The following is a 57,671-nucleotide window of genomic DNA, read 5'->3' as shown; positions in this document are numbered from 1 at the left end:
ATCGCCTTTACCCAGGAGCCGAATTTCCGTGCCTATGTCGATGGCATGCACCTGCTGTACATCAATGCCGTGTTCCGCGGCGCGGCGCACGCCACCCCACTGCGCTGAGTCTCTGCTATGCTTAATCCGCCCGGTCATTTGGCCGGGCTCTGTCACGCTGCTGTCATGCTGCACTGGCAGCATAGCCAGTGGCTACCAAGCTGGCACAGTTTCTGTATTCATTGCCAGTATCGGTTAAAACGAACTGCAAACCCGCTGTCGCTGCCTGCTTTTGGCGCATTGTGCACCAAAGCCATGCAGCAGGGCCTGATGAACTATTGAAACAAGGAGATCACCATGCCACTGAAGAAACAATTTCTGAAAAGCCGCCCTGTTGTGAAAGTGACTTTTGAGATCCCGGCCGAAGCCGCCAAAGCTGCCAGCAGCGCCTATGTTCTGTGTGAAGCCCAGGGTTGGCAGAAAGAGCCCCTGAAGCGGTTAAAAAATGGCGGCTTCAAAACCGTGCTGGAGCTACCCACCGATCAGCAGGACGACTTTGAGTTCCGTTATTGCCTGCTGGATGAGGCCGGTAATGAGCAGTACGACAACGACTGGCAGGCCGATGGCTACCGTCCTACCCCGCTTGGTGTGGAAAACTCGGTGGTGTCGGTACGGGCAAGTTAAGCTGATCGGTTGCATCCCTTTGGCGGTAAGGTATAACCTTGCCACTTTCAAAGAGGATGCACCGCAGTGTGAGCCGACTAGACCAGAACTTTTATCGCAATGGGCCAAACCACAGAGCCGGTGCCGATGTCAGCTTTACCGATATAGTTAAGCTGTTCGGCTTTCGTGGTATCCGCACTGGCCGTTGGGTCACGGCTGAAGAACAGCAGCGCGCCGCCAATCTGTTTTTCGATGCCCTATGCGACTTGCAGCAGCTGCTGCAGGTGCCAGAGCAAGTACTGTCACTGAATCAGTCGCTAACGCTCACCTTTGGCATTGGCGGCCAACCCGGCGTCTGCGCCCATTACCAACCGCGCGGTCGCATTTTAGCGCTGGCCAAAAATGCCGGTGCCGGCAGCCTGGCGCATGAATGGTTTCACGCCTTTGATCACTACATCGCCAGCAAGGTATTCCGTGATGCTGGCAATCAACATTTTGCCAGCCGCTGCTTTTTGCACCCACACCGAATCAAGCCCCACCCATTAAACCAGTTGCTGCTGGAGGGGTTCAAAACCCTGCTGCTATCCCCCGATGGCACCCAGTCCAGCGCCTGGTTTGTGCATTGCGCCGCCCTGGATCGCGCCCGCAATCAGCTGTACCTAGCGCAACCAGAGGAGCTGTGCGCCCGGGCTTTTGAAGCCATGCTGCAAGCCCAGCCACTGAAAAATCACTTCTTGGTTAGCGGTACCCGTCAAAGCGAGCTGGCCAAAGCAGGTGCCTACCCGGATGCAGAGCTACTACAACAACTCAGCACACACTGGCTTCGCTACTTCGCTTTACTGGGTCAGGTATTGATGGCTGCACAACGCGAATAAAGCAAACTGCAGCTACACTTGTGTTAACAGATAACTCTGGAGTCACTATGCTCAGGCGATGTATTTACCCAATGCTCTGGCTATATATCCTAAGCAATAGTGGGCCATTAGCAGCGCATGCCGATGACAAGCCAGCAGATACTTTGGTTATTATCGATGTTGTCGACTGGCTAAGCCCGGCTCACCAGGCCACGCATCAAGCCAGTGTGCTGCAAAAGATTTTGGCGAATCTGACTATCCCCCACCAAATCCAACAAATTACCCGCAACCGGGCCAGAATGCTGGTTCGCGAACACCCGACAGCTTGCATGCCCTGGCTGCTAAAAACACCCGAGCGATTGCAAGACTTTCAGTTCAGTGTGCCTTATATGGCAGAAAACGCCCTGCAGTTGGTGGTGAGAGACAATACCCCCCTCGCCCAGACACTGCACCAACAACGACAAGCCGGCCCAGTCAGGCTGGGCGAACTGCTGCTGCAACGACGCCCTCCCATCTTGGGCATTGAAACCAACCGCAGTTACGGTCAGAAAACCGATCAACTGCTTAGCGAGCTGCAACACTTGCCAGCCATCTACACCCGTACCAGCTCCAGCAACAATCCGGCCGAGCTTATCCCCATGCTGCAGCGCGGCTTTCTTGACATCATTATTGAGTATGAAATTGTGGCAAAAGAACACAGCAATGAGCTGGCATTTTTCCCGTTCGAAGAAACCGAAGCCTTTCAACTGAGTCATTTCGCCTGCTCCAACACCGAAGACATGGCCAGACTGCTACCTGCCTTGAACCAAAGCATCCAGATGCTCGGCCAGGATGAGGAGTTTCAACAACTCATGTTACTCAGCATCCCAGAACACTTTAAACAGCAAGCTCTGCAGTATCTTCGTGAAGCGCAGCAGAAGCCGTGAATCAAGGCTGGCAAAATAGCGAAAAAACGCTATGGTTTGAAGGAAGATAATAATAAGGAAGCGCTATGCCTATTACCCCCGAACTCAACGCTGAAATCCGAATTCTGAACCTGTACAACCTGGATAGCGTGCGCGAAGGCCTGAAAGCCCATAAAGACGCCGACGAAGCCACGAAAGCCGCCATCGCCCGCCTGCACCACAAAGGCTTACTTACCCAACCAGACGGCGGCTACCTCACCGATCTCGGCGTGCACTGCGCCGAGCACCTGCAAATGGCCCTGCGGATTTTGGATGTGCCGGGGTAATTGCCGCCCGCCAAACCCTCGGAGTTCGACGGGTTTGGCTGTTAACAGCCGAAAACGACATAGAGCCAGATACATGGGCGTAAGGCTATAGGAGTAAGATATGAACCGAACCCCAGCCATCAGTAACTTGCATATGAGCATGGCGATGGCTGCCACTAATCTCATCAGCTAAAATCCACTTAAAAAATATTCAGCAGATTTTCATCAAATAAAACCCCTGTAAGGCTATGAGCTTCGCAAAGCTCTTTAAAAACTGCGGAAGCATACAATGCTTTGCAGCCTTGAAGTTCTGATTTGAAAATCATCTTACCCGCTACATCTGACTCGTCAAATACCAACGTCTCAAGACCAAATGGGAAGCCACCTTGATACTTGATCAGGCTCTGCTCTTTCACCTCAGCCCCTAGCATCGTGCAATTGAATAAGGTGAGATCCTATCCTTCAACATGAATAGGCAGAAACTCACCATTAGCAGCAATATGCGCTGATAACGCATCGAATGCTTTACTATTCAAGACTAAAAAATTACCCCAAAATGATATATCGGTGAGAGGGTGCTTTGCATTGTAAGGGTGCGCTATACAGCTGGGTGTGACCCAGCGATCTGACAACCTGGTACATGAGCTCGATAGTTTTCGGACGATTTGATAGCCAGGGTCATTGATGAGTTTTGCCAGCTCAGTTAGGCTCAGCTGAACCACTTCGTAAGAATCCTCTGGACGTTTTAGGCGGTAAATCATGGCATGTATCCCTGATTGCTCTATGTGATGGTGACTCATGTGATCAGACAGGTCGTTATATTAAGGAAAATAAATTGATGCATCATGATTTGACATGCTAGCATATTGGCAACATACCGACATTATGGAAATCTTTGAATGGAATTCAAAAAGACTCCACACTTAAGCCATTACTCTGCTCCTGAAAGACCGCTTAATCCAAGCCCTCTTGAGATGATCATTTATCTCTATGAACAAAAAGCACATCACTTTCACCATGCAAAGCATCAATCAGCTTCAAAGTCTGAAACATCAGCACAAAGAGCTGAGCGAGAAGCAAAGCGTACTAGAGATTGGAAACACCTGAGGCTGGAGCGCAGAAAGATTGTGGCTCATATTAAGTTGCAGGAAAGCCTGGCAGCCTACAGGGAAGAGAGTAAGACAAAAAACATTCGTGAATTAGTGGCGGAAGAGCATCATCCTACAAAAAAACTGGCCCGAAATCTTAGGGCTGCCGGAGAGCCTAAGCCAACCCCCATCCACGAAGCGCATCACATCATACCCGGTAGTGGAAAGCACCGGCGCGAGCTCATGCTTCAAAGCCGCCTTAATTTGCATGGGTATGGTGTGGGTATCAATGATCCATTAAATGGCATTTGGTTAAGGAACTTTGCGAAAAATACGCCTGATGACTGGGCAACCCCAGAGTCTCCACCTCACCGCCCTATCCATACCTACAATTATGAAACCTGGATAGCCGCAATGTTTTCAAACGACAATCTGCCTGAGTCTGTGTTCTTATCCAGACTAAGAACCGTTAAACGAAAACTAAAAGATGGTACATTCCCTCCCAATATTCTTGAGAAAAGGAATAACTGATGGCAGTTTATCGCCTGAAGCCGGTCGAAAACAGCATTGAAGTATTGGATCTTAGCTTACTTCAGTTTGCTGACATCCTTGGCGATGAAGATTATGTGTTGATTCGAAGCCAACCCAGAACCAACGAGTCTTTATCCGCACGCTGGAAGCACACCGAATGCAAACTTGCCCCTTTTTATCAAAAAGGCCAAAGCATTCCAGATATTTCATACTGGGGATCGTATTTAGTGATGACTAAGCAGGCTTACAGTGTCTTTCAGGAGCCGCTAAGTCGTGAGGGTGAGTTTCTGCCGCTTAGTGTTTCAAATAAACCCATGTACATCTATATTCCTTTGACGTTTGGGCAAGAAGATAAAACCCGAACCGTAAAACACTTTGAAGATGGCTATGAGTGCGGTTTAGAGCAATTAGTATTTGATAAGACGGATGTGTCCAAAAAGTGGATTTTCAAGTCTGCTATGTATGGCTTTCATGCTTTGTTTGTATCAGAAGCATTCAAAGAACTTTTTGAGCAGTCAGGGTTCAGCGGAGTCATTTTCGACAGCGATTTAGCCGGCGCGTTTTAAATGCAGTATTGCTTGTTGTTGCTCAGTTTTCTAAGCCGCCTGTTCGGCAGTGAAGTTGCTGAAAAAGATACGTATCGCGGCGGTTAATTTCTAAGCTGCCTGTTCGGCAGTGAAGTGCCCACGGTTCCCGCCGAAACCACGCCGGTCTTTCTAAGCTGCATGTTCGGCAGTGAAGCTCAATAGGTGGCTCAATAGGTGGCTCAATAGTTTCTAAGCTGCCTGTTCGGCAGTGAAGGCCGGGGCCCTGGATGAAGACCTGCAGGCCCATTTCTAAGCTGCCTGTTCGGCATTGAAGACCGTGCAGCTGCTCAGTGGTGCCAGTATCACTTTCTAAGCTGCCTGTTCGGCAGTGAAGCAAAATCGAATACAAACAGCCTCGGTTCTACCTTTCTAAGCTGCCTGTTCGGCAGTGAAGCTGACAATAAACCACGGGGCTGCTGTGGGGTTTTTCTAAGCTGCCTGTTCGGCAGTGAAGGATCAATACGTGCGTAGGCTGTACGTAAATTGTTTCTAAGCTGCCTGTTCGGCAGTGAAGGGCTTTTGCTGCGGTGATCCCGATGGCTGCCATTTCTAAGCTGCCTGTTCGGCAGTGAAGATAGTCACCGAATATGGCGTGCTACTGCAAGTTTTCTAAGCTGCCTGTTCGGCAGTGAAGTGGCTTTTCCATCAGCTGCTAGCGGCGTGACATTTCTAAGCTGCCTGTTCGGCAGTGAAGTTTATTCAACACCGCCATGGTGCAGGCCATTCTTTCTAAGCTGCCTGTTCGGCAGTGAAGAACGAAGATTTGCCCGACACCCACTGGCCACATTTCTAAGCTGCCTGTTCGACAGTGAAGCCGGAGCACAGACAGGCGGCGGCTTTCGCTCATTTCTAAGCTGCCTGTTCGGCAGTGAAGAATAAGCCAATGATTAAGCGCGACGATAAAGATTTCTAAGCTGCCTGTTCGGCAGTGAAGTAGATCAACTATTCCGCACAGTTTGTTTATGTTTTCTAAGCTGCCTGTTCGGCAGTGAAGCTGATTGCGTATTAGCATGCAGGGCGCTGACATTTCTAAGCTGCCTGTTCGGCAGTGAAGTGTGCCCGGTGATATTTCATTTAGCCGGTAAGTTTCTAAGCTGCCTGTTCGGCATTGAAGACCGTGCAGCTGCTCAGTGGTGCCAGTATCACTTTCTAAGCTGCCTGTTCGGCAGTGAAGCCACAAACGGCTCAACCAGGCACTTGGCCTTTTTTCTAAGCTGCCTGTTCGGCAGTGAAGAAGATAATAACGTCAATGCATCCGGTCCAAGTTTTCTAAGCTGCCTGTTCGGCAGTGAAGGGGCGATGGCTGCGGCTTATCTGGCCGTCTCATTTCTAAGCTGCCTGTTCGGCAGTGAAGGTGCTGTTGTTGCTGGGGTTGTTGGGGAGCGTTTTCTAAGCTGCCTGTTCGGCAGTGAAGCTGCTGGCATTCATGAAGGGTAATGTCAGCAATTTCTAAGCTGCCTGTTCGGCAGTGAAGTGTGTAATCCCAAGAGCTGCCACGGCCGCAACTTTCTAAGCTGCCTGTTCGGCAGTGAAGCTTTTGCTTCTGGCAAAGCGCCGGCCGTCAACTTTCTAAGCTGCCTGTTCGGCAGTGAAGAACTAGGATTTTAGCCATCAGTTACCCCCTTATTTCTAAGCTGCCTGTTCGGCAGTGAAGGGTACCTAACGGTGAGCACGCGACATTAACGCTTTCTAAGCTGCCTGTTCGGCAGTGAAGGTGCATTTACTACGCGCCAGTCCCCCGAGCGTTTTCTAAGCTGCCTGTTCGGCAGTGAAGAAACCCGACAACTAAGTTTAGGACTAAACAATTTTCTAAGCTGCCTGTTCGGCAGTGAAGGCGCTGGCCCCTTCGGTTGTAGTCTTCGTAATTTTCTAAGCTGCCTGTTCGGCAGTGAAGAGACAAAGCTGGGGACCTACGTGCCCGGTCAGTTTCTAAGCTGCCTGTTCGGCAGTGAAGTTTGATTGTTGGCATCGTATTTTCTCCGTTTATTTCTAAGCTGCCTGTTCGGCAGTGAAGGCATTCTCCTTACCCAATAGTGCCCGGCCTTTTTTCTAAGCTGCCTGTTCGGCAGTGAAGAAGACCATCAACAGTCAGCGCCTGGGCGAGCTTTTCTAAGCTGCCTGTTCGGCAGTGAAGTGTCGTAGGGCAACCACTGGCTGTCGTCCTCGTTTCTAAGCTGCCTGTTCGGCAGTGAAGTTTCCTTAAGCAACGATTTGCAAGTTGGGTCGTTTCTAAGCTGCCTGTTCGGCAGTGAAGGTTTATTGTTAGTGCTGGTTGATGCTCTTGCATTTCTAAGCTGCCTGTTCGGCAGTGAAGTATTGATCTGTTAAAAATTCATTTTGGACGCTTTTCTAAGCTGCCTGTTCGGCAGTGAAGTAGACCTTGGGCGGTTAGTGGGTCCAGGCCATTTTCTAAGCTGCCTGTTCGGCAGTGAAGATTTACGCCATTACTGAGCTGGGTATCTCTCATTTCTAAGCTGCCTGTTCGGCAGTGAAGGCACCGGTGAAAGTGCCAGATGGTTGGCCCTGTTTCTAAGCTGCCTGTTCGGCAGTGAAGGAGCAGTTGCTCAAACTGCCTCGCAAAGTCCATTTCTAAGCTGCCTGTTCGGCAGTGAAGAGGCATTAGCTGAGTGCTGCTGCCGGCTGGAATTTCTAAGCTGCCTGTTCGGCAGTGAAGAGGGTCAACCTCGTAAGCGCCGGGGGCTACCTTTTCTAAGCTGCCTGTTCGGCAGTGAAGGGCATGGTCTCCCCTGGCCGCCTGCTTTACCTTTTCTAAGCTGCCTGTTCGGCAGTGAAGGAGCCCCGCACTTATTCAAGAGCATTGAGGATTTTCTAAGCTGCCTGTTCGGCAGTGAAGTTTCCAGCTGTCCGCTTACGCACACCGGTGGATTTCTAAGCTGCCTGTTCGGCAGTGAAGATCATGGACTGAGCTTCTTTGGTTTTCAGCACTTTTCTAAGCTGCCTGTTCGGCAGTGAAGCTGACGTTCCGCATGAATGCGTTCTTGCTGCCTTTCTAAGCTGCCTGTTCGGCAGTGAAGATTTGGTGTAGTGGTTCATGCTCATTCCTTATTTTCTAAGCTGCCTGTTCGGCAGTGAAGACAGTCTGACACAACGCGGATAACCTCAGTACTTTCTAAGCTGCCTGTTCGGCAGTGAAGTTAGCGTAGTTAGCCGGATAAGCTGACCCTCTTTTCTAAGCTGCCTGTTCGGCAGTGAAGGGGAGAAAGTAGTTACAAAAAACTCCTAGACTTTTCTAAGCTGCCTGTTCGGCAGTGAAGGCGATAGTCACACGATCTGGCGCTGGTTGTCCTTTCTAAGCTGCCTGTTCGGCAGTGAAGAAACCGCCGATGAGCAACATACGATGCTCGACTTTCTAAGCTGCCTGTTCGGCAGTGAAGGCATCCCACCAGCTCACGCTGGTTGTCTGCATTTTCTAAGCTGCCTGTTCGGCAGTGAAGAGGGCCAGTTTGCGGCGTTTATTGCTCGGATGTTTCTAAGCTGCCTGTTCGGCAGTGAAGTCGTTGATGCGGTCAATGCTGCCGCCTGCAATTTTCTAAGCTGCCTGTTCGGCAGTGAAGAAGCAGGTAAACCGTAACGGCCTATCAATGCATTTCTAAGCTGCCTGTTCGGCAGTGAAGGTGCGATAGTCGAGACCGCCATACCAACCAGATTTCTAAGCTGCCTGTTCGGCAGTGAAGAAGTAACTGCCGTTGATGGCGCGGCTGCCCCATTTCTAAGCTGCCTGTTCGGCAGTGAAGATTTTTTTTCGCACTCGGCCGACAGGCCAAAATTTCTAAGCTGCCTGTTCGGCAGTGAAGTGTTGGCGGATCTTCAGCACTGTACGCGCATCTTTCTAAGCTGCCTGTTCGGCAGTGAAGAGCCTCGCGCAGGGCTTCGGATGCTTCTTTGTTTTCTAAGCTGCCTGTTCGGCAGTGAAGTGGGCCTTGCTGCAGCTCGTTCTGAGCGATCTTTTCTAAGCTGCCTGTTCGGCAGTGAAGACATCACCAAAGCTGATGGTTTTGCCGGAGCTTTTCTAAGCTGCCTGTTCGGCAGTGAAGGGCCTGTCTGTTCGGGAAGCGCAAAAGTTATTTTTCTAAGCTGCCTGTTCGGCAGTGAAGCTGCACAATGCGCACTTCAAATTGCCAGTGCTTTTCTAAGCTGCCTGTTCGGCAGTGAAGAAACCGGCCATGGCTTGCCTGTAGGCTGGCAATTTCTAAGCTGCCTGTTCGGCAGTGAAGAATTTGTGCTTTTGCGACCAACCACCAAAGCATTTCTAAGCTGCCTGTTCGGCAGTGAAGGATCTTCCATAGGCTCAGGCAATATTGGCGAATTTCTAAGCTGCCTGTTCGGCAGTGAAGAACGGGGCAGGCCTGAACGTATCTCATTAGCTTTTCTAAGCTGCCTGTTCGGCAGTGAAGTCCAGGATGGTGCCAAAACCAACATCGTTAATTTTCTAAGCTGCCTGTTCGGCAGTGAAGCAACTGGTGAATTGCTGGTTGCTCTGGAGTATTTTCTAAGCTGCCTGTTCGGCAGTGAAGATATGATCCCGACTCTGGCGATCTTACTTGGATTTCTAAGCTGCCTGTTCGGCAGTGAAGCCCATTCACTCGTCTACGGGCGTGCTTGTCGATTTCTAAGCTGCCTGTTCGGCAGTGAAGCGTGTCACTTCCGGTGGCGTTTTTAGCCCGGATTTCTAAGCTGCCTGTTCGGCAGTGAAGAGCAGCGCCTCGACAATATCAATATTACCCTATTTCTAAGCTGCCTGTTCGGCAGTGAAGATTTTTTTTCGCACTCGGCCGACAGGCCAAAATTTCTAAGCTGCCTGTTCGGCAGTGAAGCTGCAGCCAACCAAATTGGTCGTGACTTTGCCTTTCTAAGCTGCCTGTTCGGCAGTGAAGTTGCGCCTTCAGTTATCTCACAACTACCGTGATTTCTAAGCTGCCTGTTCGGCAGTGAAGGTTTCAAACTCCGAGCAATGCTGAGGAACTTTTTTCTAAGCTGCCTGTTCGGCAGTGAAGTACATACCTGTTCACGCTCTGTAGGGGTGCGATTTCTAAGCTGCCTGTTCGGCAGTGAAGCATACTGACCGGCCTTTCTATGACCGGTCAGATTTCTAAGCTGCCTGTTCGGCAGTGAAGTAGTGCATTTAAGCACTAATAACCTGATTATTAAAGAACATTCAGCGCTATGCGTGATTGACCCTTTTTATGAGGGCAAAAAAGCAGCCCTTATATGGTAAGGGCTGCAGGCGCTAGCTAAAAAAAGGGGTTAAAACCAAGGAACTGTTACTTTTTCAGATAATCGACTTAATCCGTATGAATTAAAACTGCCTTCTTTTGCCTGTTCCATTACCGGCCCCTGCTCAATAAACACTTTCATTTGCTGTTTATTGCCCCGGCTGGTTAGTTGCAGAAACGGTAACTTAAGTGGTTTTTGTGACTCATCAGGAATCTTGCCCATCGCCTCCTCATGCGTTAACCAGCCTTTACCAACTGAACGTTGGCGCTTGTTGTGCGCACTCTTAAGTTGGCGCCTGGCAAAATAACGCTGCTTAGCATCCTTCGGCACTGACAAAACATCACTACACTGACAATAATCCCGCAGCCCCTTTAACCAACTCTGCGCCATGAGTTTTTCCAACATAGTCGCGCTGCCGTGGATACGTAGCTTGGTGCCGAGGTTTTTACCCGCTACGCCATAATTTGGGAAACTAATCCCTACTTTACCTTCAGTCACCTGCCCCAACACTGCATGCAATTTTGAGCACAGATTATTCATTAGAAAGTTGGCATCAGCTTCTAAGTCTGGCAGTACCGTAATTTCGATATAGCTATCCATAGTTGTTCCCTTAGCCGGCTTCACCAAATACACCGCCACGAATAAACATGGCCATAATGTAATGCTGCTGCTCCAACGGCGGGGTTTTACCTTTCAAAATCCAACCATCCAGCAACTTATAAAAATCCATGCCGTCTTTCGGCTGACGATACGCTTTTCCACGGTTGGTTACTGAGCCATAAGGTTCAACTGCTATAGCACCTACTTCTGCTGTTTCAGGGTGCCAGGTATCAATAGTGCGCAAAGCATTGCCAATTTTTTGCGAGTGCATTGCCGCAACGCCATCTAACTGATACAAAAATTTGCTTTTATCACCTTTACCGCCACCCATTACTAGTTCCTGTGATGGATAAACCGCCTGGCCAGCTCCAAGTTTTACAAAGGCACTAACCTTAAGCAGTGCAAAACTCTCACCGGATAAGCCCTGCTTAATCACTTGTGCCAACTTTGCCAAATCGCCGCTGGGCACTGCAAAACTACGCAAATCAAACTGCTGGCTATCAAATATCCAATGCTCTTTACCATGTGTCACCTGCACTTCCACCGCTTCGGCGCCTACCCTGTTACGCCACAGAAAGCGGCCGTTTGCGATATTAGCTGCATAGCGATTGGCTAACTCAGTAAACTGGGTTTGCTCAGCATAACCATTAATAATATTGGCTAAAGCTTTTTGATATGCAGGTTTGTTGCAGGTAGAGGGTGTGGCTAAATCGCCCATTATTCTTAAAGTAAAACTCACTTTAAGCGTATCGTGCTCAAACGGCAGTGCGGCATTATCAACAGTCTGCGGATTAGCTTTTTGTATCTCAGCATCAACTTTTGCAGGATCGCTGGCCAAAGCCGACTTTAACCGGTTTGAAATAGTGCCTCGTACCGCTTTTTCTTTAACACTTACAGGCAAAAAGCTGTTGGCATTTGCACGCTCTTCCCAATTGCCACTGGCCATAATGGCGTCTGAATTTGCTAGCTTGGCTTCAAAAGCCAGCACTGAAGGATTCTCTAATTTTTCGCTCATAGGTTAGTTCCTTTTTTAAAAGTAAGTAAGTTCAGTTTCCGGGAGTTCAGCTAAAGCGGCTTCCTGCTCCGGATGAAGCTTTAATGCATTTTGTGAGGTGTTTGTCGTACATAAATACCAGGGCCCCTGCTGACGATAACGCCAAACAACATCGCGCACATCAGGGACACGGTGCGGGCTTAACCACTGGCCAACGCCATACGCAGATTCAACAAAACAAAACGGATATTGCGGATCACGGCTATTGGCAACAGCGCCAGCAGGATAAAGCGCTGAAATCGCTTTATAGCCGGTGGTGATCGGCACCAGGTAACCTTTGTCCAGTTTAGGCACCCGCACCCATTCAACGGCATGCTGCTCTGTTGATGAGTCAACATCCTCTGCTGTGACCGCCTGATAAGTTAACGCAGCAAAATTCAGCCAGGCATCCAGCATAGTGGCATTAGGCTGAGTCGCGATTAACTGCTGATAATGCTGCTTTAACAGCTCTGAGCGATCCGTTAATACAAAACCCGGCAGCACTTTTCGCAGCAATTTGCGGCTTAACGCCTGCTCGTCATCATCGCTGTACAGGCTAACGCCTTTGAGGCAAATCACCTGGCCACCAGCCAGCTTTTGTCGTTGCGCTAGCACAGTAAGTGTTTCAACTAACTGTTGTTGCTGGCTGCTACTAAATGCTTTGCTGGATTCCAAAATCAATGAAACGGTAAGGTGCATCCGTCCCTCTTCAACAATGGGTGCTGTCTCAGCGTTGCCATTCTTTAGGATTAGAGGGTTGCGGGTTAAGGCAAACACGTAATCCCCCCAACCGCTAGGCTGATAAGCCTGTACCTGATGCTGATGACACACCACGGCACAGCCGGTTAGTTCAATACCAAACTGTTGCTGTAACTTACGCGACAGTGCGTGGGTATAGCCAAGGAAATGGGTAATGGCCGGAAAGCCATAAGTAAAACCGGCAATGCAGTTGGCGTTTTGTACTTTAAGGTGTTCCAGCAAAATATAATTGCTCATACCGCTACCTCCGCTTGTGACTTGCCAGCAGAAAATACGCTTGTGCCAAGCTCATAGTCACGTAGTCGGGGCGACAACAACTTCGCCCAATGCTGATATTGCACAGTGCCAAACACCAACCCGTCTTGTTTCAGGGCATAGTTCAGCTTGTTATTTAACCAGCCGGCAAATGCCGTGCAAATGTCTTGCTGCCAGTTGCTGGTAGCTCTTTTTTGCTGAAATTGCAGGTCTTCGCACCAGGCATCCAGCCACAGCTGCTCTGCTGGGTTTAAAGTGCAATCTTGCTGGCTCCAGCCCGCATGCTCAGTTAACCCCTGCACTTCAGCCGCATAATTTAACAATCCATCAATAAGATCATTTGCGTAAGCGGCGATATTACGGCGAATTTCTAAAGTACTGTCGAGCCCTTTTACACTAAGCAAGTAACGTTGTAATTCTTGTAAATCACGCCATACCCGGCGGTTAAATTCACGGCCAGAAAATATAGATTGTTCATTTAACGGTGGTTTTAACGTCGTCTTCCAGGATGGCGGTGCACAGTTGAGTAAGTAGGTTTTGCCCGATCTCAAATGATTCAACAGCGAAATGTTTCGAGGATGAGCACCGCCAAAAAAAGTAGTGGCCAGTTTAGGAAACTCTGTAACAGCTAGTTCTGAGTAAAGTGATTTGCTCTTTGCGTAACGCCCCTTTTTACTGCTTTCACTCCATTTCGAGTTATTTATCTTTTTAAACAGTTCGTGAGCAAGAGATGAAGAAGTCATTGGCGAAAGCAGATGATATTCATCACCTGAAACGGGAAAATATAGCTGCTTCATCTTTTCAATAGCTTTCAAATCATGCTCGCCAAGCCAGCACGCGAGCCCCTGCCCCCACTCGTGGACTTTCTCAGTTGAGTTACTAAAGCAGTTAAGCCATTCAAAATCGTTAGAGATCAGCCGCTCAAAAACAGTCTTACCGCTAAAATTCACATGGAAAAAAAGGGCAATTCTTATCAACGCGCCATTACTGTAAGAAATTTCATATTCATTAAAGCCAGAGTTATCAGTCGATAGATAGTCACCGCCCTGCGCCGGTTCCACACAGATACCAGAGTATTCATTTTCTGGATGACTGAATTTGGTTGAGTGCGTGACCTTAGCCATCCTTTTCTTACAATTCAATCCGTTCTGAGCAACGTTATCAAACCAAGCTGGTATTTCAGTCAAAAGCGAGAGCTCCCTCTGCTTAACCAACTGCGTCTGAAGTGCGCTGATGACTTGCTGCAACTTCGTGGCTTTTGGATCATCCAGTTTGAGTTTAGAAAACTCCTTTTGCTTTTCATCAAGCTTCTTCCTAATCGGAAATAATACAGAATCTTTTTCGACCACCTCGAAGTATTCGAGGATTGACGCAATAACTTCAGTGTTCATTTAATCTCCTTCAACGCTATACACGCCTAAAACCGGGTGGTAATTCCACTTTTCGGCATTCTGTTTTATTCTTAAGCGGATCTCACCGAATTGCTTACTTGCCTCTTCAAGTGTGAGCCCCATTTGTTCTGCACGCTGCTGATATACCGAAAGCGCATCCAGCGTAAACCAGGCATGGTTGCCTTGCGTTGGCTGCCAGCTTTCAGTGACAAAGTTTTCTGCTTCGATATATTCCAGCGGCCAGACAGCATCATTAATCCGCGTAAATATTGGCTCGACATCTTCTTCCGATAACATCAGACAGTAAGGTTCATCAGGCGATGATTTACGAAACGGCTTTCTCCTTTGTAATTCAGCACTCCACGTTGCATCATGCTGCCACCACCTTGCGGCGTAATCAGGTGGCCATACAACGTTTTTAGGTAATGGCATGTTGGGCTGAGGAAGCAAATTCTGAAACAACGAAAAGTGTTCAAACAACACCAAGTTGCTTAATATCTTTGAAGGCTGTAATGACGGCTGCGTTATTCGTGGCAATGCATTGATAGCCAGAAATGATTCTTCAGGCAAAATTTCTTTAAGATCATGGCTATCAAGCCGTAAATCGTCTCGCTCAAAGCCAGGCTGGCAGTATGCAGGTTTTAGCTTCCCAAAACGATCTGTAGATGCTTTTAGTGCCCTGTAATTTTGAGACAAAATCAGTAGGTTATCACTGCTTGCTGGTTGCTGCCTGTGCCGCTGAATACGACCAGCCAGCTGAATTAATGAGCGCATTGAACTTGGTTCGGCGATAGCCCAGTCATAATCGTGATCCCTACCCACTTCGGCGACAGACGTCGCCAACACAACAAACAGGTGATTACCTTCCGGGTATTCAGCTAAAGCTTGTTTAATTTCGGCTTGTTGCCAAAGTGCCGAGGTATTGTAACGGGTCAGTGCCGCATCCAATTTTTGCTCAATAGCAGAGCGAACGACCAAGGGGTACTGGCTGTGGTACACACAATAATGGATACGGTAATCAGCCGGCACTGTCATCTGCAGCAACTGCTTCGCAACAGCCACCATAGGGTTAATATTGGCCATACGCACCAGGCCGATAGATACTTTTTTCCCAGCAGGTGCCACTTGATGATGCCCATGATGTAACTGACAAATGCTCTGCTGAATCAGGCTAGCCAACTTGCTGATAATCTGAGCTGGATTTTTGCTGCTGGCGGTAACCTCCAGTAAATTGGCTTTACGCACTAAAGGCTGAGTTGCCAATGCCTTAACCCGCTTTTCAACAAATGCCAAATGCTGCTGCATAAGTTGCTTTTTATCCACACACTCTGCTTTTACGGCAGAAAACTCATCAAACCAACCACAGATAATTGGCTGCTGGGTTCGTCCGTCAGCATTTACTGCATTAAAGTGCTCTCTACCGGTGCGATAGGCCTCAAACAAAGCACATACCAGTACTGGCGGTAAGGTAGCTGATGAAAGCAGGACTCTTGCACCTAGCATTCCGGCCCAGTTGACCAACCTGCACAGCGCCGGCAAATCAGCAGTATCGAAATCATCGGGTTCATCCAGCACTAAATCTGCCGTTAGCAACCGCAGCATAGGAGCGATTTGCTTCCCACCACGCACACCTTCCGTTGCTGGCATCAGATGATCAATAGTGCTTACCAGTACAGGCGCACTTACTAGCTGGTTTAACTTGGGGCTGCTGTTTAACCAGTCTTTTAAACGGCCATCATACACACTACCCTCATAACTGACGTAAAGATGCTCTGCAATGGGATCAGCCAGTGACTCACTGCCACTGCTATTGTTGCTCATAGCCTGTTCTGCTAGTTGTGCTTGCTTATTGATGTCATGCAATTGCTGAACAGCAGCTGAGCCTATCAGTACAGCAAGATCGTCATCGGTTAGGTGCAATCGCTCTTTTAGCGCATCACCGGTTTGTAACGTTAAAGTTCTTAGTCCCAGTGCCACACTAAAGCGGCAACCCAGCTTTTCATCAGCAAGGCCATACATAATTCGGGCATTGGCAAAGGTTTTACCCTTACCTGTGCTGGCCATATTGATACCGAAAAACCCCTGGGAAACGCTGCTTGTACGCACAGAGCAGGCCAGGTCATACGCTTTATCCTGCCAACGAAACTTTTCCTGCTTAGCCCGTTGTTTAAAACCTTTATGCCGGATAATCGCTGGCAAAGTATTTTTTAATGTGGGTAAATTTCTGGCCAGTAAATAGGCATTCTGGCTAACACCTACATTGTGCTCATCCAGCTTCTGCTTCAGCGCTCGGGTTTGCCGATCAGAATTGGCAAAGGCCGCATAATTCGCATCTTGCCATTTCTCTGTAGGTACTTGGGCAGAATAGTAGTGATCCGCCAACATTAACGATAACCTGGCAAGATGGCTGGTGAAACGTTGCTCAAACCAATCACTTTCAAACAATTTATGGCAACGAAGTGCGCGCACTGCTATTTCACCAGCTTTTTTCCGCCAGGTTGCACTGAGCAAAGGCGTGCCATATTCAAAAAACCAGTTTTGCTCACGTCGCTGTTGCTCACAACTCTCAGCACTGTTTATTGAATTCCATAACACATTAAAATCATCTGACAGCCAACCTTTAATAGTGCTTAAAGACGGCGACATATTTGAGTTTTTCGGCGAAAATACCGGTAACCGATGATGTGATACGATTAACCATGCCACTAATCGGGAAACTGATGCTAAACCGGCAAATGGCTCCAGCAGGCGCTGTTCCGGCATGTCTTTATGTAGTTTGACTAGAACGTGCTGCTCAAACCCAGCCGTAATATTGGCTAATTCAGTAAGCCATTGCTTATCCGTTTTACCGGCAGTAAATGCCTGAAATAGCCGCAACGATACCCATTCATGGCGATAAGGCTCATAACCCGCAGTTTTTACTTTGGGGTCTATTTTTTGCTGAAACAATAGATTGGCTTTACCAAAATCATGAAACAACCCAGCAATAGCAGCCAACAAGGCAATAACCTCGGCGTTATGCCAGCTGTTTTCATCCTCACTACGCAGAATATTGCGCAACGTCATATTGGTTGGTGTAGCACCATCAATATTAAATTTTCGCTGATTACCAACCACCCATAACAGTTCGGTATGGTTTTTACTGCGGATCCAATGACAGGCAACAGCCGTATTTCGCCGAGCCGTCTTTTTTAGCAGCTTACGCAGTACATCAAGCCCTTGAAGCGTTATTGGTGTTTGCCATGTTCTGTCGCCACGCCGTTCAGCAAACTGGTCAATGATCCGCCGGGTTTCATTCAGCGCATTTTTTGAGCACTGCGATACCAACATGATGTTCATGATTCGCCACCATGTATTACTGCAATTTCTTTCAAACAATCGATTATGTAGTCCAGAGCCTCAGCTTGCTGAAAATTGGTAATACAGTTTTGCCGGAACTCTTGGTCGTCATCACCGTTCATCGCACTGATAAAGGCTTGGGGTAACACTAATGCATCTTTGATTAAATCAGCGGCATCAAACACTAAACCACCACGGCGGGTTTTGCCATGCAACACGGAAAAACCATGAGGCAAACCCAACACCCAAGTGGCCGTAGCGCCTAACCCATAGGCCAAGTAATTGCCGTGGTCTAAAAAACGATTAGCAGGATCGATACCATTACCACCTTTGGCTCGGGTAAAGCTTTCATCATGTGCCAGAGTATTGCAGGCGATTTTATACAGTAGCTTGGTCAGACGGGCTTCGGCCAACATGAGTTGCTGAGTACCATCGGCTGTATCGACATCTTGGCGAAATCGAGACAAAGCAGATGTTAACTCGCTTTCACTAACCACAAAGCCGTTATCAATAAATGATTTGTTTTTTAACCAATGCCTTAGCGTAAAATCAATCCTAAACTGCTGAATCGTCTTAGCTGCCTGTAACCGTTTGCTATCATCAGGCCAGAATTTTAACCATTGCTGTAAATACTCACAGGGCCGGTACTCGCTTTGCGGATTAAACCAAGCGACCTCTACTTCAACATCATTGACACTAAATAGTGGCGTACCACCACCGCCGCAAAAGCCGACTAAAACACCTGCTCGCGCTAATTCCCGCATTGCCGCTTGAGTCACAGAAGTGCCGGTCCCCAGCAATAAACAAGTTGTATTAGCGATGGGGATATTCCAGTACAGCGACTGCTTTCCTTCATCAGTAACATACTCGACCCGGCCACCTTTCACGAGTAACCGGCAATGCTGCAGGTAATACATATTCGCCCGCTTGGAGTGCAGAATGCTCTTTAAATCGGATGGCGAAAAGTTATCCATCATCAATCCTCTGTTTGCCTACTATCCACTCTACCCCCTCCCCCAACCAACACAACCACTGTACAGAAACCCACGTAAACTGACTTAACGGTTCTGTGATAAAAACCGGATAAATCAGCTGAACAACCAGGGTTTGACGTCATGTAGGTTGGCAAGCTCCAGCTGCTGGGCTTCGGGGATGGCGTCCAGCGTTTTTACATTGACTTGCATTTGCTGCAGCAGGTACTGCGCCAGGGCAGCGCGGGTGGTCAGGTGCAGCTGGCCGTTGTGCATTTGGTAGTCGTGTGCCAGCACGGCTTGTTGTTCGGGGCTGAGCCTGCGGTCGGGTACCAGGTGTAGGGTGATTTCGGTATGCCAGGCGGCATCGTCGGCTCCGGTTTTCTCGGCCGGGCCCAGGAGCTCCGCTGCACCACGAAAGTGGCTGAGCACAAAGTCGCGGTACTCGCGGTGTTTCTCGCACCAGCCACGCAAGTGCCAACGCAGGCCGGTATTGATTAGGGTATGCGGGCTGATAATGCGGCCTTCGCGGTCTGGGTTGGTCAGGGAAACGTAATCCACTTCAACCCGTTGCTGCTCGCGCAGCGCCTGCACCAGCACACGGATCAGGCTGGCACTGACCTGACGGGGCGGTAGCTGCAAGGTAGCACTGTTGCCAGGTGTTGCCTCGCCTGCTTGCTCGAAACAAGCGGGGTTCTGCACCCAGCGCAGGTAGTGATCAATATCTGGGGTATGCAACATCGGCCGAAAGCTGGTTGAGGCACGGTAGGCTTTGTTTGGCACCACAGGCTGCAGATTGGCGGGGTAAAGCTCGGCGTAACGCTGTAAATCTTGCCAGGCTTGTTGGCGGCTGACGCCAAACTGCGCCACCAACTGTTTGTTTTGAATTTTCCCTTCCCAGTACAAGATAAAATCGATAAAGCGTAACCGGCTTTGCTGCTCGGATTTATGCATGCCACCTCCTGTGCTGATTCCCTGGATCCTTCCTAAAACCACTTTACGACAGTCTGGTGGAAATGCAAGTGCTTGATCACCCTATGCAAAGAGCCAGCTATTGCTGCTGGCTCTTTGTGTATCAGGTCACCGATTGATCGGAATTTGCTTTACCCCATCAGCACTGCTTTCTTTGCGCGCCATGGTAATGCTGAGCACGCCGTCTTTTAGCCTGGCATCGATGCTGTTGCTATCGGCATCGGCTGGCAGGGCCAGGGTACGGCGGAAGGTGCCGTAGCGGCGTTCGCTGCGGTAGAAGTGCCGGTCTTTGTCTTCCAGCTCTTGCTTGATCTGACCTTTGATGGTCAGCACATCGCCTTGCAGATCAATGGCCAGATCAGACTCTTGCAAACCAGGTACCTCCAGCCGGATGCAGTAGTTCTGATCGCTGGCGGATAAGTCCAGACTGGGTTTGAACCAGTCGTTGCCGCTAAGCAGCGGACTGCTGCCAAACAAAGATGGTGCACCAAAGTGTTTAAAGGCATCATCAAACAAACGGTTCATCTCTTGATGAAACTGCAGCATCGGATGCAGCGGTGCATTCGATGGCTCCGCAGTTTGAGTTCGCTGTACCGGAACCGACGGCTGTTCGGCATCTTCATGCTGAAACCAGTTCCACGGATTCAATTTTTGCCAGTTCATACGTCCTCCTGTTACAGGTTGTATCACATGCAATATAGGGATCGCTGGTCAATTTTCAATCAATTCTGCCAAGAAAATACTGCGCTGGATCAAGCAAAATACGTGTTGGTGAAAACAAAAAGGGCTGCTCACTAGCAGCCCTTGATTCAGATGGCGCCTGCGCCGGCTTAGGCGACTTTTTCTGCCTTATGTTCAATGGCGGTGTTGCCGTTGGCACCCTTGATGGCGATTTGCTTTGGTTTCATTTTCTCTGGAATTTCTTTCACCAGACTCACCGTCAGCAAACCATGATCCATCGAAGCGTCGACCACTTCGACAAACTCGGCCAGATTAAATTTGCGCTCGAAGGAGCGGGTGGCAATGCCGCGATGCAGGAACTGACGTTTTTCCTTGCTGTCGCTGTCTTTGCTGCCTTTGATAGTCAGCACCCCTTGCTCGACTTCGATGCTTAGATCGTCCTGCGTAAAGCCAGCTACGGCCAGAGTAATGGCATAGCGGTTTTCATCCAGTACTTCTATGTTGTAAGGAGGGTAGCTGTTGTTGCTTTGATCCGAACGCAAGGCGTGATCCAATAAAGAGGCAAAACGGTCGAAACCGATGCTGCTACGGTACAATGGGCTAAAATCGATGGTGTTCATAACATATTCTCCGAAAAGCAATACGAGTTGTGATTAAGGGCACTCTCTTAGAGACCTGCCCCGTCATCACTCTATGTAGGGTTTTCGGCGGAGCTTTCAAGTGAGCTCCAACAAATTTTTTTACTGCATTTGCTGCAGCAGTTGCTCAAACTGCTGCATGGACTCTTCATCCATGCCCATCATCTGCTGCATCAGTTCACCGGTTAATTTGGTGATGGTTTCTTTTTCTGCATTCGTCATGCACTGGTTTAATAAAGTGGTGATTTGCTTTAGATTATGCATTTCAGCTTCTTGTTCAGCGCGCTCTTCGGCTGGCATGTACTCCAGCATTTGCTGCATCATTTCCATCATGGGTTCCACCATCTGCAACGAGGTCCAGGCAAATTTGAAGCTCAGCTCGGTGTATTCGGCCGGGGTAAAGTTATGTTGCTTTAGCAGTTGCTCCAACGCGCGGCGATGCTCAGTGGTGGCCAGCTTGCTCAGGGTAGTGTCGTAGTGACGTTGCCAGTTGCAATGCGATTGCAACTCCAAGGTGCTGCTGTCTACTTCCGGGAAGCGGGCTTCAAGCGCTTCCATCTCTGGCAGCATGGTCAGATAGCGCTGCAGATTTTGCTTAGTAACCACAGTGCTGGCCTGCGTGGCTCCGATAAACAAGCTTAACAGGCAGCCAACAGCTAGGTTCATTACTTTCATTTGATGTTTCCTTCACGATTATCACGGGCTCGTATCGCTGTTATAGCCGTTTTTGCTGCCGGGCTGCAACTTTTATTGAGCCGCCTGGCTGCAACCGCTACACTGCCTTTTTTGTGAGACAGAGAATGGCATGGCACTGAAATCGACCATCTTCAAAGTAAAGCTGAATATTGCTGATATGGACAGAGGCTATTATGGCGATCATCAGCTGACCTTGGCGCAGCATCCATCCGAAACGGACTTACGTTTGATGGTGCGGATTCTGGCCTTTGCGCTGAATGCGAGTGACAGCCTGACCTTTACCAAAGGCCTAAGCTCAGAAGAAGATGAAGCAGAGCTATGGGATCGCAGCCTGAATGGTGAAATTGCACTTTGGGTGGAATTTGGCCAAGCTGATGAGAAGTGGCTGCGCAAAGCCTGTGGCCGGGCGAAAAAGGTGCATCTCTACTGCTATGGTGGCCGCAGTACCGATGTTTGGTGGCAGCAACAACAGGCTGCACTGCAACGCTACCAGAACCTGAGCATCTGGCAATTACCGGAAGATGGCTTGCAAGCTTGTCTGACGTTGGTACAGCGCCAGATGGAGCTGCAATGCAGCATTACTGAAGGGCAGATCTGGCTTAGTGACCACAGCCATAATGTTCATTTGCAACCGCAGCTGTTGAAAGAGTGAGCCCAGCTCGGTCAGTTTACGTTCAGTTAGGCTTTGTCAGCATGACAGCATTGAAAAAAAGCTGGTCGAAGCTATGATCATCAAAGCGAGTCTCACTTTATTTACCGCCGATGTTTTTGCCAGGAGCCGTTAACGCATGACTTACCGCAAGCGAGCAGTTACAGCACTCGGCCTGGTAAGCTATCTGGTGCTGGCTTTGTTGGCCAGCGTCAGCAGCCACGCTAAAGAAGGCAGTGTACTGACCATCCGTATTGCTGAGCAACAGCATGTGCTGAGCCTGTCTGAGCTCGAGCAACTACCGCAGCAACAAGCCCATTTTAAAGCTGCCTGGGGGCCTGAAGGGCTTTGGCAAGGGGTTTATCTGCACGATCTGTTGGTGCGTTTTAATTTGGAGCAGTATCAGGATATTCGTCTGAGCGCGCTAAACGACTATCGTATCCGTCTTACCCCGCAAGAAATTACCAACGGCAACCCTATACTGGCCAGCCACTTTGATGGTGAACCTATCCCGCTGGAACGCAATGGTCCCTTTATCCTGATTTGGCCAGATCAGTCGCAGCAGGTACTGGATGGCACAGCCCCTTTGGCCTTGTGGATTTGGAGCCTCACTGAAATACGGGTCCGGCCTTAATGCAACCATGGATCAAGCTGCGACTAGGTCGCCGCGCAGCTCTGCTGCTGTTGGCTTATAGCCTGACTGCCATGGTAGTGAGTGGTTGGATCTGGTTCACCAAACAGAGTTTGCAAGCGCGTCCTCCTATGCGCGTGGTGGATGTGTCCCGTCAAATTGAGATGCTCAACCGGGAAGTTACTCTTTATGTGCAGGCCTTGTCTGAACACAACAGCCCAACACAGGCCCAACTATTGTGGAGCCGGGTGCAGGCCCGACAGCATACCATTCAGGGTTTGCTACGCCATTTTGTTGACCTGGAAAGCAATTTCAAAGTGCTGGAGCTGCAAATCGAGCAATTGCGGCAGATGGTTGAGCATCACCCCGAACATTTGCCGCAAACAGGATTAACTGATTTTGTCGAATACATCCAGGAAGAGATGGATATTTTCGCCAGCGATGTGCATCGCACCATGCAATTGATTGTGGCCGATCAAACACGGCAACTCTATCGCTACAGCAGCGCTGTCGCCTGGTTAAGCCTGGCCATGTTCGTGAGTGGCTTTGTGCTGCTGACTCTGTTTATTTTACTAAGCAAACAAAACCAGAAGCTGGTCAAACTGGCTACTGAAGATGGCCTGACCGGGCTGCTGAATCGACGCAGTGCGATGTTGCAGGGTAAGCTGCTTGCCTCTATGGCACAAAGGAACCAGCAGCCGCTTGCTCTGGCATTGCTGGATGTCGATCACTTTAAACAAGTCAATGATGTCTATGGTCATCCCGCTGGGGACGCCGCCTTGCAAATGCTGGCTCAGGTATTGCGAACCTACGCCCGGCGCGATACCGATGTTCTGGCTCGCATTGGCGGTGAAGAGTTCTTGCTGCTCATGCCGGACACCACTGAGGAGGTAGCTGGGCAACTTTGTAAAGTACTGCTCCATGCTTTGTCAGATACCAAAGTCAGCCAAGACTACAGCTTTCAACTTACCGCCAGTATGGGTCTTGCGGTCAGTGAGCAAGGCTGCTATGACTTTGCAACACTGTATCGGATGGCCGATGCGGCTTTGTACCAGGCCAAAGCAGCCGGCCGTAATCAGTTGCAGATCGCAGAGCACGACTAAAAAAGCCCGCTGCAATGGCGGGCTTTCACATCAGAACCTCAACGTCATCAGAAGCTGTAAGATACCGAGGTATAGTAGAAGCGGCCAATGTTATGGTAAGAGGCTGTCGTTGCCGTTGTACCAGTGGTTACCCCTGGCAAACTGCGATCAAACAGGTTGTCTACCCCAAATGCCAGTTGCACGCCATTGGCAAACTCGTAACCCATTCGTAAGTCGGTGACAAAGTAACTGCCATAACTCATGATGTCGCTTGGATCCGGGTTAATAGCCAGCTCTTGTTGACGATACAAGGATGCACTGTCAATAAAGCGGGTTTTCCAGCTGGCACTCCAGGCATGGTAGCGGTAACTGATACTGAGGTTAGCTTGCCAGCGGGCATCCCCAACGGTACCCGCATACTGGTCAAACTCTTGCGGACTGTCCTGAAATGAGAAGGTTTTTCTGGAGTCCAGGTAAGTACCGATCAGCTTGGTATTAAAGCGGCCGCCCAAAGCATCAAAGTCATAACCCAGCTCAAAATCCACGCCTTCTGCCGTTAAGGCGGCTACGTTTTGTGTGATCGAGGTGATCAGCACCAGCTCATTTTGGTTATTACGCTCAATCAGCGCACAGAACTGATTGTTGATGCCGGTTTCTGCATCGACGCACTTGTTCAGAATATTCTGTGCCGATACCGACGAAATGGCATCGTCTATTTCAATCGACCAATAATCCATGGTCACACTAAAACCAGGCAGCCAATCAGGCTGATAGACCAGGCCTAGTGTATAACTGGTGGATTTTTCTTCTGTCAGGCTTGGGTTGCCACCGCTTAAACCTTCAATGGTCGAGGCCGTTGCCTGAGGATCAAAATCGGCCGGAATGCCAAGCGCAAGGCAATTGATGCGGCGGGTTTCACTTTGTACTTGATCCACGCCGCAAGGATCGGTAACCCGGAAGAAGGTTTGGTTCTGTGGGCCATACAACTCGCCAATGTTTGGCGCGCGCAGTGCTTCTGAATAGGTAGCCCGGGCCCGTAATTGCGAGTTCAGATGCCAATCCAGGCCAGTCTTCCAGCTCACCGCACTGCCAATGGTGCTGTAATCAGCGTAACGGACAGCAGCATCAAACACCAAGTCCTGGATCAGTGGCAAATCGGCCAGTAAAGGAATAGAGACTTCGGCAAACACCTCGTTAACTTCAAAGCTGCCTTTTTCATACTGCAGTGAGTTCAGAAAGGTTGCACCGGTCGCCGCAAAGCTGTCCGGCACACTTTCACTTTCTTCCTTGCGGTATTCCGCGCCCATGGAAACGCCCACATAGCCCGCCGGTAATTCAAACAAACCACTGTTGTTCAGATGACCGCTAAACACCGTCTGACGAATGGTGCTGTTGCTGTACGAGTTGGTGTTAAACCAGTTGCGTGCGGCTGCATTGATGGCATTATCGCCAAAGATACTGGTTGGCACACAACCATTGGCTCGCGCCAGCTCATCCCGGCAGACAATCTCATCGTTCACCACGATGGCATCGATGGATTGGGCAAAGTTGGTGCGGATCAGATTGTTGCGATTGATCTGTTCCAGCTTGGTTTCACCAAAAACACCGTACAGCTCGTAGCTCCAGTCCAGCCCCAGGCTGCCTTCAATGCCGGCAACAAAACGAGAGGTGGTTCGGGTATTGTTTTCCAAACGGCGACCAGCATCTTCCTGAAAGCGATGCACCTCAATTTCATTGATGCCGTAGCTATCCATCAGCTGAACCAAGCTTGGATCCAGATAGGCGTTATCACGACCGACCATTAGCGCGCTGTCGTACTCGAAGAAGGATGGCTGGCCTTCACTGTCGCCTTTGCTGCGAACAAACTTGGCTTCCGCATAAATCAGCGTATCCGGCGTCAGCTCGAAGTTCACCTTGCTATTCACATTAAAGCGATTAAAGGCTGGTTGCAGATCGTTGTAACGGCGCAGGTCCAGGAACTCGCACTCAGAACAACGCCCCCACTGGCCGTAAGTGGTGCCGAGATCCTGTGGGCGGACACTGCCATCCGGATTAAAAATAAACCAGTCGACACTGCCCGCCTCAGATACCAGATAAAAGTTACCTGCTGTAGAGCTGTCGTACCAGCCGGCATTCGCCACCGTGATGCTATCTGGAATGCCATCATGCACCCAATTGCCATCGGCATCGCGATAATCGCCATCGGCTGGGTTTCTTACAGCCATATAAGAGGTTCGGGTCTGACGACGCTGAGTCGCATTCATACCACGTTGGCCGGACACTTCGGCCGAGATGGCAAAATTACCCCGGTCCTGAGCGAAGTTGGTGCCAAAAGAGCCGGTTAGCTTGTGATTACGGTAGGGGTTGTCTTCCGCAGTTCCCAGCAAGGCATGCACATCAAAACCTTCGATGTTGCGCTTTAATTTAAAGTTCACCACCCCGGTCACCGCATCGGCACCATAAACAGCCGAAGCCCCACCGGTGATGATTTCAACCGACTCAATCCAGGCCGTTGGAATGGCATTGGTATCCACCGCAGCAGAGCCAGCACTGCTGGATACATGACGCTTACCATCCACCAGCACCAAAGTACGGGATGAACCCATGCCGCGTAAATCCAGTAAGCTCAGACCGGCAGTCCCAATAAATCTGCCAGAGTTTGCCAGCGAGTACGTAGCGGCTAGCGAAGGCAATACATTGAGTACTTCGCCTATGTTCATGGCACCGGTTTCTATCAGCTCGCGGCCACTGATCACGGTGACCGGTGATGGTGCCACAGCACCTTCACGTAAGATACGCGACCCCGTTACCTGAATACGCTCTGGGGCGGCCGTTTCGCTCAATGCTAGGGCATCGGCCTGCACCGTCATGATCATGGCGCTGCTGCCAAGCAAAGCAAGCTGAACAGCGCGGCATAACCGGCTGGTAGAATAGATATGAGACATAGGTTCTCCCTGAAAAAATGCGACCTTATGGTCTTTCAGTGGTTAAAAGACCTTGCCCGATGAAGGACAAGGATGATTTACCCAAAATTGGGGCGCATTGTAGGGAAAGGGGATAGCAAATCCAGCACTAAAGGCGCAGCAAGGTTTGTTCGGTGAATTGTTATGCAGCTTTAGCAGAATAACTATACAAAGTGATGATGTTTTCACCATCCTCACTTGATCGTAAAGAAGCTTAGAGCGCCGCTTGATAGCGGCTAAAGGCCTGCTCCAGATCGGCCATCAAATCCTCCGGATCCTCCAAACCAATATGCAAACGGATCAAGGGTCCGCTGTAAGGCCACTGGCTGGCGGTACGCAGCTTTTGCACATTCAGAGTTGGGGAGATCAGACTCTCATAACCGCCCCAGGAGAAGCCCATTTTGAAGTACTGCATGCCTTCCACAAACGCAGCGACGGCCTTGGCTCCGCCTTGCTTGAGTACAAAGGAAAACAAACCATTACTGCCGGAAAAATCACGCACAAAGTAATCGTGCCCCGGATTGCTGGCAAAGGCCGGGTGACGAACCGTTTCAACTTCCGGCCGCTGCGCTATCCAGTGCGCAATTTTCAGCGCATTCTGCTGATGCTGCGCCAACCGGACTCCTAAGGTGCGCAAGCCACGACTGGCTTGATAGACATCGTCGGCCGAAGCGCAATAGCCCAGAATGTAGCTGTGCTCACGCAGTTGCGGCCAGTACTGTTCATTGGCACTGGCCGTACCCAGCATCACATCGGAGTGACCAACAATGTATTTGGTGGCCGCCTGAATGGAAATATCCACCCCAAGCTCAAAAGGCCGGCACAGAATGGGCGACGCCCAGGTGTTATCCAGCAACGTGATCACGCCATTGGCTCGCGCCAGCTTGCAAATCGTTGGCACATCCTGCACTTCCATGGTCAACGAGCCAGGCGACTCCAGAAAAATCGCTTTGGTGTTCGGCCGCAGCAGGGCTGCAATACCAGCGCCGATCATCGGATCGTAATACTCGGTTTCTACCCCCATAGGCCGCAATATTTTCTCACACAGCGCCCGGGTTGGCTCGTACACCGAGTCCACCATCAACAGGTGATCGCCTTGCTGCAAAAATGACAACAAGGCACCACTCACGGCTGCGGCGCCACAAGGATAGAGCGCGCAGCCAGCACCACCTTCCAGCTCACAGATGGCCTCCTGAAAGGCAAAGTGCGTGGCAGTACCGCGACGCCCATAATAAGGCACTCTATCGCCTTTGCGTTGGCTGGCGTGGGCCAGTTCGGCCATGGTATCAAAGGTGATGGTTGAGGCGCGCACCACCGGCGGATTGACCGCCTGACCGGTCCACTCTTTGCCGCGTCCGGCCTGGATCAATTTGGTATTTTGTTTCATGCCACAACTCCCTGGAAGCGATAGTGTTGTCATGGTACTGCTTTTACCAGACCAGATCACCTGTTCGACCATAGTTAGACGGTAAATCATGCGCTTATGGTCTATGCTTTACTTCGAGACGTACCAAAAATACGACAATGCAGTCCGTCGTTGCTGATTAAGAAGCCGTAAAGGCCATCACTATCACCATTAAAATTTCACCAAGGATAGAGCAAAAAACAAGAAACTCGACATCCATTAGGAGAAACTGTATGCGTCATTTTCAATTAACCCCGCTGGCACTGGCGATGTCATCATTACTGGCGTCCCCCCTTCTGCTTGCCGATGATGATACCGGTGCAGACAAGGTTGAAACCATCGTTGTTACAGGTACCCGGGTTGCTGGCCGGACCATTTCCGATACTGCCGTACCGGTCGACCTGGTCCGTTCCGATGTACTGGAGCGCTCCGGTACCACTGAATTAAATCAGGCCCTGTCGGTAGCCTTACCTTCTTTTAACTTCCCACGCCCTGGCCTGGCCGACGGTACCGATACCATTCGGCCTGCCACACTGCGTGGTTTGTCGCCGGATCAGTCGCTGGTACTGGTGAATTCGAAGCGCCGCCATGCTGCGGCCTTGGTGAATGTTAACGGCACCGTTGGCCGCGGTGCTTCAGCAGTAGATTTGAATACCATCCCGATGGGAGCTATTAGCGCCATTGAGGTGTTGCGCGATGGTGCTTCGGCACAGTATGGCTCCGATGCCATTGCCGGCGTGATGAACGTTCGGCTGCGGGAAGCATCCGATGGCGGCTCGGTCACCCTGGGTTACAGCTACCGGGATACCAGCTACACCACCCCAACCTCAACACCTCCGGCAGGTGCCACCTGGAGTGCACCCAGTGACATTAAGCGCAGCCGCAGCGACGGTGAAACCATTACCTTATCGGGCTGGAAAGGCTTTGAGCTGGGTGACAATGGCTTTTTAACCATATCCGCCGAATACAAAGATCAGGAGCGCACCGAACGCGGCGGTTGGGATCATCGCCAGCAATACCCATTGCTCAGTGATGACAGCTTCGATCCACGCGAACAAACCATTGATCGTTTCAATGCATGGTACGGTGAGCCCGAGCTGGAGCAATGGACTTTATTTGCCAATGCCGGCATCACCACCGAGCATGGCAAGCTCTATGGCTGGGCCAGTTATCAAAACCGTCAGGCTACCTCCGGTGGCTTTTATCGCCGGGCCTTGGATGACCGAAATGTAATTGAAATTTATCCGGATGGTTTTTTGCCATTGATATCACCGGATGTGGATGATTTCAGTGCAGCTTTCGGTTACGAATGGGACTGGGGTGAATGGCAATTAGATACCTCTTTGGTCTATGGCTCCAACAAGATGGCTTTTACCATTGAAAACACCTTAAACCGCTCTTTGGGCCCTGCCAGTAAAACTGAATTTGATGCCGGTGGTTACAAGTACAATCAGTGGGTCTACAACTTATCAGGGGTCAAAGCCATTGATGTCGACGGGTTAGCATCTGCGCTTAACCTTGCTTTAGGCGTTGAAGCCCGCCGCGAAGCCTACTCCATCTTTGCCGGTGAGCCGGACTCTTACCGCAATGGTGGTGTCTTGCTACCCAATGGCAACCCAACCGCCTCGGGTGCCCAGGTATTTCCAGGCTTTCGGCCTGCCAATGAAGTCAGTGAAAGCCGCACCGCGGTCGGCGCTTACTTGGATTTAGAAGCCAATCTTACCGATGACTGGCTGGCATCGGCCGCCATCCGGGCTGAACGTTATTCCGATTTTGGCAGCAATTTATCCGGTAAGTTTGCTACCCGCTATGACTTCACCGATCGTTTTGCGCTGCGTGGCTCGGTGCAAAATGGCTTTAGGGCTCCATCCTTGCAACAACAAAACTTTACGGCCACCTCCACCAACTTTGTCGGCGGTATTCCGTTTGATATCACCACCTTTCCGGTCAATGCACCGGTTGCCGTTGCCATGGGTGCCAAAGAACTGGATGCGGAGAAATCCATCAACTTCTCACTCGGTGCTGTGATGCGCTTTGATGCCATCACCATCACGGTGGATGCCTACCGCATTGATATCGATGATCGCATTGTCCTTTCGGAAAATCTGCTGGCAAATGCCACCGCCCAGGGACAGGCCATTCGTGAGTTTTTTGATGAGAGAGGTTTCAACGATATAGGAGGAGGTCGTTTCTTTATCAATGGCGTGGATACGGAAACGCAAGGGCTGGATGTGGTGGTCAACTGGTCTACCATGACCGACAACATCGGTAACTTTGACTTTACCCTGGTGGGTAACTACAACAAAACCAAAGTCACCCGGGTACCGGAAACAGCAGAGCTGGCCGCACTGGACCCGGCACCAACGCTCTTTGCCCGGGTAAATGTACTCACCTTTGAAAAAGGAACTCCGAAAGACAAGCTGGGTGCCATCGTCAACTGGAGCCATGATCGCTTTGGTGCCACCCTCAAAGCCACCAGATACGGTGAGGTGCTAAACCCAAACGCAAATCCAGCCAGTGACTTTATTCTAAGCCCAAAAGTTTTGGTTGATTTGGAGGGTCGCTATCAGATGACTGACAGCATGCGGATTGCCTTTGGTGCCGATAACCTGTTCGACACTTACCCGGATGCATTTCCAGCGAGTTTGAATGGAACCGGCAATACGCCATTTTCCAACTACTCACCTTTTGGCCGGGCCGGCCGGATGCTGTATGCCCGTATCAGCTATGACTTTTAAGCCATAGCGTGCGATAAACCAAAGGCGCCATCTGGCGCCTTTATTTTTTATCCATTCAGGTCCGTTTATTGTGTCAGGCCATAAATCTCTGACAGCGGAGTTAAAGTCTCCAGCGCAGGCCTTGCAAAGTAGTACCCCTGTAGGTAGCGGACACCAGCCGATACCAGCCAGGCAAGCTCAGCGGCACTTTCAATGCCTTCGGCCAAGACTTTCGCCCCCTGCAACTCACACTGCGCCATGGTATCCAGCACGATGGCTTGCTGTGCCGGGTTTTGGTCAATATCGCGGATCAGCGCCATATCCAACTTCAGAATATGTGGCTTTAACATCTGCAGCCATTCCAGATTGGCATAGCCAGAACCATAATCATCAATAGCCGTTAAAAATCCATGTTTAGCATAGCTTTGAAAAATCCGGGTTAAGTGGCCTTTGTCTGGAATTTCTTCGGTTTCAATCACCTCAAAAATAATATGATCCTTGCAAAAACCATACAGCTCGCTGGCTTCCAATGTGGCTTGAATACAGGTTTCAGGGTTATAGACCGCATTGGGCATAAAGTTGATGTTTAGATAGGTGCGGCAACCCAGGCGAGCTGCCGTTTCAATGGCTTTGACCCGGCAGGCCTGATCAAAGTAATAACGGTTATCTTTGGTAATGCGCTCAAATACCCAGCCAGCACCCTGGCCTTCCGGGCCACGAACCAAGGCCTCGTAAGCAAAAATCGATTGCTGCTGCCAATCAATAATGGGCTGAAACGCCATTTTGATCTCAAAACCTAAGTCCTGACCACTTAAGCAATCTTTACACGTCTGCTGTTTAATACTGGCAGGAAAATCCATGCGCAACCTTCTACCAACCCATTTCTTCTCAGTATAGCCACAGATTTCAGCCAATTACAGTAATTACCGGCCTAGTTCAACCGATTTTAGTGGGATTCTGGCAGATCCAATGCCATTCGAAACAACCAGGCCAGCACCTTCATGCTCGCGAAACCAGCGACTTTGTAGCCGTCTAAACTGACAGAAATGCAGACTCCATGTATACTGGCAACCTCTGACGATGGCTGATCCTGCCGAGGAACAGCACCGTATGTTGACGTTTTGCAGTGAGCAAACCCGATGAAATACAAAGATCTGCGAGATTTTATCCAGCAACTGGAGCAGCGCGGCCAATTAAAGCGTATTGCCGTGGAAGTCGATCCTGTGCTGGAAATGACCGAAATCGCTGACCGTACTCTGCGGGCAGGTGGCCCAGCCTTGCTGTTTGAGAACCCGAAAGGCTCAAACATCCCGGTGCTGGCCAATTTATTTGGTACCCCAGAGCGGGTCGCTCTTGGCATGGGCCAAGAGGAAGTCAGCGCGCTACGCGAAGTGGGCAAGTTGTTGGCGTTTTTAAAAGAGCCAGAACCACCCAAAGGGTTAAAGGATGCCTTTAGCAAGCTGCCGATTTTCAAGCAGGTGCTGAATATGTCGCCGAAAAAAGTCCGTAAGGCCGCTTGTCAACAGGTGGTGCTGTCCGGTGATGAAGTCGATTTGACCAAGCTGCCCATCATGACCTGCTGGCCAGGCGATGCGGCCCCGCTGATCACCTGGGGCCTCACGGTGACCAAAGGGCCACACAAAGAGCGGCAAAATCTGGGTATTTATCGCCAACAACTGCTCGGTAAAAACAAAGTCATTATGCGTTGGTTATCCCATCGTGGCGGTGCACTGGACTTTTTTGAGTGGCAAAAAGCCCATCCAGGCGAGCGATTCCCGGTCGCTGTGGCGCTGGGCGCCGACCCCGCCACCATTTTAGGTGCCGTGACGCCAGTACCGGATACCTTGTCCGAGTATGGCTTTGCTGGTTTGTTGCGTGGGGACAACACCGAAGTGGTCCAATGCATCAGCAATGAACTGCAGGTACCGGCCAGTGCCGAGTTCGTGTTGGAAGGCTACATTGAAGCCGGTGAAATGGCACCGGAAGGGCCTTATGGCGATCACACCGGTTATTACAACGAAGTGGATGACTTTCCGGTGTTTACTGTGACCCACATCACCCACCGGGAAAACCCCATTTACCACAGCACCTACACTGGCCGGCCGCCGGATGAGCCTGCCATCCTTGGTGTAGCACTGAACGAAGTCTTTGTACCTATTTTGCAAAAGCAGTTCCCTGAGATTGTCGATTTCTATCTGCCGCCCGAAGGCTGTTCCTACCGCCTGGCGGTAGTGACCATGAAAAAACAGTACCCTGGCCATGCCAAGCGCGTGATGATGGGGGTTTGGTCTTTCCTGCGGCAATTTATGTACACCAAGTTCGTCATTGTCTGCGACGACGACATCAATGCCCGCGACTGGAAGGATGTGATCTGGGCCATCACCACCCGGATGGATCCGGCCCGTGATACCACCTTGGTGGAAAACACCCCCATCGACTACCTGGACTTTGCCTCACCAGTGTCTGGTTTGGGTTCCAAAATGGGGATGGATGCCACCAACAAATGGCCGGGTGAAACCGATCGGGAATGGGGAGAGCCCATAGTGATGGACCCAGCAGTCAAAGAGCGGGTTGATGCGCTTTGGCCCAGCCTTGGCATTGAGTTGCCCGAGCTGCCATGACTGCGTTTCGCATCTGCATTCAGCCGGCCGGCCTCACTTTTGAGGCCGAAGCCGGAGAAACCATACTGCAGGCGGCACTGCGCCACGGCATCGATTTTCCAAATCGTTGTCGCCAGGGTGTTTGCACCAGCTGTGTTTGCCGGTTGCAACGTGGTGAAGTGCGTTATGACCCACCCTCGCCTGTGACCGATATCGACAAAGCGCAAAATTTTACCTATGGTTGTTTAGCCTATCCGTTAACGGATCTGGTACTGCAGCACCCATTTATACAAGCCTAAAGAGACCAGCATGATTCAAACCCTGTGCACCGTAGATGCCATTACCCCGCTCACACCCTTTGTGCAAAAAGTCCTGCTGAGCCCGCAGCAAGCAGTCGATTTTTTGCCTGGCCAATACTTGCAATTGTGTCTTACTGAGCAGGACAAGCGTCCATTTTCACTGGCCTGCTTGCCGGATGGTAAGCAACTGGAGCTGCATATTGGTGCCTCCAAAGCCGATGACTACAGCAGTCAGGCGCTGAACTATCTGCAACAGCAAATGGATGCTAAACAACCGGTGATGGTTGAAGCCGGCCTTGGCCAGGCGCATCTGCGGCCAAGCGACAATCCGGTGCTGCTGCTGGCTGGCGGCACCGGCTTTTCCTATGTCTACAGCATGGCCAAAGCACTGCAGCAGTTAAAGCAGGATAAGCCAGTGTTTTTATACTGGGGCGTACGACAGCAAAGCAGCTTGTATTTGCTGGATGAACTGCAAGCCTGGGCGAGCAGCCACAGCAAATTTCGTTTTATTCCGGTAGTGCAAGACGCGGATGACAACTGGCAGGGCCGTAGCGGCCTGGTACACGAAGCAGTGCTGAATGATTTTGTCTCGCTTGATGCCTACGATATATACATCGCTGGCCCTTTCCCTATGGTAGGTGTGGCCCGCGATGCGTTCTTAAAGCAAGGCGCACATCAACAGCAAATGTTCGCTGATGCCTTTGCCTATATTTAATCCATAAAGCCCCGACCGGGGCTTTATAATTTATAACAACTGCTTTTTCAGAGCTTTCGCAGTGGCATTATTTTGCGCAATTGCCTGCTCAAGCATGGCCCAGCCCAGTTCTGTTTCACCATTTAGGATCCGTTGGGTACCACTCCAGGCCAGCACTTCAGGATCTTGCTGCGCAATCAGATACTGCTCCCAATGTGGATCAAATGCAGCCAGAATTTGCTGGGCCCTGCGATCACCATTGCGGGCAGCCATATCCCACCAATACCTCGCTGTCATATTGGCTGGTAGCTCCTGAATTGGCTGGATGTGTAATTGATAGCGACCACGGTGGTTCTGACTGCTCAGAATACGGTAACGACCGGGTGCGGCAGCAGTATTAATGGTTGCTGCCAACAGCTGTTCTTCATCCCAGTTAGATCCCTCACGCAGAAAATCAACCTGAGTAATACGCCCCCCGGACCCCAACTCGATATGCGCCAGCCCTACAAAGTCATCCAGCGATGCAGACAAACGAGACCTATCCCGAAACAGACTCAGATCAGGCGCCATATCCTGCTCACTCAGTTCATGCCTTACCTGCCAGCTTTTATTTGAACCCATAGCAACTAGCTCAAACAGGGTACCGAGCACTTCCTGATGTCGCGGTGAGCCGGCATTGGCAAAATCCCAAAGCTTGTCGTTATGCAAGAGTGCATGCACGCGTTGAAAATTCAAGTCAGCGTCCAATCTGAAGTCCATACGAACGCGCACGATATGCTTTTCACCGGTCGCTTCGTACTGCCAACGCCTGACGGCACGAGTCGCTGAGCGCTCAAACACCCCTTGCGGAAAGGCATCCAGCGTATCAATGGTCTGCACCTTACCTTCCTCATCCACTAAAAAACGCAGCATGACGTAACCGAACTGACCTCTGCGTGCGGCATCCACCGGATACTGGGGAGCAGGACGGCTAACTGGCTCCGGACCTGCAGTTCGTTGCGTGATGGCATCGGCACGCCGTTTTGGCAACTGAATACGCTGCTGCAATGCGGTATAGACTTGTTCTGCCTCTGATAGCTGCTCCGCGCTAAGTGCGTCGGATACCTGCTGGATAGCACTGCGAGCGCCTGGATGTTCCAGCTCGGCAGCCAAAAAGAAATAACCCAGCGCTGTGGCTTCATCCACAGGCTGGCCCTGGCCATGCAGTGCCATCACACCAAGATTGTAGGCAGCAGTTTCATTGGCCAATGGAATAAGCTCAACAAAACCTTGCTTTGCTGTAGCAAAATCTTGCCGTTGATACGCATCCAGCCAACTGGCCGCTAAGGAAGAGTGGGCCGCCAACAGCAAACAAAAGGGAAGGATCCATTTCACAGACAATCTCCTATAACAATTTGTTAAAATGATAGCTCCAACAGGAGACAAAAACAACCATTCTCTTGCCAAACTGGTCTAGCCAGTGCCGGTGTGGCACAATGCCGCTATCTTTGTTGACTATGAGCCTATTATGACGCATCTAACCGAAATTAAAGTTCGCGGCTATCATCTTGATATTTACCAGCATGTAAACAATGCCCGTTATCTGGAGTTTTTAGAAGAAGCGCGCTGGGGCTATCTGGAAGACAACGGCGATATTGAGTTTTTCCGGGAGCTTGGCCTGGCCTGGGTGATTGTGAATATCAACATCAACTACCGCGAAGCCGCTACCATGGGGCATACCCTGCAAATCAGTACCCATTTCAGTAAAATTGGCAGTAAAAGCGCCATGGTACGCCAGGAAGTACGGATAAAAGGCAGCAACCGCATTGCCGCCGATGCCGATATTACTTTTGTTTGCCTGGATCAAAAAACCGGCAAAGCGGTGCCGATTGAAGGGGCTTTAAAACAGCGACTGGAGCAGCAATTGCAGGGCTGATCCGGACACATTCAGTTTACTCTGATCGGCCCAAATGCCTGGAGCGGCGTTGCAGGATTTCCTGCAATTGCTGACCGGCACTTATTTCATCGCCACAGGGCACATACTTTGCAGCCATTAAACCATCAAAGCCAAAGCCGTCTACACTCGGATCACCGCTAAGACAGCCACGAGAGTTGCGTATAGGCTGACTGCCATCATGGATTTCCTGATAGCGCTTCTCTACGGTAATTTTGGGTTGCGCATGCCGTTGTAGTTGCTGTGTCCGATGCGCATTCGCCAAATCGCCTGTGCTTTGCAACTGTTGTAAAGCACGATCCATCATACTGCCTCTGCGTTCTGCAAGATTCCCGTCCAATGACTGGCTGCTGGAGGCAGACTCATCCGAAGGCTTGGGCAACCCAGTAGTAGGCGTAGTAGCATCAGCCGGTGTTTCGGTGTGCTCGGCGGTGATAGCAGCGGCTTCCTCCTGCATTTCTAAAGTCACAGCAGGTTCTTCAGGCTCTGCTGCGGAGACTACAGGTGGCGGCTGATAAAAATATGCCTCAATGGCCCTGGCCGGCTCTTCGGGTGAAAGGGGGCGCTGCCATGTGTGCTGCACCAGCAGTAAGCCAATCGACGCATGTCCCAGCAGCGCCAGCAGCAATGGCAATCGCCAGCGCTGCCAGCAAGGTACAGCGTGAACCCGGATCTGCCGCTGTTCGGATTCATCAACGGCATCGGACCATGATGGAGGCAATGATGACAAAGGTGGCTCTGACTGCAAGAAAAAGGTGCTGTATAGACAGCACTATCACGAAATAATTCATTAACAATCAGAGCTGAGCGAATATGCCGTTAATAAGGGTTGCTGGGTTGATAGATGGGGTTTTGCCGTCCATCCAGTGAGATCCGCAGCGGCGCCACCGAGCTTTGATGGGTGCCCAGCTGATAGTGATCACCCGGTGTCAGACGGTAGCGTAGCAGATCATCAATGATCACCGGCTTGCCGCACTCGGTTTGCCGAAAACGACTCTGTTCATCCGCCCGCAGTATATAAACCTCATGCGCCCCGAACACCTCGGTCTGACCATCGCGCGCTACCCACAGTGCGGTTTGCTCAGAAACCGCAATACCGGTCAATGCTTTTCCGGGGTGATGGGCTAAAAAGACCATCAGGCGCCCCATCCGATCCCGTTGTTTAAAGTGGGTATCGGTTAGCGAGCCAGCCAACATCGGAGCCTGTAAGAAATCTCCGCTAAAGCGAATATTGCCATCGCAAAAATCCTTCGCCACTTCATTGGAGACGGCACTGCCCACCCCATCCGGGTTATACACCACCTCGCCGAGAATGGCATTGCCCGCCGAGGTACCGCCAATGATGGCACCCTTGTGGTAGGCATAATGCAGTTTTTGCTGCAGCCGGGTATCCTGCCAGTAACGAATGTATTCGGACTGATCACCACCGGCAAACCAGATAAACTCGGCGCTTTGCACAGCCCAGGCGACATAGTCGCTGTTGGCTTTATCGCGGCTATCAACTAGGAGGGTCTCTACCGAAGCCGCTTCGGTCAACTGTTGCAGATACTGGTTATAGCCTGCACCACCACGGGTGCGCAACACCAGCACATTACCGCCCTGAATATACGGCCTGACTTTCTGGGCAAAAATGCTATCGACATCGGTACTGCCTCCCATCAGAATAACTCCGGCCTGCTCCGCGTCCAAAGGCACACAGACATCGCCGGTGTAGCCTACTGCATAACGAGTCAAGTTTGCGGGCAGCTCTGGGCGCGGACCATAGCCACAGGCCTTAGCGTTGGCTAAATCTTCCATCATCTGCAGCAACTCGGTTTGTCTGTCCTTGCTGCTGCAGCTCACGATTAATAACACCATCACCCCTAAGGTCAGGGCAGATACAAGGTTTTTTTGGATGAACATGATTCCCATAACTTCCAGATAGTATCGCCTTGCCCCCTGGACAAGGCGATGTTGGTACCATTAATAAGGGTTGGATGGCGTATAGAAACTACTGAAGTTGCCATTGATGCCTATACGGATAGGCGACACTGAGCTGCTGTTATTCAGCAGGTTGTAGCTATCGCCTGGCAACAAACGGTAACGCAGTAAATCATTGACCACCACCGGCTGACCACAGCTGGTTTGCTGGTACTGAGTCTGACCATCGGCGCGCAACACATAGGCTTCGTACTGACCATCGACCACAGCATGGCCATTGGCTTGCACGAAAAGCGACGTTTGTTCGGATACACCAATGGCACGGCCATTGCTGCCTAAATGCGCCTGGAACACCGCCGAGCGTCCCATTCGATCCCGCTCATAGAAGTGGGTGTCGTTGATGGTGTTAGCCAGCATCGGAATGGTTAGGAAGTCGGTGCTAATTTGAATGGTGTTGTGGCAAAAGTCAGTCACCACTTCCGAGCTGACTGCACCCTGGACGCCATCCGGGTTATAGACAAACTGACTAAGCACATGGTTGCCCGCCGAGGTACCACCGACCACGCCACCTTTATCGTACACATACTGGATGGCTTCTTCCACCTTGGTACCCTGCCAATTGCTGATGTAGGTACTCTGATCACCACCCGCCAGCCAGACAAACTCGGCGGTACGGATCACCCAATCGACGTAATCGCTGTTGGCTTTGTTGCGGCTATCCACAATAATGGTTTCTACCGAAGCAGCATTGGTCAGCCCTTGCAAGTAGCTGTTGTAAGCCCCGGTACCAGCGGTACGCAGCACCACAATGTTGCCGCCCTGAATATGCGGGGCCACCCGCTGGCTGAAGGCATCGTCCACATCGGTGCCGCCCCCCATCAGTAACACGGCAGGCTCACTTAATTCCACACAACTGTCTTCCAGGCTACCGACCCGGTAGACCGTCAGGCCACCCGGCTTGCTTGGCCGTGGGCCATAGTTGCAACTGCCGGGCGCAGGATCTCCACCCTGGCTCCCATCATTGAAACTCACCACCATTTGGTAGTCACCGGTGCCGGAGTACCGGGTAACTTTGATGTAATGCCGGCCCGGAGCAGCCGCCGGATAGGTGCCGGTTTCCGGGTTATTGGCCGTTTGGCCGGACAAAATATAACTGCCGGTTTCGCGGTACAAAAACCAGTCAAAATCGGCATTATTACCATGACTCAGACTGATGGAGATATCACCGGTGCTACTGGTATCAAAGTAAAACCAATCGACATCATTGCGGTTATGGATGCTGGCATCCACCGTCACCCCGGAACACAAAGGACCATTGGCGCGGCTTTCGGTGTTATTGTTTTCCTGCTCCTGCGTCAGACAGGCGTAGGCATGGCTACTGAATAACAGCGCCAGAGCGCTGATTTGAACGAGTGCTTTCATTGTTGTTTCCTGCTTATCATTATTATAGAAAGTGCCCAAAGGGCGTTTACCACGCAGCATGAACGACAGGTACTCACACTGCGGTAGTATTGGGGTTGAACCTTGGTTCAGAATTTAGAAAGGAATGGCTATTCGTCGAACCACTCGGAGAGGTGGTAGTCGGTAGCACAAGCGTGCAAGCCCTGCTGGCGAAAAGCCAGACAACTAGAGTCAATGAGACTGGGACGATGCACGTTCATACAAAGAGATCGGATTGATTACTTTGTAAACACTATTGACCTGAAACTGGCAACTGTCAAGAAAAAAAGTTGGTAACTGTCAGCTTTATTGACAGCCTCTAAAGAAAAGTCTTTATCAATAAAATAGTTAGTTTTCATCCGGCAACTATCACGTCAGGCAAAACTGCCTCCGTGATACGTGAAGCGTTTATCTACTCGTCAGCAATCAGAACACTCAGCAGTTCTTCAGCCACACTATAGCCCTGACCAGCGGCTTGCCGCAATAAAACCAAACCCTGCTCGTGCTCTCCATCCAGCGTTAAACGCACACCGTGCCAGGCCATGGATGCCAGGTCCTGTTGCTGCAACAAGTAAAACTGCCAGTCAATACGCTGATTCGCTAAAATACGCTGCGCTTTCAAGTTGCCATTTTTTGCCGCCTCGCCCCACCAAAAATCAGCAGTATGCTGCCGAGGAATAGGGTAAAGCTTTTGTACTAAGATCGCGTCTCTGCGCGAGGGACGACTGATGGAATACCTGCCAGCATTGGCCCCACGAATACGCTGCCCAATGAGATCTGCCGAATCTGGTGCTTCCAGTGCATGAGCCGCCAGCACCGAATCAATCCTGCCATTTTCATCAACGTGCACCAGGGTATACCCTAAAAACTGACGATGCCTGAAGCTTAGAGTTTGCTGTCTCAAAAGCTCAGTAAAGTCTGGGGCAATCCCTTCGTCAGGAAGAGATTCATCAACATAGGTCTGTTTGCCGGAAGCAATATGAATGAGGTGTAAAATGCTACCCACATATTCTTGATAGGCTGACACCCCCAGTGCCGCATAGTCCCAAATCTTATCACGCGTCAGTAAATGCTCAACCTCGCGAGCACGCAAAGAGCCAGGCACCCAGAAGTTCAGCTGCGTACTGAGCAAATGCTGTTGGCCGGTAGGCTCAAACTTCCATCGTTTTAAGGTTCTTAGCGTACTGCGCTCGTAGTTCCCGCTGGGATAACTATCAATGATATCCACCACTGGCACGCTGCCGTCCTTGTCGACCAGAAAACGAACCACAATGTACCCAAAGCGGCTACGGCGATGAACCTCGTCAGGAAAAACCGGCATTGGAGTCTGAAGTGGCTGTAATTGAACCAAATCATAGAGTTGGGTAGCTGCGGCATCGTCCCGAATCACGACTTGCTGCTGCAACGCTTCATAACGCAACCTGGCTAAGCGTCGTTCGCTTTCACTGAGCTGTGCTGAAATATGTTGCTGCACTGCCACTGCATCATCATTCCCCAGTGCCCGGGCTAAGTGCAAATAAGCCAAGGACTCAATATGGTTCGCTTCAACCTCCCGGCCATGGTAATACATAACCCCCAGATTAAAGGCGGCCTGCGCATTTCCCAACACTATCAGTTCAGAAAAACCGGAATAAGCAGCGGCATAGTTTTCTTGCTCGTAGGCTTGTAAAGCCTGAAAGAAATCGGCTTTGATCACACCTGAGTAGCCGAAGCACACCAATGCAGCACTCAATACCATGCAGCGCCAGCTTTTGCCATCTGGCCTATTGCTGCCTATTCCATGTGTCATAAAAATTCCTAGCTTCGTATGAACTGAAAAAATAATACAGCAGCACAACTCTATGGTCACTTAAATTTAAACAATAAACCGAATGATTCCCCCGTTATTGCAATTGCTCCACTAGCTGCGACCAGGCTTGTAAACGCGCTGGTCGGCTGATGCCTGCATTGGCCGGGCTACTGGAGGGCAGCACAAGCAGGCTGCATGTCTTGGGTAACATCACCTTGGGCAATACCAGCTTGCGAAAGCTGTCTTCGGCTTTTTTTCCATTAAAGGCGATCAGTTGTAGTTGCCGGTGGCGTTGGAAAAAGCCGGCAAAATCATTCGGGGTTTCATTACGAATGGCACTGTCGAGGCTGCCTTGACGTTCGCAGTGCTGCAGCACATCCCAGAGTGCAACCCTGTTGCGCTGAAGCGCCTGTAAACGCTCAGGGTAAGCTAAGGCTGCATCAAAGCCGAACAACTCGGCCATCATCGGCCAAAAGTGATTGCGGGGGTGGCCGTAATACTGCTGTTGCGCCAGCGAGGCTGCGCCCGGCATGCTGCCAAGCAGCAGCGCACGCGCATCCGGGTGGCTAACCGGCGCCAGGCCGGTGAGCTGGTTCATAAAGGTCTAACTCTTGCTAACAGCCAACTCCGGCTGATACTGCAGGGCTTTTTTCCAGGATAGCCGAGCTTGCTCCAACTCACCTTCCTGCTCGGCCAGCCAGCTCAGCAAGGCATACAAATAACCGTTGCCAGCATGATCGCGCAACCAGTGCTGCACCTGCTTACGTAATTGCAACACGGATTTGCCCAGTGGGATCTGGCGTAGATAAGGCCAGGCCAGCTCGATATCTGCCAGCGCCAGAGTGTTTACCAGCAAACGCTCTGCCTGCTCGGTCTGGCCCTGATTGGCTTTGGCCCAGGCCCGGCCAATCACGGCAGCGACCGATTTACGCTCACGTCCTGGCAAAGCCTGCCAATAGTCGGATTGCTCCGAAAACTGCCCGCTCTGCACCAGGCTGCTGATGGCCTTCGGATAAATCTGATAGCGCTGCACCACCCATTGCGATTTGCTAAACCAACGATGCTTCAGGGCTGCCGGTACTTGCTCCAACAGCTGCTGCCATTGGCCGGCCTGTTGCAAGCTAAACAAATACAATTGCCCCAAGCCACAGGCTTTGGGTTGCTGCGCCACTTTGGCTTGCAGCAAGTTAGCTGCCTGAGCAGCTTGTCCTTGCTGGATCAACAGATCGGCCTGCACAAACCAGGTGTTGGGATCCTGCTCGGCCAGTTGCTGGATCAGCTGCTCAGCCTGCGGTGTTTGACCGGCATAAAAGGCGGCATAGCCCGCCAGCATGCGTTTTTCATCCTGATACTGCGAATGGGCCAGCGACTGCTGCAGCAAATTCGCCGCATCCTGCCACTGCTGCCGGGCAAAAGCCCGCAGCCCTTCTTGGAAAGCCTGCTGTGCTTTTTGCCGCCGGCGCCACTGCCAGAAGCGCCAGGAGCGGCTTGGCAATCGCCATAATGCCCGCAGCAACTTTGCCATCAACCACAGCAGCAGGCTACTGACGATCAGGAGCACCACCAGACCAACCACCGTCATTTCCAGGGTATAGCCCGCCAGCACAATACGCACATAGCCAGGTTCTGCCAGCACCAGAGGCCCCAGCCACATTGCCGCGGCCAGCAACAGAATGATCAGCAGCAAACGTATCATAACTCGTCTCCTGCATCCTCACCCAGCAGCTGTATGGTGCGCTGATAGCGCTGTAGGGCTTCCAGACTTTGCAGTGGAGCTATATAGCCCGGGTGCAGCTCCAGTCGTGCCAGCTCGACCAATCTGGCCGACAACTGTTGAGTGCCCGCATCGGAGGCCTCAAAATAGCGCTGCACCAAATCAGCCGCCTCACGCAAGCTGGCCTGGAATAAAGCGCTTTGTTGCTGCATGGCGGCCAGCTCGGCTTGGACCAGCTGTTGTTGCAAACGCTGCCTCAGCAAAAATTGCTGCTCACGGCTCAGGCTAAAATTATCCTCGGCCACACTGCGACGAACCTGCACCAACTGCTGCAGTCCCTGCCGCCACAAACGCAGCCCGCGCTCACGCCAGCCTGCATCGGTTGGTTCTGATTGCCCTTGCAGCGTCTGCTGTTGATCTTTGAATGGCAGCTCCCGTGCCAACTCCCGTAGCGACCGGATAGTCAGTTGTGTCTCGGCAGGATCAGGAATACGGAGCCTGGACAGGGCTTGTTCATCCTGGCGAATGGCTTCACGTACTGAAAGCAAAGCAGGCTCACCCAAGCGGGCTAAACGGCTATCGGCACTTTTTAACAGCTGCAGGCTGGTTGCTACATCCAGTTCCAGCCAGATCTTCTGGCTGGCCATACGCAGCAGATAATCCACCTCGGCCAACAGCCAGATGCTGGGTGCTGCGCCTTGCTGCTGCTCTAGGCGCTGCTCGATAAAACGCAACTGTTGCTGAAACTGCGTTTGCTGCTGTTGCAGTTGGCGTCTTAGTTCATCCTGTTGCTGGCGCTGTTGCTGTTGCCATTGCTCCAGCTGTCGTTGCTGCTCGTCTCTTAGTTGTTGCTGACTGCGCTGCAACCCAGAGCGCTCTTCATCCAGCTGACGCTCTAAGGCCTGCTGTTGGCGCTGCTGCCCCTCATTCAACTGCTGCCACTGTGGGTAGAGCCAATAGCCCACCGCAACCAAAGCTCCCGTCAGCAGCAAGCTATACAGCAAGGTCAGCCAGGCAATGCCTCGCCCGGTTCTGACCACCGGCTGTTGCAAGTCGGCTTCGGACAAATAACGCATCTCATCCCCTGACTGCTCAGTTTCAGCGGTAGGTGCCGACGGCTGTTCGCTGGCTTTGCTTGGCTCACTGCTCATAAATAATCCCTCTTGTAATGGCATATCGCTGCCATAAGCGCGCTATCGTTGGCATTATCTGCCAGTATAATCTTGCTGACCGGGATGCCAAGTGCCAACGCTGAATCGTGCATGCGCGGACTGACCAAAATCCAGTGCCGGCTGCGCAACCAGTCATGGCCGGTAACCGGTAACAGTGAAAATAAGCGACGCAGAATTTCTTCACTGGTTACCAGAATACAACTGACTTGCTGCTGCCAGATCGCAAACAGTGCTTCACCATCCAGCTCAATGGGTAGTCGGTGGTAGCTTTGTACATAGCGCACCCTGGCACCGCGTTGCTGCAGCCCCTGCTTCATCAGCTCCCGACCACTCTGACCGCGAACAATCACGATATTCTGACCATCCACCTGCTGCATGCAGGGCATTGACAATACACCTTCGCTACGTTGATCGTCCGGGTACAACACTTCCCGCCCGGTCCATTGCTGCAATACCGTCGCTGTGGTCTGACCGACCGCTCGTAGCGGTGCTTTTAGCTCACTGGCATCCAGTTGTTGTTGCAACGAAGTCACAGCACTGACACTCACAAACACCAGTTGGTCGGCCTGCTGCAGCCACTGCAGCTCTTTGGGTTTAACCGGCACCAGTTGGGTTGCGATCAGAGGCTGGTAGAGATACACCAGGCCAAGCTCATCCAGGCCTGCCAATAAGGCATCCGCTTTACCGGCTGGCCGGGTGATTAACAGCGTTTGAGCACTCATCATCGCTCCTGGTAGGCCGCCGCAAGGAGTTCAGCCGCCCCCTGCGCCAACAAAGCTTCAGCCACCTGCACCCCCAAAGCTTCTGCTTGCTGACGCGGCGCTTTGGCTTCAGCCTGTAAAATCTGACCACCATCCAGGGAGCCAACCAGGCCCCGCAGCCACAAGGTATCCCCGCTAAGCTCAGCATAAGCGCCTATTGGCACCTGGCAACCACCTTGCAAGCGCCGGTTCATCGCCCGCTCGGCCAGCACCCGATCCGAAGTATCAGCATCATGCAGGGCCGCCAGCAGTTGCTGTACATCGGGGTCATCGGCCCGGCACTCAATGCCCACAGCGCCCTGGCCGTTGGCTGGCAGGCTCTGCTCTGGCTCTAGCCAGCCGGCAATCCGTTGCTGAAAACCCAGTCGAATCAAACCGGCCGCTGCCAGGATAATCGCATCAAAGTCGCCCTGATCCAGCTTGGCCAAACGAGTATTGACGTTACCACGTAAGTCTTTGATCTGTAGATCCGGTCGCCGTGCTTTGAGCTGACACTGTCGGCGCAGGCTGGAGGTGCCAACCACAGCGCCGGCCGGCAAATCAGCCAGGCTGGCATAGCGATTGGACACAAACGCATCGCGCGGATCTTCCCGCGGGCAAATGGTATGCAGCACCAAGCCGTCAGGAAAGGCCACCGGCACATCTTTCATGCTGTGCACAGCAATATCGGCCCTGCCATCCAGCAAGGCCGTTTCCAGTTCTTTGACAAAAAGACCTTTGCCGCCAATTTTAGCCAGCGGCGTATCGAGAATTTTATCGCCTTGGGTCGACATTGGCACCAATTGCACGGTTAATTGCGGATGGTGCTTTTCCAGCTCGGCCTTAACATACTCAGCCTGCCACAATGCCAGTGCACTTTTACGGGTGGCAATTCGTACCATCTGGCTCATGTTAGTTTTCCTTGTCCGTCATTAACAGCCGCTGCAAAAAGCTGCTGATATCGGCTACTTCCTGGGCACAGACACTGTGCTCCATCCGGTATTCATGCCAACTCACAGCAAATCCCTGTTTTTTAAGGGCGTGAAAGGCCTGTTGTCCACCGGCGACCGGCACGACCGGGTCCTGGACGCCGTGGCCAATAAATACCGGTGTCGCTTTGTTGTTGGCAGTGGCCTCCGCCGGCAATTTTTCTGGCGCACATAGGTAGGTGGATAACGCCATCACGCCAGCCAGTTTATAAGGCAAACGTGGCAGTAAGTGCAAAGCAATCACTCCACCCTGGCTAAAACCAGCCAGCACAATACGCTCGGATGGCATGCCTTCAGCAATCAGCTGATCCAACAACTGTTGCACTTTAGCCGCCGACTGACGCACCCCGGTTTCGTCGGCCCGGCTCAGTAAATCCATGCTTTTAATATCATACCAGGAACGCATTTCCATGCCGCCGTTGATGGTGACCGGTTGCACTGGGGCATGAGGGAAGATAAAACGGATGCCAGCATCGGCAGGTAATCGCAACTCAGGCACGATTGGCGCAAAACCATGGCCGGAATCACCCAGGCCATGCAACCAAACGACTACTGCCTTGCAAGGCCCCTGGGCTGGTGTATCAACAAAAGGAAGTACTGTCATGCTGTTGGCTCTAATTGAATGGTAACACCCGCCTGCTTGCTGGCGGCATCGTTGATTAACGCCCAGAACTCCAGGCCGGTTCGGTTATCTATCCACTTGCCCTGCTGCCACTCGCAGTGATGACCATTAAACTTGGTGGCTATCCACAACTGATGCAGCGGTGGTTGCTTGTTGATAATGATTTTACTGCCGTCGGCGAAGGTAATATCCAGCTTGCCACCCATGGATTCATAATCCAGATCCACCTCCAACTGCTCGATGGCTTCTTCAACCGCCAGCAGGGTGGCATCGGCTAATTCGTCATATTCACGATCATTCATTGCGTCACCTGTTTGCTTTTGCTGCTAAGGATGCGATTATAGAGCCTCTGGCAATTTATGAAATACATCACCATGCATCTAGGCTATCGTTTTCGTCCGTTGTCTGCTCGCTTCCTGCTGATCCTGGCCGTTCTTTTGGCCCTGTCTGCCTGCGGTCAGAAAGGCCCACTTACCTTACCACAACCGCCGGAAGCTGTCGCAGAAGAGCCAGCTGACGAGCCAGAAAATTCCGTTATCGTCGTACCACAGAGTAACCCCCATGGACCATTTTAATTACCGCGAGCTGCAGCTCTTTGCCGAAGAAGTTCCATTAAGCGAGATTGCCGCTCATTATGGCACACCTTGCTATGTCTATTCCCGCGCTACCATAGAACGGCATTACCATGCTTTTGCCGATGCAGCCAAAGGCCATCCACACCTGATTTGTTATGCCGTTAAAGCCAACAGCAATATTGCCGTGCTGGATGTACTAGCCCGGCTTGGCTCGGGTTTTGATATCGTCTCTGAAGGTGAACTGCGCCGGGTGATGGCCGCAGGTGGTGACCCGAAAAAAGTAGTATTCTCCGGTGTTGCCAAAACCGCCGATGAAATGCGCTATGCGCTGCAACTTGGTATTAAGTGTTTTAATGTGGAATCCGAAGCCGAGTTAAACCGGCTGCAGCAGGTGGCTAAAGAGCTGGATCTGCTAGCGCCGGTCTCTATCCGGGTCAATCCGGACATCGATGCCAAAACCCATCCGTATATTTCTACCGGCCTCAAAGCCAATAAATTTGGCATTGATATCAACGACGCAGAGCGCATTTATCAGCAGGCTGCTGCAGCCTCGCATTTGCAGGTGGTCGGTGTCGACTGCCATATAGGCTCACAACTGACTGAAACCCAACCTTTTTTGGATGCACTGGACAAACTGCTGGCCTTAATTGACCGACTGGCAGACCAGGGGATCCAGTTACAGCATATCGATGTTGGTGGTGGCCTGGGTGTGCGCTACCAGGATGAAACCCCGCCGCATCCCAGTGAGTATGCCGCTGCTGTGGTCGAACGGTTAAAACCCTACCCACAGCTGACGCTGATTTTTGAACCCGGCCGTGCCATTATGGCCAATGCCGGCGTGCTGCTGACCCGGGTGGAGTACCTGAAGCCTGGCCAGGAGAAAAACTTTGCCATTGTCGATGCGGCCATGAACGATTTAATCCGGCCAGCGCTGTACAGTGCCTGGCAAGCCATCGTGCCGGTACAGCAGCAAGCTGGCACAGCGCAGCTGTACGATGTGGTCGGTCCGGTCTGTGAAACCGGTGATTTTCTCGGTAAAGATCGGCCTTTAGTCATTGCCGAAGGCGATTTACTGGCGGTGCGCTCAGCCGGCGCCTATGGTTTTACCATGAGCTCCAATTACAATAGCCGCCCCAGAGCGGCCGAGGTGCTGGTGGATGGCAGTCAAAGCCACCTGATCCGGCAGCGTGAATTATGGCAGGATTTATGGCGCGGCGAACAAACTCTTCCATGAATGCACAACGACCCGATAAACGCGGCAGCCTGTTGCAGTTTTCGAAAATGCACGGCCTTGGCAATGACTTTATGGTGGTGGACAATGTCAGTAACAATGTCTACATCACACCGGAGCAAATCCGCCGGCTGGCCGATCGCAACTTTGGCATCGGCTTTGACCAACTGCTGATGGTGGAGCCGCCTTATGATCCGGATCTGGATTTTCATTACCGCATCTTCAATGCCGATGGCTCCGAAGTCGAACAGTGTGGCAATGGTGCTCGCTGTTTTGCCCGCTTTGTCAGGGCTCGCGGCCTGACCAACAAACACAAAATTGGCGTCAGCACCAAATCCGGCACCATCCAATTGCTGGTCGAGCCGGATGGCCAGGTCACGGTCAATATGGGCGTACCGCAACTCGATCCGGATAAAGTCCCCTTTAAAGCCCAGAAACAAGAAACCACCTACATTCTGCGAGCCGACGATCAAACGCTGTTGGCAGGCGTGGTTTCCATGGGTAACCCTCATGCGGTGACCATTGTCGAGCAACTGGAAGCCGCTCCGGTTGATATTCTGGGGCCTTTATTTGAACTGCACGAACGCTTTCCGGAGCGTGCTAATATCGGTTTTATGCAAATTATCTCGCCACAGCACATTAAGCTACGGGTTTGGGAACGCGGTGTAGGGGAAACCCTGGCCTGCGGTACCGGAGCCTGTGCTGCCGTGGTAGTAGGTGCTTTGCAAAAGAAACTACAGCAACAGGTACGGGTGGACTTACCCGGTGGTAGCCTGACCATTCGCTGGCAAGGTCCGGGACAACCAGTGCGGATGACCGGACCGGCCACCCATGTGTACGATGGACAAATTGTATTATGAGCAAAAGCAAGGACAACAAAACGCTGACCGCGGCCGAACTTCAGGCCGATGAGCAACTGATGCAGGCGGCGCTGGTGATCGATCACCTGCAGCAGCATCCGGATTTCTTTTTGCAGCATCCGGGGCTAGTGGCGGAGCTGCGACTGCCGCATCAGCAAAAAGGCAGCATCTCGCTGGTCGAACGAAAGCTTGAGTTGCAGCGCGAAAAAATCAGTGCGCTGGAAGAAGAAATCACCCGCCTGATGGGCATTGCCCGCCACAATGAGCTTATTTTCAAAGCACTGAATCAGCTGCATGTTGATCTGATGCAATGCCAGCATGCCGAAGAGCTGCAACAACACCTGGATAGCTTTACCGCAGCCATGCCAGGTGTGCATGCCTGCAAACTGTTTTCCTTTGTCGATGGCAGCAATCAACCGAATTTCAGCCAGTTTGAATTGCTGCTGAATCGCCGGCTCAATGGCCGCAAGCTCTATCTGGGCCGGCTGAATCATGAAGAGCAGCAGCATATTTTCCCGGCCAGCATTCATTCGGTGGCGCTGCAGCTGATCCAGGTGCAGGATAAACCCTTGGCCTTGCTGGCTTTTGGCAGTGAGCAGGACGATCATTTCCAACCAGAAATGGACAATCTGTTCCTCGCCCATCTGGCAGAGCTGGTAGTTCGGGTGCTGTCACCAGCTCATCATGCCGCCTAAAACCAGGCAAACGGCTTTGCCAGCCAGCCTGGCAGAGCCGTTGGAACGATTTTTGGCTTATTTGCGTAACGAGCGCAATTACAGCCAAGCCACGCTAAACAGCTACCGCCAACAGCTGGAAACCACAGCGGTGAGATTGCCGGTACAACGCTGGCAAGAGGTCACCCAAAGCATGCTGCAACGCCTGCTGATGCAGGATTTCCAGCAGGGCCTGGCGCCACGCTCACTGGCTCTGCGCGCTGCCAGCCTGCGCAGCCTGTTCCGCTTTTTGCAGGCGCAACACCCACAGGCGCTGAATCCGGCGCAACACCTAAAAGTTCCGAAAGCACCAAAAACATTGCCAAAACAGCTGGATGTCGATCAAATTCGTCAATTGCTGGATGCCGAACCGGACGATACCCTGGGGTATCGTGACCGTGCCATGCTGGAGTTATTCTATTCCTCAGGGTTGCGCTTAGAAGAGCTGGTTAATATTAATCTGCCCGATATCAACTGGTCAGAGCAACAATTACGGGTGCGCGGTAAAGGCAGCAAAGAACGTATCGTGCCGATTGGTCGTTTCGCGATAAAGGCCCTGAAAACCTGGCTGCAGTACCGACCCGAACTGGCCGGCCCGGCTTTGCCAGAGCAAGACAGCCAGGCACTGTTTTTAAGCGCACAGCACCGGCGCATTTCCACCCGTCAGGTACGGCAGCGCGTAGAGCGCTGGGCCAAACTGCAGGGGCTGCCGCAATCGCTGCACCCCCATATGCTGCGTCACTCCTTTGCCAGCCACTTGCTGGAATCCAGTGGCGACCTGCGCGCCGTACAAGAGCTGTTAGGCCATGCCAACTTAAGCACCACCCAGGTGTATACCCACCTGGATTTTCAGCATCTGGCCAAGGTGTACGATGGTGCTCATCCCAGAGCAAGGAAGAAAAGTTAATGCAGCTGTATAAGGCACTCTCACCCATACAGGTACTGTCGTTCGATTTGGACGATACGCTGTACGACAACGCTCCGGTACTTCGGGCCGCTGAGCAGGCCATGCTGCAAAGTTTGCAGCAACAGCTTAAACCCGAACTGCAGCGGCCGCTGGATTACTGGAGCCAACTGCGATGGCAGCTGGGACAACAGCAGCCTGATATTCGCCACGATATCGGCCGCTGGCGTTTGCTCGGCATTGAAGCTGGTTTAATTCAGCTTGGGCTGGCTGACTGTGAAGCGGGTGAGATAGCCGACCTCGCGTACCACGCTTTTTGGCAGGCGCGCAGCCGCATTCAGATCCAGCCTGAGGTGCGTCAGTTGCTTGAGCAACTAGCCGGCCGCTACCAGCTGATCGCCATCACCAATGGCAATGCCTGTATCCAGCGTATGGGACTTGGGGATCTCTTTGAGTTTAGTCTGCAGGCCGGGCCGGATGGCCGGATGAAGCCTTTTCCTGATCTATTTCTGGCCGCCGCCAAGCGGCTGCAGCTTTCGCCGCAACGGATCCTGCATATTGGCGACAGCCATCGCGCCGATGTGATGGGTGCATTGAACGCTGGCTGTCAGGCCGCCTGGTTGGATCACCACCAAAGTTGTGTGTCCGTTCTGCCACATATTCGGCTGACCAAACTGTCGCAATTAGCCAGCCTGCAGGGCTAAACACTGGATATTCATCCACCCAAGCCTTGGCCTGTCACTCAGGCCTGTTATAATACCCTTTTATGAGATAACCGGATGCCCTGATGGATGTATCGAGCCTGCTGGATGACCTGAACGATCCCCAACGCGAAGCTGTGGCAGCGCCGCCGCAGCATATGCTGGTGCTGGCAGGGGCTGGCAGTGGCAAAACCCGGGTATTGATCCATCGGTTGGCCTGGCTGATGCAGGTAGAACGGGTGGCTCCCTACAGTTTGCTGGCAGTGACCTTCACCAACAAAGCAGCGCAGGAAATGCGTGGCCGGATTGAGCAAACCGTTGGCGTCAGCTTGCACAACCTCTGGATGGGCACTTTTCATGGCCTGTCGCACCGCCTATTACGCACCCACTATCAACAAGTGGGCTTGCCGCAGGGGTTTCAAATTCTGGACTCCGACGATCAGCACCGATTGATCCGCCGGGTACTGAAAAGCCTGAACCTGGATGAAAAACACTGGCCGGCCAAACAAATCCAATGGTTTATCAATGCCCGCAAAGACGAAGGCGAGCGGCCTGGCCAGATTGAAGCGGGCGGCGATTTCAGCCTGCAGACCATGATCAAAATTTATGCTGCCTATCAGGATGTCTGCGATCGGGCTGGGCTGGTCGATTTTGCCGAGATCTTGCTGCGTTCGGTCGAGTTATTGCAACAAAACCCCGAGGTACGGGCGCATTACCAGCAGCGTTTTCGCCATGTACTGGTGGATGAGTTTCAGGATACCAACGCCATTCAGTACCGTTGGTTAAAGCTGCTGGCAGGGCCAGACAGCAAGGTGATGATTGTCGGTGATGACGATCAGTCCATTTATGGCTGGCGCGGCGCCAGGGTCGAGAATATTCAGAGCTTTTTGCGCGATTTCAATGAGCCGGTCACCATCCGGCTGGAACAAAACTACCGCTCCACTGCCACCATCCTGAAAGCCGCCAATGCGGTGATTGCCAACAACAGCGACCGGCTGGGTAAAGACTTATGGACCGATGGCCGCGAAGGCGAACCCATTTCTGTCTACACCGCGTTTAATGAACTGGATGAAGCCCGCTTTATAGTTGGTCGTATCAAAGACTGGCAGCAGCAGGGCAACACCCTGACCGATGCGGCGATTCTGTACCGCAACAATGCCCAGTCCCGTATTCTGGAAGAGGCTTTGATCCAGGCTGGTTTGAATTACCGCATCTATGGCGGTCTTCGGTTCTATGAGCGCCAGGAGATCAAGGATGCGCTGGCCTATCTGCGTTTGATTGCCAACCGCAAAGACGACGCCGCCATTGAACGGGTCATCAATACCCCGGCCCGTGGTATTGGCGAAACTACCCTGGCCAAAGTCAGGGCTGCGGCCCGGGAGCAACAACTGACGCTGTGGCAAACCCTGCAACAGCTGCTGGCCACCAAACAACTCTCCGGCCGGGCAGCCAATGCCATTAGTCAGTTTATCGAACTGATAGAGCAGTTGTCAGAAGCCTGCGACGATCTGCCACTGCATGAACAAGCCGAGCATGCCATCAAGCGCTCAGGGCTCTACGCCATGTATCAGGCGGAAAAAGGCGAAAAAGCTCAGACCCGGCTGGAAAACTTAAACGAGCTGATCACCGCTTGCCAGACCGCGCCCTACGAAGCCGACGAACAAATGACACCACTTGAATCTTTTTTGGCTCAGGCTGCGCTGGATGCCGGTGATTATCAAGCCGACAAGCATGCCGATGCGGTCCAGCTGATGACGCTGCACAGTGCCAAAGGGCTGGAGTTCCCGCTGGTGTTTATCAACGGCCTGGAAGAGGGTATGTTCCCCAGCCAGCAAAGCGCCGATGAACCTGGCCGGTTAGAAGAAGAGCGGCGACTTTGTTATGTCGGCATGACCCGGGCGATGCAAAAGCTTTACCTCTGCCATGCTGAAAGCCGGCGGGTGTATGGTCAGGAGCACCATCAACTGCCTTCGCGATTTTTACGCGAGATCCCCGAGCAATACCTGGAGCCTATTCGCCTGACCACCAGGGTGGTACAGCCGGTAAGTAGCGGTCGTTTCAGTCAGCAAGCCAGCCATGTTGCTTTTGAAAACACCGGCTACAAGCTGGGCCAGCGGGTGCTGCACAGCAAGTTTGGCGAAGGCACCGTGCTGAACTACGAAGGCAGTGGCCCTCAGTCCCGTATTCAAATCAACTTTGATGAAGTCGGCAGCAAGTGGCTGGTCACGGCCTATGCCCGGCTGGAGGCCATTGCCTGATGTTGGGCCAACAGTTGCCTGACTGGCTAAGTGCAGCCAGCGCGGCTCACTGCCGCCTGCCGGTGGTATTCAGCGGCAGCAACAGCCGCTTATTGCCCCAAGTGCAACAGCTGCTGCAACACTACCAACCGGACAAACTATGCTGGATTGGCCCGGGTGCGCCGGCTGGTGCACTGGTACCGAGCCGACAACACAAACATTTGGGCACCGAGTGCGACTGGCTGATTATTAATGCGGAGCAAGGTTTTCCGGCCGATCTGGTCGCCGCGGTCAGTGGCAGCATTAAAGCCGGCGGCCTTTGGTTATTGCTAATGCCAGAGCCTGAGCAATGGATAAAGCAACCGAACAGCGACCATCGTCATCTATTGCCCTATCCACTGGACGCAGCCAAACATCAGGGTGATTTCCTGCGGTTTTTCTACCACCGTTTGCAGCAATGTTCACTGGCGTGGTTAACACCCGATGAAGTGCTGCAAGCCCCCAGCTTTTCGGCAGCAAAAGCGTCCGAGCCAGCCCCGGCACCTTATGCCAGCACAGAGCAGCAAGCTGCAGTTGCCGCCATTCATAAAGTGGCACTTGGCCATCGTAAACGGCCCTTGGTGCTGACTGCACATCGGGGCCGTGGTAAATCAGCCGCACTTGGCCTGGCTGCAGCTGAATTAGCACAACACGATAAACAAATCCTGCTAACTGCGCCCAATGAGTCCGCTGCCGCAATCTGCCAACAGCACTTTGCCGCCCATACCGGCACTAAGCAACAAGCACTGCTGCGTTTCCTGCCCATTGATGTGCTGCTAAAACAGCAGCCGCACGCTGATGTGGTGCTGGTGGATGAAGCAGCCGCTATCCCCACCCCTTTGTTGCAGCAGCTGGTGCAGGCTTATCCCAGAGTTGTCTTTGCGACCACTGAGCACGGCTATGAAGGCACCGGACGCGGCTTTCAGTTGCGTTTTCAGGCTTATTTGCAGCAACATTTTACCGGTTATAAACAGCTGCAACTGAAACAGCCCATACGTTATGCAGATGGCGACCCACTCGAACACCTGCTGTTTCATAGCTTGCTGTTAAATCTATCGGAGCAAGATCCGGTATGGGATGGCGCTATTGATGCATTGCAGCTGCTAAAGCTAAGCTCAGGCCAGCTGCTTAAGCAGCCTGAGCTGCTGCAATCTCTGTTTCATTTACTGTCATTGGCGCATTACCAAACCAGGGTCGACGATCTGGCCGCTTTGCTGGATAACTCCCAGCTGGAAATGTTCGCACTGCTGCAAGACGATGATCTGCTGGCCTGTGCGCTGATCAGTTTGGAAGGCGAATTACCAGAATTACTCAGTAAAGAAATACTATTAGGTAAGCGACGGGTACAGGGGCACCTGTTGGCACAAAGCCTGGCCTTTCACCTGCAGCAACCCGAACTAACCCAACAGCCAATGGCTCGTATTCAGCGCATCGTGGTGCACCCCACACTGCAAGGTCAGGGCCTGGGCACTGAACTGCTCAACCGCATTTGTGCGCACTACCAGCAAGCCGAACGTCTTATCGGCACCAGTTTCGCGGTATCTACACAGGTGCTGCGCTTCTGGTTAAAAGCCGGCTTTGTGCCGGTCCGGCTCGGTATCAAGGCTGATCAGGCCAGCGGCGAGCATTCGTTGCTTATGCTGCAACAGAGCGATAAGCACCACAGCAGGCTCCAGCAACTGGAAAGCAGTTTCCGCCACCAACTCTATGATCAAATCCCGGCATTTTACCCGGAGCTGTCCCCGGCACTACTTAAGCAATTGGTTACGCCGCCACAGCAAGCACTCAGTCAGCTGGATTACCAGGCATTGATCCTGTTTGCTGATCAGCAGCGCCCTTTCGAGCTGGTGTATAGCCAGTTGTTGCTTTGGTTTAATCAGCATGTTCAGGATGTACCCGCTGCAGACGCTGAGTTTTGCATAGCACTTTTCTGGCAAAAGAAGGGCTTTGACGATTTAGCGAAAAGGTTCGGTTTTACCGGTAAGAAACAGCTTATCGGGCAATTGCGTCGTATGGTGGCAACAGCACTGACAACGCCTGGCTCTGCATAGCAAACCAGCAAAACAAGTGTTAATCTGGTGTTTTAGCCAATGGTTAGACTATGCTCTCAATAGCTGTTTTCACCCTGCTTGCCAGCCTCACTGCCGAAGATTTTACGCCACAACAACTTAGCTTGCTGCAAGTTGCGGTTAATACTGAGCGGCTTAACCAGCAGCTAACTGATGGCTATGTCAATTGCCAGCAAAGTGCATCTGCACTGCAGTGGGAGCATTTACACCAAGAGCTGGAGACTTTCCCTGCGCTCAGTATGATTGAGCAAACACTAGGAATACCGATCGAGTCTTATCGAGGCTTTGTGTATACCATAGCACTGCAACCTTCCCGTAATGTGAGTATTTGGCAAAGCAGGGAGTTGGCTTGTGACGATCAAGATGCCTGGGAGCAGGTATTCAGAGATTATCGCGAAGCGTATTTTGCTTTGGAGCTCAGTTCTCCTCTTGAACAAAGCTTCGCCGATACGCTTGCTTTAAGGGTGCAAGGCCAAGATCTGCAGCGGCAACGTTATCAGCTTCTGATTGAAAACAGCAACAGTATCGCCATCGCCAGTGTAGTAGCTAAAAGCCAGCTCACTGCCATAGAGCAAGCCAATTACCTGCACCTGGATTACCAAAGCGATTATATCTTTCGCAGCCAAAAGGGCTGGAAGCATTATCCGCCACTCTTTCTAGGTATGCACCGTTACTTATCTGCAGCAGAGCTGGCCGACGATAGCCAGCAATGGCTAATCTTCCTTGACCATCAACAACACTTTATAAGTGCCGTTCCGCTTACAGAGGCCAGATCGTATCTGGAGTTACTTGGCCCAGAGCATTGGAGCTTTGATCGACACGGCAACCTGACACGCAATCCTTGAAGTAGACTCTCGTTTCTAGTGGCTCCAGGCTGAGACGCTCCTTCAGGCTCGCCACAACAACTCGCTATCGCTCAAACATGTTGATGTCGATCTGAACGAGGCCTCAGCCTTCGCGTGTAGTTGGGTGATGCACCGAGCCGGCATGGCGACTAAAACGCCGGGAGCGTTTTAGGACTGCCGTTAGGCAGGCCCGAAGGGCGAAACACAGGGACGTGTTTCGCAATGCCACCGCTGTGGCCGGCGTGGGAGTGCTGTGCGCCGTAAGGCGCTTCAACGCAAAAGGCCTACCCGTGAGGGTAGGCCTTTTGCTTGAATAAGGTGCCTGGCGGTGTACTACTCTCGCATGGCGAATGCCACACTACCATCGTCGCAGCTGCGTTTCACTTCTGAGTTCGGAATGGAGTCAGGTGGTTCCACAGCGCTATTGCCACCAGGCGTAAACTGGTTTTGTCTGTCTTTAACTAGCAAGCTGATTTCGATAGCGTGCATACAAGCCACTTGGGCGTTGTATGGTTAAGCCTCTCGGGCAATTAGTACAGGTTAGCTTAACGTGTCGCCACGCTTCCACACCCTGCCTATCAACGTTGTGGTCTCCAACGACCCTTTAGCAGACTTAAAGTCTGAGGGATAACTCATCTTGTGGCCGGCTTCCCGCT

51 protein-coding genes, 2 rRNA genes and 1 CRISPR repeat array (1 of these 54 running past the window's edge) are annotated in these 57,671 nt (G+C 51.7%); of the genes, 25 read left to right on the top strand and 28 right to left on the bottom strand.

Features of this window, described 5'->3' with window-relative positions:
- The 6 genes from BLW37_RS13830 to BLW37_RS13810 all read left to right on the top strand — a co-directional run.
- Positions 1-108: the 3' end of a M14 family zinc carboxypeptidase gene (locus tag BLW37_RS13830; RefSeq protein ID WP_091343879.1), read on the top strand. 2,568 nt of this gene lie to the left of the window's left edge; 108 of the gene's 2,676 nt are visible here — the last part of the coding sequence; its start codon lies off the left edge, out of view; it ends in the stop codon at positions 106-108.
- Positions 109-117: 9 nt separating this feature from the next.
- A complete protein-coding gene (locus BLW37_RS18635) occupies positions 118-321 on the top strand; it encodes a hypothetical protein (protein ID WP_139243725.1) in 204 nt (67 codons plus the stop codon).
- Positions 322-336: 15 nt separating this feature from the next.
- Positions 337-663, top strand: a complete 327-nt coding sequence (locus BLW37_RS13825; protein ID WP_091343877.1) for an isoamylase early set domain-containing protein — start codon at positions 337-339, stop codon at positions 661-663.
- 56 nt (positions 664-719) lie between these two features.
- Positions 720-1,517, top strand: coding sequence for a CLCA_X family protein (locus BLW37_RS13820; RefSeq protein WP_091343875.1), 798 nt, complete (start codon positions 720-722; stop codon positions 1,515-1,517).
- Between the two features lie 47 nt (positions 1,518-1,564).
- Positions 1,565-2,422, top strand: coding sequence for a transglycosylase SLT domain-containing protein (locus BLW37_RS13815; protein ID WP_139243724.1), 858 nt, complete (start codon positions 1,565-1,567; stop codon positions 2,420-2,422).
- 65 nt (positions 2,423-2,487) lie between these two features.
- Positions 2,488-2,727, top strand: coding sequence for a TIGR02647 family protein (locus BLW37_RS13810; RefSeq protein ID WP_091343871.1), 240 nt, complete (start codon positions 2,488-2,490; stop codon positions 2,725-2,727).
- Between the two features lie 179 nt (positions 2,728-2,906).
- Here the strand turns inward: BLW37_RS13810 and BLW37_RS13805 are convergent, their stop codons facing one another.
- Positions 2,907-3,122 carry a hypothetical protein gene (locus BLW37_RS13805; RefSeq protein WP_139243723.1) on the bottom strand — a complete coding sequence of 72 codons (216 nt, stop codon included), beginning with the start codon at positions 3,120-3,122 and terminating at the stop codon, positions 2,907-2,909.
- Between the two features lie 483 nt (positions 3,123-3,605).
- Here BLW37_RS13805 and BLW37_RS13795 point away from each other — a divergent pair, with 483 nt between their 5' ends.
- Positions 3,606-4,325, top strand: a complete 720-nt coding sequence (locus BLW37_RS13795) for an AHH domain-containing protein (RefSeq protein ID WP_091343865.1) — start codon at positions 3,606-3,608, stop codon at positions 4,323-4,325.
- Positions 4,325-4,891, top strand: coding sequence for a hypothetical protein (locus tag BLW37_RS13790; RefSeq protein WP_091343863.1), 567 nt, complete (start codon positions 4,325-4,327; stop codon positions 4,889-4,891). The genes BLW37_RS13795 and BLW37_RS13790 overlap by 1 nt, the downstream gene beginning before the upstream one ends.
- Before the next feature lie 27 nt (positions 4,892-4,918).
- Positions 4,919-10,047: a CRISPR direct-repeat array (repeat unit 28 nt; unit sequence TTTCTAAGCTGCCTGTTCGGCAGTGAAG).
- Positions 10,048-10,177: 130 nt separating this feature from the next.
- On the opposite strand, the gene cas6f is transcribed toward BLW37_RS13790, so the two are convergent.
- The 10 genes from cas6f to BLW37_RS13740 form a co-directional block, all read right to left on the bottom strand.
- Entirely contained in the window at positions 10,178-10,747 is a 570-nt protein-coding gene (gene cas6f / locus BLW37_RS13785) for a type I-F CRISPR-associated endoribonuclease Cas6/Csy4 (RefSeq protein WP_091343861.1), read from the bottom strand.
- Between the two features lie 10 nt (positions 10,748-10,757).
- The gene (gene csy3, locus BLW37_RS13780) at positions 10,758-11,762 is read right to left on the bottom strand and encodes a type I-F CRISPR-associated protein Csy3 (protein ID WP_091343859.1); all 1,005 of its coding nucleotides are present in this window, start codon (positions 11,760-11,762) and stop codon (positions 10,758-10,760) included.
- Positions 11,763-11,777: 15 nt separating this feature from the next.
- Positions 11,778-12,776: a type I-F CRISPR-associated protein Csy2 gene (csy2, locus tag BLW37_RS13775; RefSeq protein WP_091343857.1), complete on the bottom strand. Its 999-nt coding sequence runs from the start codon at positions 12,774-12,776 to the stop codon at positions 11,778-11,780.
- The gene (gene csy1, locus BLW37_RS13770) at positions 12,773-14,185 is read right to left on the bottom strand and encodes a type I-F CRISPR-associated protein Csy1 (protein ID WP_091343855.1); all 1,413 of its coding nucleotides are present in this window, start codon (positions 14,183-14,185) and stop codon (positions 12,773-12,775) included. The genes csy2 and csy1 overlap by 4 nt, the downstream gene beginning before the upstream one ends.
- Entirely contained in the window at positions 14,186-17,524 is a 3,339-nt protein-coding gene (gene cas3f / locus BLW37_RS13765) for a type I-F CRISPR-associated helicase Cas3f (protein WP_091343853.1), read from the bottom strand. It abuts the gene before it with no gap.
- Positions 17,521-18,498, bottom strand: a complete 978-nt coding sequence (gene cas1f / locus BLW37_RS13760) for a type I-F CRISPR-associated endonuclease Cas1f (RefSeq protein ID WP_091343850.1) — start codon at positions 18,496-18,498, stop codon at positions 17,521-17,523. Before cas1f ends, cas3f begins: the two co-directional genes overlap by 4 nt.
- A gap of 114 nt (positions 18,499-18,612) precedes the next feature.
- Positions 18,613-19,449, bottom strand: a complete 837-nt coding sequence (locus BLW37_RS13755) for a WYL domain-containing protein (RefSeq protein WP_091343848.1) — start codon at positions 19,447-19,449, stop codon at positions 18,613-18,615.
- A gap of 126 nt (positions 19,450-19,575) precedes the next feature.
- Positions 19,576-20,130 (bottom strand): Hsp20/alpha crystallin family protein, encoded by a 555-nt coding sequence (locus tag BLW37_RS13750; protein WP_091343846.1) that lies wholly within the window; start codon positions 20,128-20,130, stop codon positions 19,576-19,578.
- Positions 20,131-20,297: 167 nt separating this feature from the next.
- A complete protein-coding gene (locus tag BLW37_RS13745) occupies positions 20,298-20,768 on the bottom strand; it encodes an Hsp20 family protein (RefSeq protein ID WP_091343845.1) in 471 nt (156 codons plus the stop codon).
- Positions 20,769-20,888: 120 nt separating this feature from the next.
- Positions 20,889-21,461 carry a hypothetical protein gene (locus BLW37_RS13740; RefSeq protein ID WP_091343843.1) on the bottom strand — a complete coding sequence of 191 codons (573 nt, stop codon included), beginning with the start codon at positions 21,459-21,461 and terminating at the stop codon, positions 20,889-20,891.
- 130 nt (positions 21,462-21,591) lie between these two features.
- Here BLW37_RS13740 and BLW37_RS13735 point away from each other — a divergent pair, with 130 nt between their 5' ends.
- The 3 genes from BLW37_RS13735 (at position 21,592) to BLW37_RS13725 (ending at position 23,865) form a co-directional block, all read left to right on the top strand.
- On the top strand, positions 21,592-22,134 hold the full coding sequence (locus tag BLW37_RS13735; protein WP_091343841.1) for a YaeQ family protein: 543 nt from the start codon (positions 21,592-21,594) through the stop codon (positions 22,132-22,134).
- Positions 22,135-22,270: 136 nt separating this feature from the next.
- Positions 22,271-22,765 (top strand): hypothetical protein, encoded by a 495-nt coding sequence (locus BLW37_RS13730; RefSeq protein WP_091343839.1) that lies wholly within the window; start codon positions 22,271-22,273, stop codon positions 22,763-22,765.
- Positions 22,765-23,865 carry a GGDEF domain-containing protein gene (locus BLW37_RS13725; protein WP_091343837.1) on the top strand — a complete coding sequence of 367 codons (1,101 nt, stop codon included), beginning with the start codon at positions 22,765-22,767 and terminating at the stop codon, positions 23,863-23,865. The genes BLW37_RS13730 and BLW37_RS13725 overlap by 1 nt, the downstream gene beginning before the upstream one ends.
- Positions 23,866-23,912: 47 nt before the next feature.
- On the opposite strand, the gene BLW37_RS13720 is transcribed toward BLW37_RS13725, so the two are convergent.
- Entirely contained in the window at positions 23,913-26,720 is a 2,808-nt protein-coding gene (locus tag BLW37_RS13720) for a TonB-dependent receptor (protein ID WP_425426632.1), read from the bottom strand.
- Positions 26,721-27,021: 301 nt separating this feature from the next.
- A complete protein-coding gene (locus BLW37_RS13715) occupies positions 27,022-28,194 on the bottom strand; it encodes a cystathionine beta-lyase (RefSeq protein ID WP_091343833.1) in 1,173 nt (390 codons plus the stop codon).
- Positions 28,195-28,445: 251 nt separating this feature from the next.
- On the opposite strand from BLW37_RS13715, the gene BLW37_RS13710 reads away from it, so the two are divergent.
- Complete coding sequence (locus BLW37_RS13710; RefSeq protein WP_091343832.1) at positions 28,446-30,950, top strand: TonB-dependent receptor plug domain-containing protein; 2,505 nt, start codon at positions 28,446-28,448, stop codon at positions 30,948-30,950.
- 65 nt (positions 30,951-31,015) lie between these two features.
- On the opposite strand, the gene BLW37_RS13705 is transcribed toward BLW37_RS13710, so the two are convergent.
- Entirely contained in the window at positions 31,016-31,789 is a 774-nt protein-coding gene (locus BLW37_RS13705) for an EAL domain-containing protein (RefSeq protein WP_091343830.1), read from the bottom strand.
- A 279-nt stretch (positions 31,790-32,068) separates the two neighbouring features.
- On the opposite strand from BLW37_RS13705, the gene ubiD reads away from it, so the two are divergent.
- Genes ubiD through fre form a run of 3 tightly spaced genes read left to right on the top strand, consistent with a single transcriptional unit; the run spans position 32,069 to position 34,543 of the window.
- Complete coding sequence (gene ubiD / locus BLW37_RS13700; protein WP_091343828.1) at positions 32,069-33,550, top strand: 4-hydroxy-3-polyprenylbenzoate decarboxylase; 1,482 nt, start codon at positions 32,069-32,071, stop codon at positions 33,548-33,550.
- Positions 33,547-33,828 (top strand): 2Fe-2S iron-sulfur cluster-binding protein, encoded by a 282-nt coding sequence (locus BLW37_RS13695; protein ID WP_091343826.1) that lies wholly within the window; start codon positions 33,547-33,549, stop codon positions 33,826-33,828. The genes ubiD and BLW37_RS13695 overlap by 4 nt, the downstream gene beginning before the upstream one ends.
- Before the next feature lie 10 nt (positions 33,829-33,838).
- On the top strand, positions 33,839-34,543 hold the full coding sequence (gene fre, locus BLW37_RS13690) for an NAD(P)H-flavin reductase (RefSeq protein WP_091343825.1): 705 nt from the start codon (positions 33,839-33,841) through the stop codon (positions 34,541-34,543).
- A 30-nt stretch (positions 34,544-34,573) separates the two neighbouring features.
- Here fre and BLW37_RS13685 read toward each other — a convergent pair whose 3' ends face one another.
- Positions 34,574-35,896 (bottom strand): TonB family protein, encoded by a 1,323-nt coding sequence (locus BLW37_RS13685; protein WP_091343823.1) that lies wholly within the window; start codon positions 35,894-35,896, stop codon positions 34,574-34,576.
- A gap of 133 nt (positions 35,897-36,029) precedes the next feature.
- Between BLW37_RS13685 and BLW37_RS13680 the strand changes: the two genes are divergently transcribed.
- Positions 36,030-36,437 (top strand): acyl-CoA thioesterase, encoded by a 408-nt coding sequence (locus tag BLW37_RS13680; protein WP_091344122.1) that lies wholly within the window; start codon positions 36,030-36,032, stop codon positions 36,435-36,437.
- Between the two features lie 16 nt (positions 36,438-36,453).
- On the opposite strand, the gene BLW37_RS13675 is transcribed toward BLW37_RS13680, so the two are convergent.
- From BLW37_RS13675 to cyaY, 11 genes are all read right to left on the bottom strand, one after another.
- The gene (locus BLW37_RS13675; protein WP_139243722.1) at positions 36,454-37,185 is read right to left on the bottom strand and encodes a hypothetical protein; all 732 of its coding nucleotides are present in this window, start codon (positions 37,183-37,185) and stop codon (positions 36,454-36,456) included.
- Between the two features lie 89 nt (positions 37,186-37,274).
- Entirely contained in the window at positions 37,275-38,357 is a 1,083-nt protein-coding gene (locus BLW37_RS13670; protein WP_171907625.1) for a cyanophycinase, read from the bottom strand.
- Positions 38,358-38,417: 60 nt separating this feature from the next.
- Entirely contained in the window at positions 38,418-39,797 is a 1,380-nt protein-coding gene (locus BLW37_RS13665) for a pre-peptidase C-terminal domain-containing protein (protein WP_091343816.1), read from the bottom strand.
- Positions 39,798-40,227: 430 nt separating this feature from the next.
- Positions 40,228-41,604, bottom strand: a complete 1,377-nt coding sequence (locus tag BLW37_RS13660) for a TonB family protein (RefSeq protein ID WP_091343813.1) — start codon at positions 41,602-41,604, stop codon at positions 40,228-40,230.
- 94 nt (positions 41,605-41,698) lie between these two features.
- Positions 41,699-42,202 carry a DNA-deoxyinosine glycosylase gene (locus BLW37_RS13655; protein ID WP_091343811.1) on the bottom strand — a complete coding sequence of 168 codons (504 nt, stop codon included), beginning with the start codon at positions 42,200-42,202 and terminating at the stop codon, positions 41,699-41,701.
- A gap of 6 nt (positions 42,203-42,208) precedes the next feature.
- Positions 42,209-43,300, bottom strand: coding sequence for a heme biosynthesis protein HemY (locus BLW37_RS13650; RefSeq protein ID WP_091343810.1), 1,092 nt, complete (start codon positions 43,298-43,300; stop codon positions 42,209-42,211).
- Positions 43,297-44,469, bottom strand: a complete 1,173-nt coding sequence (locus tag BLW37_RS13645) for a uroporphyrinogen-III C-methyltransferase (protein WP_171907624.1) — start codon at positions 44,467-44,469, stop codon at positions 43,297-43,299. The genes BLW37_RS13650 and BLW37_RS13645 overlap by 4 nt, the downstream gene beginning before the upstream one ends.
- Positions 44,466-45,212, bottom strand: coding sequence for a uroporphyrinogen-III synthase (locus BLW37_RS13640; protein ID WP_091343806.1), 747 nt, complete (start codon positions 45,210-45,212; stop codon positions 44,466-44,468). Before BLW37_RS13640 ends, BLW37_RS13645 begins: the two co-directional genes overlap by 4 nt.
- Positions 45,212-46,141: a hydroxymethylbilane synthase gene (gene hemC, locus BLW37_RS13635; RefSeq protein WP_091343804.1), complete on the bottom strand. Its 930-nt coding sequence runs from the start codon at positions 46,139-46,141 to the stop codon at positions 45,212-45,214. The genes BLW37_RS13640 and hemC overlap by 1 nt, the downstream gene beginning before the upstream one ends.
- Position 46,142: 1 nt before the next feature.
- Positions 46,143-46,823 carry an alpha/beta hydrolase gene (locus tag BLW37_RS13630; protein ID WP_091343802.1) on the bottom strand — a complete coding sequence of 227 codons (681 nt, stop codon included), beginning with the start codon at positions 46,821-46,823 and terminating at the stop codon, positions 46,143-46,145.
- Positions 46,820-47,143, bottom strand: a complete 324-nt coding sequence (gene cyaY, locus BLW37_RS13625) for an iron donor protein CyaY (RefSeq protein ID WP_091343800.1) — start codon at positions 47,141-47,143, stop codon at positions 46,820-46,822. The genes BLW37_RS13630 and cyaY overlap by 4 nt, the downstream gene beginning before the upstream one ends.
- A gap of 57 nt (positions 47,144-47,200) precedes the next feature.
- On the opposite strand from cyaY, the gene lptM reads away from it, so the two are divergent.
- From lptM to BLW37_RS13580, 9 genes are all read left to right on the top strand, one after another.
- A complete protein-coding gene (lptM, locus tag BLW37_RS13620; RefSeq protein WP_091343798.1) occupies positions 47,201-47,416 on the top strand; it encodes an LPS translocon maturation chaperone LptM in 216 nt (71 codons plus the stop codon).
- Entirely contained in the window at positions 47,403-48,650 is a 1,248-nt protein-coding gene (gene lysA / locus BLW37_RS13615; protein ID WP_091343797.1) for a diaminopimelate decarboxylase, read from the top strand. Before lptM ends, lysA begins: the two co-directional genes overlap by 14 nt.
- The gene (gene dapF / locus BLW37_RS13610; RefSeq protein WP_091343795.1) at positions 48,647-49,507 is read left to right on the top strand and encodes a diaminopimelate epimerase; all 861 of its coding nucleotides are present in this window, start codon (positions 48,647-48,649) and stop codon (positions 49,505-49,507) included. The genes lysA and dapF overlap by 4 nt, the downstream gene beginning before the upstream one ends.
- The gene (locus tag BLW37_RS13605) at positions 49,504-50,202 is read left to right on the top strand and encodes a DUF484 family protein (protein ID WP_091343793.1); all 699 of its coding nucleotides are present in this window, start codon (positions 49,504-49,506) and stop codon (positions 50,200-50,202) included. Before dapF ends, BLW37_RS13605 begins: the two co-directional genes overlap by 4 nt.
- Positions 50,192-51,127, top strand: coding sequence for a tyrosine recombinase XerC (xerC, locus tag BLW37_RS13600; protein ID WP_091343792.1), 936 nt, complete (start codon positions 50,192-50,194; stop codon positions 51,125-51,127). Before BLW37_RS13605 ends, xerC begins: the two co-directional genes overlap by 11 nt.
- Positions 51,127-51,828, top strand: coding sequence for an HAD-IA family hydrolase (locus BLW37_RS13595; protein WP_091343790.1), 702 nt, complete (start codon positions 51,127-51,129; stop codon positions 51,826-51,828). The genes xerC and BLW37_RS13595 overlap by 1 nt, the downstream gene beginning before the upstream one ends.
- A gap of 83 nt (positions 51,829-51,911) precedes the next feature.
- The gene (gene uvrD, locus BLW37_RS13590; RefSeq protein ID WP_091343788.1) at positions 51,912-54,083 is read left to right on the top strand and encodes a DNA helicase II; all 2,172 of its coding nucleotides are present in this window, start codon (positions 51,912-51,914) and stop codon (positions 54,081-54,083) included.
- On the top strand, positions 54,083-56,152 hold the full coding sequence (locus BLW37_RS13585; RefSeq protein WP_091343786.1) for a GNAT family N-acetyltransferase: 2,070 nt from the start codon (positions 54,083-54,085) through the stop codon (positions 56,150-56,152). The genes uvrD and BLW37_RS13585 overlap by 1 nt, the downstream gene beginning before the upstream one ends.
- Positions 56,153-56,202: 50 nt before the next feature.
- Positions 56,203-57,015 (top strand): hypothetical protein, encoded by an 813-nt coding sequence (locus tag BLW37_RS13580; RefSeq protein ID WP_091343784.1) that lies wholly within the window; start codon positions 56,203-56,205, stop codon positions 57,013-57,015.
- Between the two features lie 320 nt (positions 57,016-57,335).
- Here BLW37_RS13580 and rrf read toward each other — a convergent pair.
- Positions 57,336-57,450: ribosomal RNA gene (gene rrf, locus BLW37_RS13575) — 5S ribosomal RNA — on the bottom strand.
- A gap of 74 nt (positions 57,451-57,524) precedes the next feature.
- Positions 57,525-57,671 (bottom strand): 23S ribosomal RNA (locus BLW37_RS13570); the annotation flags it as partial.

Source organism: Alkalimonas amylolytica, from assembly GCF_900107845.1.
Classification (GTDB): domain Bacteria; phylum Pseudomonadota; class Gammaproteobacteria; order Enterobacterales; family Alteromonadaceae; genus Alkalimonas; species Alkalimonas amylolytica.
This window is presented reverse-complemented; position numbering and strand designations above follow the sequence as displayed.

Bases quoted from the DNA above. Each gene is read 5' to 3' on its own strand.
- BLW37_RS18635 (WP_139243725.1), top strand. From the start codon at position 118: ATGCTTAATCCGCCCGGTCATTTGGCCGGGCTCTGTCACGCTGCTGTC.
- BLW37_RS13825 (WP_091343877.1), top strand. From the start codon at position 337: ATGCCACTGAAGAAACAATTTCTGAAAAGCCGCCCTGTTGTGAAAGTG.
- BLW37_RS13820 (WP_091343875.1), top strand. From the start codon at position 720: ATGCACCGCAGTGTGAGCCGACTAGACCAGAACTTTTATCGCAATGGG.
- BLW37_RS13815 (WP_139243724.1), top strand. From the start codon at position 1,565: ATGCTCAGGCGATGTATTTACCCAATGCTCTGGCTATATATCCTAAGC.
- BLW37_RS13810 (WP_091343871.1), top strand. From the start codon at position 2,488: ATGCCTATTACCCCCGAACTCAACGCTGAAATCCGAATTCTGAACCTG.
- BLW37_RS13795 (WP_091343865.1), top strand. From the start codon at position 3,606: ATGGAATTCAAAAAGACTCCACACTTAAGCCATTACTCTGCTCCTGAA.
- BLW37_RS13790 (WP_091343863.1), top strand. From the start codon at position 4,325: ATGGCAGTTTATCGCCTGAAGCCGGTCGAAAACAGCATTGAAGTATTG.
- cas6f (WP_091343861.1), bottom strand. From the start codon at position 10,747: ATGGATAGCTATATCGAAATTACGGTACTGCCAGACTTAGAAGCTGAT.
- csy3 (WP_091343859.1), bottom strand. From the start codon at position 11,762: ATGAGCGAAAAATTAGAGAATCCTTCAGTGCTGGCTTTTGAAGCCAAG.
- csy2 (WP_091343857.1), bottom strand. From the start codon at position 12,776: ATGAGCAATTATATTTTGCTGGAACACCTTAAAGTACAAAACGCCAAC.
- csy1 (WP_091343855.1), bottom strand. From the start codon at position 14,185: ATGAACACTGAAGTTATTGCGTCAATCCTCGAATACTTCGAGGTGGTC.
- cas3f (WP_091343853.1), bottom strand. From the start codon at position 17,524: ATGAACATCATGTTGGTATCGCAGTGCTCAAAAAATGCGCTGAATGAA.
- cas1f (WP_091343850.1), bottom strand. From the start codon at position 18,498: ATGGATAACTTTTCGCCATCCGATTTAAAGAGCATTCTGCACTCCAAG.
- BLW37_RS13755 (WP_091343848.1), bottom strand. From the start codon at position 19,449: ATGCATAAATCCGAGCAGCAAAGCCGGTTACGCTTTATCGATTTTATC.
- BLW37_RS13750 (WP_091343846.1), bottom strand. From the start codon at position 20,130: ATGAACTGGCAAAAATTGAATCCGTGGAACTGGTTTCAGCATGAAGAT.
- BLW37_RS13745 (WP_091343845.1), bottom strand. From the start codon at position 20,768: ATGAACACCATCGATTTTAGCCCATTGTACCGTAGCAGCATCGGTTTC.
- BLW37_RS13740 (WP_091343843.1), bottom strand. From the start codon at position 21,461: ATGAAAGTAATGAACCTAGCTGTTGGCTGCCTGTTAAGCTTGTTTATC.
- BLW37_RS13735 (WP_091343841.1), top strand. From the start codon at position 21,592: ATGGCACTGAAATCGACCATCTTCAAAGTAAAGCTGAATATTGCTGAT.
- BLW37_RS13730 (WP_091343839.1), top strand. From the start codon at position 22,271: ATGACTTACCGCAAGCGAGCAGTTACAGCACTCGGCCTGGTAAGCTAT.
- BLW37_RS13725 (WP_091343837.1), top strand. From the start codon at position 22,765: ATGCAACCATGGATCAAGCTGCGACTAGGTCGCCGCGCAGCTCTGCTG.
- BLW37_RS13720 (WP_425426632.1), bottom strand. From the start codon at position 26,720: ATGATCATGACGGTGCAGGCCGATGCCCTAGCATTGAGCGAAACGGCC.
- BLW37_RS13715 (WP_091343833.1), bottom strand. From the start codon at position 28,194: ATGAAACAAAATACCAAATTGATCCAGGCCGGACGCGGCAAAGAGTGG.
- BLW37_RS13710 (WP_091343832.1), top strand. From the start codon at position 28,446: ATGCGTCATTTTCAATTAACCCCGCTGGCACTGGCGATGTCATCATTA.
- BLW37_RS13705 (WP_091343830.1), bottom strand. From the start codon at position 31,789: ATGGATTTTCCTGCCAGTATTAAACAGCAGACGTGTAAAGATTGCTTA.
- ubiD (WP_091343828.1), top strand. From the start codon at position 32,069: ATGAAATACAAAGATCTGCGAGATTTTATCCAGCAACTGGAGCAGCGC.
- BLW37_RS13695 (WP_091343826.1), top strand. From the start codon at position 33,547: ATGACTGCGTTTCGCATCTGCATTCAGCCGGCCGGCCTCACTTTTGAG.
- fre (WP_091343825.1), top strand. From the start codon at position 33,839: ATGATTCAAACCCTGTGCACCGTAGATGCCATTACCCCGCTCACACCC.
- BLW37_RS13680 (WP_091344122.1), top strand. From the start codon at position 36,030: ATGACGCATCTAACCGAAATTAAAGTTCGCGGCTATCATCTTGATATT.
- BLW37_RS13670 (WP_171907625.1), bottom strand. From the start codon at position 38,357: ATGTTCATCCAAAAAAACCTTGTATCTGCCCTGACCTTAGGGGTGATG.
- BLW37_RS13665 (WP_091343816.1), bottom strand. From the start codon at position 39,797: ATGAAAGCACTCGTTCAAATCAGCGCTCTGGCGCTGTTATTCAGTAGC.
- BLW37_RS13660 (WP_091343813.1), bottom strand. From the start codon at position 41,604: ATGACACATGGAATAGGCAGCAATAGGCCAGATGGCAAAAGCTGGCGC.
- BLW37_RS13655 (WP_091343811.1), bottom strand. From the start codon at position 42,202: ATGAACCAGCTCACCGGCCTGGCGCCGGTTAGCCACCCGGATGCGCGT.
- BLW37_RS13650 (WP_091343810.1), bottom strand. From the start codon at position 43,300: ATGATACGTTTGCTGCTGATCATTCTGTTGCTGGCCGCGGCAATGTGG.
- BLW37_RS13645 (WP_171907624.1), bottom strand. From the start codon at position 44,469: ATGAGCAGTGAGCCAAGCAAAGCCAGCGAACAGCCGTCGGCACCTACC.
- BLW37_RS13640 (WP_091343806.1), bottom strand. From the start codon at position 45,212: ATGAGTGCTCAAACGCTGTTAATCACCCGGCCAGCCGGTAAAGCGGAT.
- hemC (WP_091343804.1), bottom strand. From the start codon at position 46,141: ATGAGCCAGATGGTACGAATTGCCACCCGTAAAAGTGCACTGGCATTG.
- BLW37_RS13630 (WP_091343802.1), bottom strand. From the start codon at position 46,823: ATGACAGTACTTCCTTTTGTTGATACACCAGCCCAGGGGCCTTGCAAG.
- cyaY (WP_091343800.1), bottom strand. From the start codon at position 47,143: ATGAATGATCGTGAATATGACGAATTAGCCGATGCCACCCTGCTGGCG.
- lptM (WP_091343798.1), top strand. From the start codon at position 47,201: ATGAAATACATCACCATGCATCTAGGCTATCGTTTTCGTCCGTTGTCT.
- lysA (WP_091343797.1), top strand. From the start codon at position 47,403: ATGGACCATTTTAATTACCGCGAGCTGCAGCTCTTTGCCGAAGAAGTT.
- dapF (WP_091343795.1), top strand. From the start codon at position 48,647: ATGAATGCACAACGACCCGATAAACGCGGCAGCCTGTTGCAGTTTTCG.
- BLW37_RS13605 (WP_091343793.1), top strand. From the start codon at position 49,504: ATGAGCAAAAGCAAGGACAACAAAACGCTGACCGCGGCCGAACTTCAG.
- xerC (WP_091343792.1), top strand. From the start codon at position 50,192: ATGCCGCCTAAAACCAGGCAAACGGCTTTGCCAGCCAGCCTGGCAGAG.
- BLW37_RS13595 (WP_091343790.1), top strand. From the start codon at position 51,127: ATGCAGCTGTATAAGGCACTCTCACCCATACAGGTACTGTCGTTCGAT.
- uvrD (WP_091343788.1), top strand. From the start codon at position 51,912: ATGGATGTATCGAGCCTGCTGGATGACCTGAACGATCCCCAACGCGAA.
- BLW37_RS13585 (WP_091343786.1), top strand. From the start codon at position 54,083: ATGTTGGGCCAACAGTTGCCTGACTGGCTAAGTGCAGCCAGCGCGGCT.
- BLW37_RS13580 (WP_091343784.1), top strand. From the start codon at position 56,203: ATGCTCTCAATAGCTGTTTTCACCCTGCTTGCCAGCCTCACTGCCGAA.